Origin of the sequence: Paenibacillus tyrphae, assembly GCF_024158745.1 — a bacterium.
Lineage (GTDB): Bacteria > Bacillota > Bacilli > Paenibacillales > NBRC-103111 > Paenibacillus_G > Paenibacillus_G tyrfis_A.
On record NZ_JAMZAW010000026.1, the window covers coordinates 57,672 to 103,747 of the forward strand.

General features: G+C 48.8%; 37 protein-coding genes and 1 pseudogene (1 of these 38 only partly in view). 35 read left to right on the plus strand and 3 right to left on the minus strand.

Annotation, left to right across the window (positions count from 1 at the left end; genetic code table 11):
* From NI000_RS29885 to nagZ, 32 genes and pseudogenes are all read left to right on the plus strand, one after another.
* Positions 1-42: the 3' end of a YiiG family protein gene (locus NI000_RS29885; RefSeq protein ID WP_253415007.1), read on the plus strand. 981 nt of this gene lie to the left of the window's left edge; only the last 42 of its 1,023 coding nucleotides appear in the window; the start codon falls outside the window, past its left edge; the stop codon is at positions 40-42.
* 80 nt (positions 43-122) lie between these two features.
* Positions 123-758, plus strand: coding sequence for a hypothetical protein (locus NI000_RS29890; RefSeq protein WP_253415008.1), 636 nt, complete (start codon positions 123-125; stop codon positions 756-758).
* A 26-nt stretch (positions 759-784) separates the two neighbouring features.
* Positions 785-1,309, plus strand: a complete 525-nt coding sequence (locus NI000_RS29895) for a hypothetical protein (RefSeq protein WP_253415009.1) — start codon at positions 785-787, stop codon at positions 1,307-1,309.
* Positions 1,310-1,329: 20 nt separating this feature from the next.
* Positions 1,330-4,188 carry an NlpC/P60 family protein gene (locus tag NI000_RS37005; RefSeq protein ID WP_253415010.1) on the plus strand — a complete coding sequence of 953 codons (2,859 nt, stop codon included), beginning with the start codon at positions 1,330-1,332 and terminating at the stop codon, positions 4,186-4,188.
* Positions 4,189-4,250: 62 nt separating this feature from the next.
* The gene (locus NI000_RS29905) at positions 4,251-5,789 is read left to right on the plus strand and encodes a phage late control D family protein (protein ID WP_253415011.1); all 1,539 of its coding nucleotides are present in this window, start codon (positions 4,251-4,253) and stop codon (positions 5,787-5,789) included.
* A 15-nt stretch (positions 5,790-5,804) separates the two neighbouring features.
* Positions 5,805-7,721: a PAAR-like protein gene (locus NI000_RS29910; RefSeq protein ID WP_253415012.1), complete on the plus strand. Its 1,917-nt coding sequence runs from the start codon at positions 5,805-5,807 to the stop codon at positions 7,719-7,721.
* A gap of 34 nt (positions 7,722-7,755) precedes the next feature.
* Positions 7,756-8,841, plus strand: coding sequence for a hypothetical protein (locus tag NI000_RS29915; RefSeq protein WP_253415013.1), 1,086 nt, complete (start codon positions 7,756-7,758; stop codon positions 8,839-8,841).
* Between the two features lie 41 nt (positions 8,842-8,882).
* Entirely contained in the window at positions 8,883-10,373 is a 1,491-nt protein-coding gene (locus tag NI000_RS29920; RefSeq protein ID WP_253415014.1) for an N-acetylglucosaminidase, read from the plus strand.
* Positions 10,374-10,430: 57 nt separating this feature from the next.
* A complete protein-coding gene (locus NI000_RS29925) occupies positions 10,431-11,654 on the plus strand; it encodes a DUF5050 domain-containing protein (RefSeq protein WP_253415015.1) in 1,224 nt (407 codons plus the stop codon).
* 39 nt (positions 11,655-11,693) lie between these two features.
* Positions 11,694-12,524 (plus strand): hypothetical protein, encoded by an 831-nt coding sequence (locus NI000_RS29930; protein ID WP_253415016.1) that lies wholly within the window; start codon positions 11,694-11,696, stop codon positions 12,522-12,524.
* Positions 12,525-12,560: 36 nt separating this feature from the next.
* Positions 12,561-13,349: a PdaC/SigV domain-containing protein gene (locus NI000_RS29935; RefSeq protein ID WP_253415017.1), complete on the plus strand. Its 789-nt coding sequence runs from the start codon at positions 12,561-12,563 to the stop codon at positions 13,347-13,349.
* Positions 13,350-13,677: 328 nt separating this feature from the next.
* The gene (locus NI000_RS29940) at positions 13,678-14,289 is read left to right on the plus strand and encodes a hypothetical protein (protein ID WP_253415018.1); all 612 of its coding nucleotides are present in this window, start codon (positions 13,678-13,680) and stop codon (positions 14,287-14,289) included.
* An 18-nt stretch (positions 14,290-14,307) separates the two neighbouring features.
* Positions 14,308-14,835, plus strand: coding sequence for a hypothetical protein (locus NI000_RS29945; protein ID WP_253415019.1), 528 nt, complete (start codon positions 14,308-14,310; stop codon positions 14,833-14,835).
* Between the two features lie 2 nt (positions 14,836-14,837).
* The gene (locus NI000_RS29950; protein WP_253415020.1) at positions 14,838-15,212 is read left to right on the plus strand and encodes a DUF4280 domain-containing protein; all 375 of its coding nucleotides are present in this window, start codon (positions 14,838-14,840) and stop codon (positions 15,210-15,212) included.
* A 38-nt stretch (positions 15,213-15,250) separates the two neighbouring features.
* Positions 15,251-18,034, plus strand: a complete 2,784-nt coding sequence (locus NI000_RS29955; protein ID WP_253415044.1) for a contractile injection system protein, VgrG/Pvc8 family — start codon at positions 15,251-15,253, stop codon at positions 18,032-18,034.
* Positions 18,035-18,062: 28 nt separating this feature from the next.
* Positions 18,063-18,914 (plus strand): hypothetical protein, encoded by an 852-nt coding sequence (locus NI000_RS29960; RefSeq protein ID WP_253415021.1) that lies wholly within the window; start codon positions 18,063-18,065, stop codon positions 18,912-18,914.
* 67 nt (positions 18,915-18,981) lie between these two features.
* Positions 18,982-19,119: pseudogene (locus NI000_RS37225) on the plus strand (DL-endopeptidase inhibitor IseA family protein); the annotation flags it as partial.
* Entirely contained in the window at positions 19,107-19,295 is a 189-nt protein-coding gene (locus NI000_RS29965) for an IseA DL-endopeptidase inhibitor family protein (protein WP_253415022.1), read from the plus strand. The pseudogene NI000_RS37225 and the gene NI000_RS29965, both read left to right, overlap by 13 nt.
* A gap of 44 nt (positions 19,296-19,339) precedes the next feature.
* A complete protein-coding gene (locus tag NI000_RS29970) occupies positions 19,340-20,416 on the plus strand; it encodes a hypothetical protein (RefSeq protein WP_253415023.1) in 1,077 nt (358 codons plus the stop codon).
* Positions 20,417-20,465: 49 nt separating this feature from the next.
* On the plus strand, positions 20,466-21,896 hold the full coding sequence (locus tag NI000_RS29975) for an NADase-type glycan-binding domain-containing protein (RefSeq protein ID WP_375541017.1): 1,431 nt from the start codon (positions 20,466-20,468) through the stop codon (positions 21,894-21,896).
* A 50-nt stretch (positions 21,897-21,946) separates the two neighbouring features.
* On the plus strand, positions 21,947-23,242 hold the full coding sequence (locus NI000_RS29980; RefSeq protein ID WP_253415025.1) for an N-acetylmuramidase domain-containing protein: 1,296 nt from the start codon (positions 21,947-21,949) through the stop codon (positions 23,240-23,242).
* A 60-nt stretch (positions 23,243-23,302) separates the two neighbouring features.
* Positions 23,303-23,911 carry a hypothetical protein gene (locus tag NI000_RS29985; RefSeq protein WP_253415026.1) on the plus strand — a complete coding sequence of 203 codons (609 nt, stop codon included), beginning with the start codon at positions 23,303-23,305 and terminating at the stop codon, positions 23,909-23,911.
* Between the two features lie 71 nt (positions 23,912-23,982).
* The gene (locus NI000_RS29990; protein WP_253415027.1) at positions 23,983-25,377 is read left to right on the plus strand and encodes a hypothetical protein; all 1,395 of its coding nucleotides are present in this window, start codon (positions 23,983-23,985) and stop codon (positions 25,375-25,377) included.
* A 40-nt stretch (positions 25,378-25,417) separates the two neighbouring features.
* A complete protein-coding gene (locus NI000_RS37010; RefSeq protein WP_253415028.1) occupies positions 25,418-27,649 on the plus strand; it encodes a C39 family peptidase in 2,232 nt (743 codons plus the stop codon).
* A 17-nt stretch (positions 27,650-27,666) separates the two neighbouring features.
* Positions 27,667-28,386: a DL-endopeptidase inhibitor IseA family protein gene (locus tag NI000_RS30000; RefSeq protein ID WP_253415029.1), complete on the plus strand. Its 720-nt coding sequence runs from the start codon at positions 27,667-27,669 to the stop codon at positions 28,384-28,386.
* A gap of 51 nt (positions 28,387-28,437) precedes the next feature.
* Positions 28,438-29,511 (plus strand): hypothetical protein, encoded by a 1,074-nt coding sequence (locus tag NI000_RS30005; protein ID WP_253415030.1) that lies wholly within the window; start codon positions 28,438-28,440, stop codon positions 29,509-29,511.
* 131 nt (positions 29,512-29,642) lie between these two features.
* Complete coding sequence (locus tag NI000_RS30010) at positions 29,643-30,362, plus strand: FG-GAP repeat protein (protein WP_253415031.1); 720 nt, start codon at positions 29,643-29,645, stop codon at positions 30,360-30,362.
* A gap of 25 nt (positions 30,363-30,387) precedes the next feature.
* On the plus strand, positions 30,388-30,990 hold the full coding sequence (locus NI000_RS30015; RefSeq protein WP_253415032.1) for a CbrC family protein: 603 nt from the start codon (positions 30,388-30,390) through the stop codon (positions 30,988-30,990).
* 174 nt (positions 30,991-31,164) lie between these two features.
* Complete coding sequence (locus NI000_RS30020) at positions 31,165-32,499, plus strand: extracellular solute-binding protein (RefSeq protein ID WP_253415033.1); 1,335 nt, start codon at positions 31,165-31,167, stop codon at positions 32,497-32,499.
* A gap of 70 nt (positions 32,500-32,569) precedes the next feature.
* Positions 32,570-34,393 carry a cache domain-containing sensor histidine kinase gene (locus NI000_RS30025; RefSeq protein WP_253415034.1) on the plus strand — a complete coding sequence of 608 codons (1,824 nt, stop codon included), beginning with the start codon at positions 32,570-32,572 and terminating at the stop codon, positions 34,391-34,393.
* Between the two features lie 20 nt (positions 34,394-34,413).
* Entirely contained in the window at positions 34,414-36,057 is a 1,644-nt protein-coding gene (locus tag NI000_RS30030; RefSeq protein ID WP_253415045.1) for a response regulator transcription factor, read from the plus strand.
* Complete coding sequence (nagZ, locus tag NI000_RS30035; protein WP_253415035.1) at positions 36,047-37,654, plus strand: beta-N-acetylhexosaminidase; 1,608 nt, start codon at positions 36,047-36,049, stop codon at positions 37,652-37,654. The genes NI000_RS30030 and nagZ overlap by 11 nt, the downstream gene beginning before the upstream one ends.
* A 70-nt stretch (positions 37,655-37,724) precedes the next feature.
* On the opposite strand, the gene NI000_RS30040 is transcribed toward nagZ, so the two are convergent.
* The 3 genes from NI000_RS30040 to NI000_RS30050 form a co-directional block, all read right to left on the minus strand.
* On the minus strand, positions 37,725-38,894 hold the full coding sequence (locus tag NI000_RS30040; protein ID WP_253415036.1) for an MFS transporter: 1,170 nt from the start codon (positions 38,892-38,894) through the stop codon (positions 37,725-37,727).
* Between the two features lie 413 nt (positions 38,895-39,307).
* Positions 39,308-41,887 carry an Ig-like domain-containing protein gene (locus NI000_RS30045; RefSeq protein WP_253415037.1) on the minus strand — a complete coding sequence of 860 codons (2,580 nt, stop codon included), beginning with the start codon at positions 41,885-41,887 and terminating at the stop codon, positions 39,308-39,310.
* A 254-nt stretch (positions 41,888-42,141) separates the two neighbouring features.
* Positions 42,142-42,717: a GbsR/MarR family transcriptional regulator gene (locus tag NI000_RS30050; RefSeq protein WP_253415038.1), complete on the minus strand. Its 576-nt coding sequence runs from the start codon at positions 42,715-42,717 to the stop codon at positions 42,142-42,144.
* Positions 42,718-42,991: 274 nt separating this feature from the next.
* Here NI000_RS30050 and NI000_RS30055 point away from each other — a divergent pair, with 274 nt between their 5' ends.
* Genes NI000_RS30055 through NI000_RS30065 form a run of 3 tightly spaced genes read left to right on the plus strand, consistent with a single transcriptional unit; the run spans position 42,992 to position 45,931 of the window.
* On the plus strand, positions 42,992-44,200 hold the full coding sequence (locus NI000_RS30055; protein WP_054977662.1) for a quaternary amine ABC transporter ATP-binding protein: 1,209 nt from the start codon (positions 42,992-42,994) through the stop codon (positions 44,198-44,200).
* On the plus strand, positions 44,190-45,035 hold the full coding sequence (locus tag NI000_RS30060; protein ID WP_253415039.1) for an ABC transporter permease: 846 nt from the start codon (positions 44,190-44,192) through the stop codon (positions 45,033-45,035). Before NI000_RS30055 ends, NI000_RS30060 begins: the two co-directional genes overlap by 11 nt.
* 26 nt (positions 45,036-45,061) lie before the next feature.
* A complete protein-coding gene (locus NI000_RS30065) occupies positions 45,062-45,931 on the plus strand; it encodes a glycine betaine ABC transporter substrate-binding protein (RefSeq protein ID WP_253415046.1) in 870 nt (289 codons plus the stop codon).
* The last annotated feature ends 145 nt before the right edge of the window (positions 45,932-46,076 follow it).

Here is a 46,076-nt window from a genome sequence, read left to right on the forward strand (position 1 = left end):
GTGGTCGATTCGTATAATACGATGATCGGTTTGAGCCGGTGAAATAGGTTTCAAGAGCCCTTGCCATAAAGGGCTCTTCAAGGTTTTTCCAGTCAGTAGGTTACCCACAAGGGAGCAGCCAAATGAACAGACAAGAAGCATTGCGGCATTTTTACGATACTTATGTCAAGCCGGTCTATGAGGAGCAATTGGATGAGCTCGAACGCAACTATCATTCTTGTAAGGATGATTTGTCGGAACAATTTATTCAGTCGTTCCGCGGGCTGTGCATGAAGATACGCGAGAAGCAGTCGGCCGGAGAAAAAGGCACAATCGGATATATCACGTACTCGATGCGCCGGACGTTTATTATGGAAAATAAATTCGAGCATACGGTTCATGCTTATGACCGGAACTGGTTTTTTGACCAAGACCCATGCTGTACAGCTTATGATTCAAGTTGGATTTTCGGGCGTTTGGAACGACTGGAGGCCGAATGGAAGGCGAAGAGCCGCCTGTATATGAACAAGATTTTTGCGCCCGATGTGGAGCGAATCAAATTGCGGAAAGCCGCCGAATTGAACCGGTATCTGGTTTATTTGGCGCAAGAGGCCATGCCGTTGGCCGCAGAACTACCGGAGTTTCAAGACTTGGCGTGCGAGAACGATTTGGAAGTGTATGCAGGCGAATATAAAGGCCGAATGGACTTGGTTTACCAAAAAAAGAAAACGAGCGTGCAAGCCGTGATGAAGCCTGTACGATCCCGAGAAATTTTATAATTTCAAATACAGGAGCAAACCAGCCGGTGGAATACTATCTTCTGACCCAGGATACAAGAATAGCGGACTATGCCCAGCCCCTAGGCGGCCCCAAGTTCTTTTCGCCAAAAAGCGCGAGCTATCAAGAGCGGTTCCATGCTTTGAAGGATGAGATTTTACAGTTTTATACACATGGGTCGGATGAATACCTCGATTATATAGAACGTCCTTACCCGTTAGTATCGGAGCGTCTCAAAGAGGCGCTGGAGCGTTGTCAGAAGGGCATATTATATAAGCTGGCCATTTTAACCGATCTGCAGCAATCCAATCAAACCGTCTATTGGTTCTTGGCGCCTGAAACCGTCTCCTGCCTTAGTTCCGAAACGGAATGGCATAAGAATGGAGCGATAAAGAAACTCGTTCTCGATTCGTCCAAAATCGGCAGCTATAAGGTGTTTCAAATTGCCGGCGCCATCGAGCCTTATCTGGTTGTCGATCTGGATGCCGCCGAATCCGTGTTAAGCCTAGATCCCCAGGGGATACAACTGACTCGACTTGAGTTCATCCGATAAGCAGAAGTGGAGTGACGACGGTGGCAAGAACAGCAACTTACGGCGACCTGAAGGTCGTGGGGCCTTATGAGATTCAAACATGGTCCGAATTGCAAATCACCAAAAAAATCAACGGTCACGGAAGCATCCGCTTGATGGCGCAAATTCCAGTGGACCAGCAGGATAATTATGTACATGTGGCGCAGGCCAGAGAATCGATTGAAGTGTACGAACTGGATGAAGAAGAGGGCGTGCGCTGTCTTTTTAAAGGCGTGGTAACCCGGATCACGATTGAACGCATTGGCAAAGGATATTGGATGAACGTCGAAGGATTGTCGTATACATGCCTCCTGGATAAAACGCCCAAGGTTCGAGCTTTTCAGAACAGCGGCATGACATACTCTGATGTTGTAGACAAGGTGATTCGGGGATACCGCGGCTCCGATTGCAACGATCAGACGGAAGGCGAGAAGATCGCACAATTTCTGCTGCAGTATCAGGAAACCGATTGGGAGTTTCTTGTAAGGGCGGCTTCGCGGCTCGGTACGGGATTGGTTGCGGATGCGACCGTCAATGTGCCCAAGTTTTGGTTCGGCATTCCGAGAAGAGAAACGACCCAAAAGTTGAAAGGAATTAAATTTACTGCGTATCGACATCCTATGCAGCGCAAGTTGACAGTCTATGAAGTGGAAGAAGACTGCTATCTCGATATAGGCGACGTGGTCAAATTCCAGAATCAGCCCTTCGTTGTCACGCAATCGACCGCTGCGATGAGAAAAGGGATGTTGGTGTATAACTATACCCTTATGCCCGAAGCGGGACTCGCCTGCAAAACTATAGATAATTACCGGTTGGTCGGGGCTTCCTTGGAAGGGCAAGTTATAGATGTCAAGGGAGAGCGTGTCAAGCTTCAACTGGATCGAGACGATGAAGTGCAGAAGGAAGAAGCGGTTTGGTTTCCGTATCTTACCGTTTATACGGGAGGCGGGACGATAGGCTGGCATTGTACGCCTGAGCCGGGAGACACGGTCCATTTGTATTTTCCGAACTGCAGAGAGGAGCAAGCGGTCGTTAAGCACTCGTTCCGAAAAAGCCCGCAGAGCGCCCGAGGCGATATGACCGCCGACCCGAATACGAAATATTTCAGCACGCGAACGAAAAAACAAATTCGCTTCGGGAATCAAGCGATGGTGATCTCGACCAACGATGACGCGATGCATATCCGGATCGATCAGGAAACGGGCATTGATGTATCCAGCCAAGGAGATCTTACGTTCGCTGCGGATGTGGATTTAGTTCTGCACGGCCATAAGGTGCGGCTATCGGCAGAGCACGAAATCAATGGAGACAGCAGGACGAACCGCTTTCGCATGGACGGAGAGCAGGTGGAAAGCCATCATAAAGCTTCGGCCATCCGACTGCTGCCGACACAGGAGGCGGAGCTTAAAGCTTTTGAAGACATGGCGGATGAACTGCAGAAAGGAGCTTATTACCCTTCGTGGTCCAGGCCGCTTCTTCAGAAGTTCAAGATCGCCTATTACCAGGCTCGAGCGGAAGGCGATGCCGAAGGCATGAAAGCGGCCGAAGCAAATGCGAGGGAGGTATACGACAAGCGGGACGAAATTGGCAACATGCCGGACTGGGCGCGCAAGCAATTGAACGATTATACAAGCCGGTGGTATGAGGCCGATGCAGCCGGAAAAGAAGCGGATAAACAGTATTACCGAGGGTTGGCCGATTCTTTGCGGGATAAAGTGAAATACATCGCTATGATGCGTGAATGCACAACGGAATCCTACGTGGATGCCAACCGGATGGAGGAGCTGTCCGATCAATACAGGGAGTTAAAAAACGGCCCCGCGGCAGACAGCGAACAAACAGGTAAGCAGCTTAAGAGCATTGAAGAGGAGGCCAACAAGATCAGAGATCGTTACGGAATGAGCGATCGCGGCGCAAGGGAGAATCTCAATAAGCTGGCGGCCATGTATCCCAACGATTTTAAGTACAAGCTTAAGGTTAACGATCGTCCATATGACGATGAATTGAACGAGAGCCTGTACGATTTTGCCAAGCAGTACGGCCTGGTCGGAACGTATACTTCGCTGGAACTGCTTAAAATGCACGTGCATCAAGTAGCTAATGGCATTGCGCCTTGGCCGAAAACGCCGGAAGGAAAGAAAGAGGTTAAGGAATCGGTCCAATCGTCCGATCAGGGAAAGAATTCCAGCCATTCCCCGAATCAGGGGGCGAATGCCGGTTCTCCGCCGACTCCGGGAACGAATACCGGCTACCTTGTTAAAGACGGGACGTTCGAATATCACGACGGGAAAGGCCTTCCTACGACCGAAACGAAATATAAATGGGTCGGCCCGGACCCCTATGTAGGCGATCAGGCCAGTCCTGAGCAAAAACGCGAAGCTCTCAAAAGCTTCGCAAGACAGTTTCTTCCAACCACAGGTGCCAATGGGAACGTGGAATATAAGATACCTTATCATTGGGAGACACAAGGCTGGCCCAATGACGTTTATGATCTACGCTTAACGGAAGGGGTGGTTCCCCTTAAATTATCATGCGATCAATTTACAAAATTTGTCTACAAAAACGTGCTTCGGATTGACCTGGACGCCACTTCCGGGGCGCAATATAAGCAGCAAATCGGAAGCGACATTTATAACAAAGTCGGCAATTCCAAGCCTGATTGGTCGACTGTCAAAATCGGAGATTTGTTATTTCTCAGCGGCCATGTTGCAATGTACCAAGGAGATGGCATGCTCATCCATGAAAATGGCGACAGGAGATATTTGCCGCGCGAAGGATACGTCAATGAAAAATCGTGCAATATGGATTACTACAACATCAATATTATCCGAATAAAACGTATCGTGCAGGATTCGGATTAATTGAACTTTGCCTCCCAAGAGAACAGGCGACTGCGACTTTGCTAAAAAAGGAGTCCTTCTACATGAATCTTCCCGTCATTAAATACAATGGACAAACGATTGCATTAACCGGAGTAAAGCTGAAAATCGTAAACCACATGAATAGACATGCCCGAGCGCAGATTACAGCATCTCTAAAAGGCTACGAGAAGGAAGCATTTTTTCAACTAATGGATCGCGCATATTCGGGAAGTCTGCTGGAAATCGGCTATGATAGTGTTGTGAACCATAAGACAATCTTTACGCCCCTGTTTACAGGAACGATTACCAAGATGAGCGTACAATCGGAGCAAAATCACTTGACCATATCCGCTGTGTCTTTAACTTATCAATTGGATATTAAGCCGCGCAGCCGGTCATTCCAGAATGTGCAGATGACTTACGACGAGTTGATTCAGGACGTGCTGGATCATTACAAAAACTATACGGAGCATACCAGCTATCCCGATGTTCAATGGAGCAGCAATTTGCAAGGACAGAAGTTGGAGAAGTTCGCCTTGCAATATCACGAGACGGACTGGGCCTTTTTGAAACGAATGGCTTCCCGGCTGGAATGGGGACTTATTGCCGGAGTCACCAGGGATCAGCCTTATGTGCACTTCGGTTTGCCGGAGGAGGATACGATTGACGGGAAGCTGGAAGCGCATTACTACACCGTCACCCGGAAGCTGGGTTCCTTCGGGAAAGACGGCGAACAAAATTTACTTTATTACACCGTTGGTACGACCGATATGAAGACATTTTATACACCGGGAAAAAAGATAAAGCTAAGGCTGCTTCTCCCGCCCCCCGATCAAAAACCGACTGTCTATCAGTGGAACGGGTATGATAGCAAGTATGGCCGTATGGCCGACACGGAGAGCAATACGGTGAAGGAGTTGGATTTATACGTGTATCGCGCGGTCACGACGTTTGATACCGCTTGGAATCACGACTGCGTTCTCACGTCTAAAGCCGGCTTGCTTCGGAAGCCTGTGACTAACAAGCAGATTCAAGGGGCATCTCTAAAAGGGCGCGTGATTGAAGTGATAGAAGACAAGGTGAAGGTGGATTTTGAAGAGATTGAAAGCACCGACGAACTTTCACCGGAACAAGCGATATTATTTCCGCATGCCTCGATGTACACCTCGGAAGGTAACACGGGGTGGTACTGCATGCCGGAAATCAAGGATTACGTCAGTATTTATTTCCCTACGGAAGAGGAAGGAGACGGTGTCGTCACGCACTCTGTTCGAATGAGAACTAGCGGCGGGGACATGATAGCCGACCCGGCAGTCAAAATTTTCATGACCAAGCACCGGAAAGCGATTATTTTTGAGAAAAACGAAATTGTCATAACCGGTAACGACAATGAAATGCTGATTCGTTTGATCGATGAGAAGGGCATTGAAATTCGCAGCAGCAAGGATATTCGGGTTAAGGCTACCGGCGATCTGTACCTGACGGCGGGAAATTCGGTGCAAATCACAGCGCAAGAAGCGATCGGGATGATGGCCAAAACGAGCTTGATCGAGATGGACGGGGAAACCAAGATACGCGGAACCAAGGTGAAAATGAATTAGGCGGGAGGGAGCACCATGACCAAGGCTACGACGGGCGCTCAAGTCAAAGAACGCAAACAGACCATAGCCGAACGTATCGCCGATATCAAACGGGATTTGAGCGCCGGAAAAGCACCGCTGCTTATGACTATGGAGGGACTTGGAAATGCAGGGAGCGGTGGAGTCGAACGAAGTTTTGTAGTGGAGGGAGCCACGGCAGCCTGCTCGTGTGGAAGCAAGGAAAGCCGGCTAAAGGCTCCTGCGAATCGCCAAGTCTATATCAATGATAAAATTCAGTTGAATGTGACCGATTCGAAGCCGTATGTGAACGTAGATGCCTTTGGATACTGTTCGAGTCTGAATAACCCTGACGTAGCCGAGGCAACCAAAGCCAGCAATGGGCAGCTGAGACCGATGCCGTGTTCGCCCATGATCGGGATGCCGTGGATGGCGCTGGGCAAACCTAATGTCATTGTCGGGCAGGATCAAGCCTTATTAAGCTACTGCATGGTAAGCTGCATGTACAATGGGCAGATCCGTATTACCGATGACGGCCAAGGACAGACGGTTGACGCGGGGGCCGGGCAGGATCGGAAGGAAGCGGAAGCGGTCTTGCTGCTGAATATGGCGGCTAACGAAATGCTGTTAAAGCTTAAGAAGGATTGGAAGCCCGGTGGGACAGAAGCGGCTACGGCGGACGTCATTCGCAGACAAATCGGCGGAACTGTTACGCGCGAGGACGCTTCGAAAGAGGTAAGCCGTCTGGTAGGCAACGATAAAATTTTGGCTGCGAAGAAGCTGTATGCGGAAGGCAAGGTAGACGACGCTAAGGAGTTGGCCCGAATCGGCCGTGAAATGGGCGGAACGATATTGCTGGAAGATGATGTGGAAACCGCGCAGCGCATGGTTGCGAACGAGTACATCTATATGGCCAAACGAAAGTGGCAAGAGGCCCACCAGGCAGGGGATAGGGATAAGAAAATTCAGGCTGTGCAATTGGGACAAGCTGCCCGCAAGCTTGGCGGAACGATTACGGACGATCACAGTCTTGAAGAAGCCGGGAGAATCTTAGCCGATGAACGGAACCGGGTTTCTTCGACATACAACAACCATCAGGGCAGGGCATGGAACGGGTTTTACGATCGCAAGGAATGGGAGAATGAGGCGCAGTATTTGTACAATCTAACCCAGGAACCGGGAGGCAATCAGTGGGCAAGTGAACGACTGCTTCTTGTCGAGAGCATTTTATACGGTACTCGTTCCGAAGCGAACGCAGCCTATAACAAGATAAATAATGTGAATACGGAGAAGCAGGTTAGTAGTAGTGGAGCAGGAAAATCCAGTACTTCACAGGCAAATACTCAGGGCGGTAAGTTTGAGAATGGTATCATATCTGCCCAGGATGCTATTAGCCGGGACCCGCTATTGAACAAAGATGCTTGCTATATTTCGAACCTGCAGAATTTCCCGTTGTATAGTCAATCGGACCAACGGTATGCTGATGAGAAAATCGGAAATGATACGATGAAAAAGTCTGGATGTACGATAACGGGAGTTGCAGCCATTAGTGCCTGGAAAACCAATGGGCAATGGCCGAATGGAGTAGAACCGCACCCAGGTCGTTATAAAAATAAAGCAACATTTACCCCAACAGGGCTATTAGAGTGGGGGTCTATTGGTTTGGCTCAACCTGGGTATTGTAGTTATAAAAATAACAGTACAGATTTTGAATCCGAGGTTAAAGGGGCAGTTGATCGAGGGAATCCTGTGCTTATTGGTGTTAATGGAGCTTCACACTGGATAGTTGTTATAGGATATAAGAAAGAAGGAGATGTCATTGTTTATGATACTGCGGATGGAAGTGTAGGCACTTTTGACGAAGTAAACAAAAACCGCGAAGAAAGCAGGAAACCTCAATATAAGTCGGTGAGCCGATACTATGAATTTCCTTAAAAGAAAGGGGCGGCAGAGTACTTTGAAGAATTCTGTGAAATGGATGCTTGTTGTATTGATTCTTTCAATTATAACCGCTTGTGAGGGGAAAATCGATCCACAACCCCCACAAGGTAATGAAGTCGGCACAAAAACGGTTATTACAAATACGACCGACTTGAAAACCGATGCTAAAGAAAAAGATAGTAAAGCAAACCAATCAGTTTCGCCCGATAATGTTAGCTCCACAAACAATAAAATGCTAGCGTGTCAAAAGGAGTTGGAAGAGCGGGGGCAATTTTCGGAGTATGAGGGGAGAATCGATTATAAATCGGGCCCCAGAATATTTCCTCTGCTTCATTTTATTATGACGAAGAAATCGATTGAAGCTAATGAACCAGAACAGACTGTTTATATGAAAGATAATCCAATATTCGTGACAAGTAATCAGAAATACGCGCATTCTCTTTTATTCACAATTATCCATTCAAAGCGGACTGGTGTTTTGCACGGGGGTTCTGATTTTCCTGATAATAAAGTGACAAAATATTATAAATCTATGGTAGGTGACATAAAACGCGGTAACATCCAGATACCTTTTACAGAAGTAAGTCCAAGAAATAGAGCTGTTGAAGTGAATCGTAAAACCTGGGGAAACGAATTGGCCAAATATATGGAACCATGTAAGGATTCATTAATCTTGCCGCCTACGAAAACGGCTCCACCATTTTTTAATTATAGTGATTACGTCTATCCGTTTTCGAAAGAAATTGATTTTGTCGCCGGTGCTGAGGGGGTAGGGGAAGGCTTGGAAAAAGCCATTCTGCGCTATGTTGATGAAAAGAAAATACGAATCCCTATTCTCTTTTACTGTCCTGGATGCAAAGTGGAGAACGTAGTTATGGTACAAAATAATGTGGAGTTAAAATTTACGGAGGCTGAAACGAATAGCGACTGGCAAAAGTGGCTTGGCAGCGATTGGCACATGTACATATCGGAGAAAGTCGATTTTGATGAAAAGGTATTCGCGGACGCATTTTTTTACAGAATGCGTACCCATCTGCCTCCTTTCATCAGTGAATATCCTTCGACCGTGCAAGCGACGATTAATGGGGAACAAGTAAAGTATGTGAATCGCTAGGCTGTACGAAGCGGATATTCAACGAAATAGGGTGAACAAACATGAAATGGAAAGAACCGACATTCGACGATACTTCGGTGATCAAAGTGTTGGCCGCGGCAAATGGCCGCAGGAAGGCCGACGAATACGATTATGAAGAAGAACAGAAGGAAATGAATCTAACGTATCCGGATTGGGCGAAGGAATGGGTCAAAAAATATAAGGAAGCTTGGTACATTGCGGAAGCAAACGGTGATATAATCGCTATGCAAAAAGCAAAGAAACTGGCGGACGCCCTCAGGGATAAGCTACGACAAATGACCACAATCCCTGAATGGGCGCAGCAGCAAATGCAAAAGCAGACCCTGCGATGGATGGAAGCGAACGAAGTCGGCAACGTAAGAGTCATGCGATTTGCTAGTGAAGCGGAGCAAGGAATTATAGATAAGCTGAAAATGATTGAAAGTATGAAGGAAAAGTGGCCAGATGATGCGAAAACTTTGAATGAATTGACGGCAAAGTGGTATTATGTGGATGATAACGAATTCATCCCGTACGAGGATAGAGAAAAATATGCGAGCCCGGAATCCGCAAAAGCTGAATATACGAAGCAGGCTCAAGAGATTATAGCGAAGCTTGAGAAACCGAAACAGGAGGAGAAGAAAGAGGTTCCTACACGAACCCAGGGTACTGGGACTGGAAAAGTTACTGGTGTTCCAATGCCTGACTCGTATGCCGCTGGAATAAATGCTTTAAAAGCAGCACACCCAGATTGGAGCTTTGAGTTTTACGATGCTGGATTATCGTTATCAGAAATGATTATGTATCATCATAATAGTGACAATTTAACTAATGATCCTCGTTGGATCGATCAATCTGACCCTAAAATATACGAATCAGGCGGTTGGAGAAAAGCAAGTGAATATGGATTAAAACAAAATATAGATCCCAATAGCAACGATTCCTTCAACAATAAAGATATTTTTCAATATATGGACCTAGGGGCTAATAGTTCTGAAACGATTGACGGAGTAAAAAATATTTTAGCCGGGACTTCATTAGCATTATACGCTCAGGATTTTTACGACGCAGCAAAGAAATATAACTTAAGTGCATATTATTTATGTGCTAGTGCGATTGTTGAGTCTGCTGGCGGAACCTCAGAATTAGCAACCGGTGTAATCGTCAATGAAGAAACTGTTTACAATTATTTTGGGGCTGGGGCAAATACTGGTAACGCTGTAGTAAAGGGTTCCCAATACGCATACAATAATAGTGGTGATTGGGCTCCGTGGAATTCTCCCAAAAAAGCGATTTTTGGTGGTGCTGAATTTGTTTACAAAGGCTACATCAATGTGGGACAAGATACAATATATACAATGAAATATAATTTGCCCGGTTACATAAATAGTAAAAATAAAAGTTCTTTTTTTAATGCACCTCATGAATATGCTGCAAACATCGGGAAACCATGGCAAGAGTCTCAGAAAATAGCGAAGATTTTCTCTGAAAATTCAGTACCTTTAACTTTTAAAATTCCTGTTTATAGATAGCCGATGTCATATTGAATTTGGCTAAAAATACTCAGTCATAAATTTGGAGGGTTAAATTTGAAAAAGATTTTAGTTGTTGCTCTTGGAGTGTTTGTATTAACAGTAGCGATATTTTTTATTAATAAACAATATTTAGGTGGTAGTAATCTTAATATTTCATTGCAAGAAAAAGATGATCTTACAAGTAACAAACCCGAAACGGGAATCCCAAAACAGGTTAATGACATCGATATACATGCCCACCAAGGGAATCTTCAAAATAAAGGGTATGTGATTAAAATTAACAATGCACTATATTATTCTGACCGTACTGCGCTTTACAAACAGGTTGATAGTCATATCACCAAATTAAGTGATGATTCTGCGAATTATATAAATGCTGAAAAAGGATGGCTCTACTATTCGAATAAAACGGATAAAGAGAAAATTTACCGTATTAAACTTGATGGATCAAAAAGAGAGAAAATTTCGGATGATAGCGTGAATTATGTAGTGGTTAAGAACGAATGGATCTACTTTATGAATAAGTCCGATTCATTTCGTTTATATAAAATGAAGATGGATGGTTCTTCTAAAACAAAAATGACCGACGAACAGTCATTTTATATTAATGTTGTGGATGATTGGCTCTATTATGGAGGTGAAAATGACAATATATTCAAAATTCGTTTGGATGGTTCTAATAAAACAAAAATTAATGATGATAGATCTCACTTTATTAATATAGTTGATGGCTGGGCTTTTTATTTAAATTGGGCCGATAAAGGGATTTACAAAATTAAAATAGATGGAACAAGCAGGGAAAAGATTGTAAGAGGAAATGTAATTAGTTTTAATGTAATGAATAATTGGATATATTATAGCGCTTCAGACAATGGAATTCACCGAGTAAAAGTTGATGGTACTGAAGAAAAGCAAATTACTAACATAAACGGATATAGCATTAATCTTTTGGGCGATCAAATTTTTATTTTAACCGACTCAAAAATTGTTTCGATGAACACAAACGGAACAGATCTTCAAACCATCGAAACCGCTTCAAAGCAACTGATTTCGGAAAAAGATAAGCAAACGGCAATAGAAGCCGTTAAAAAGCATCTTGAAATTAAGAATATTGTAGGATATGTAAAAGATTATACAAAAGTGGAGGTCGATCATGTTGATGATAAGGGTAGAATGATTATTCAAGTTTATAATGTAGGCAATAATCGAACGAGCACGATTAATTGGTATACATATGATCCGGAAACAAAAACCTTGAATGCACAATTTGAAGAGTAATTTCTTGTATAGGCAAAATGAAATGGCAGGTAGTTTTCCATGAACCACTGTAAACTTATCTTCATCACGCTCTTAATCGCCGCTATTGCAAGCGCAAATACGGCATGTAATCAAGTGAGTAGCAGTAATCCTGTTATTGTACAAAATGAAACGAAAGAACAAGTTAAGCAAGAACAATTCAGCCAAGACAAAAGCGTCCAAGAAAGTGATCCGTTTCTGGAAGTTGTTCGTACGGCGATTAATGATGAACTGTGGTATCATGGACAAGATTCACGGTTTGGCACTTTCGAAAATCAAGTTATTCCGGTATCTATATACCAAAGCGCCGGAGGCAGTAACAGACTAGTCTCATTCGACCAACCTATAAAATTTTCTAACAATTATTTAGCAGCAGAGTTCTGGACAACAAAGAAAGGCTACAATCATGAAATAACAACTGCCAGAATGGCCCCAACCAAAGAGAAGCTTCAATCCATTATTGAGAAAGAAAAATACAAATTATTAAAAACTACACAATTAAAGATGGACAAGGCTTCTCAACCTGAGTATCCTGCCATGACTCCAGAGCGTAAAAAGATAATAGAGGACATTGAGCTGTCAGTTGAGGATTACTTGCACGATAATGAGTTATTTCCCTCGGGTACATATAAATACTACATTCGAAATTTCAGAGACAGTGAAAATATTACAAAAGTAGTAATTGAGGGAAACCAGAACATTTGGATTATTAAAGCCAAAGTGGAAGATAGCAATAATGCGGGGATAATGGGGAAACTAAATCAGGTGGATGTCTCCTTGGACTCAGTTTTATATGAGGTAAATCAGTATAAAAAGGCGGCTGTTGTAACGAAAGAAGTTCGTAATATGTAGAATTTTTCTGATCCGATCTAAGGGAGAAATCGATAATTGCTAAGAAAAAGCATGATGATAAGTTACCTTTTATTGCTTACTTTGAGTTTGGGCGCTTGCAATAAAGGTGAAAATAGATTGCCAACAACGGAGAATATAGAAACTAGAGTACCTGCAGCCAATCAACAAAAGCCAGAAACTTCAAATGATTATCAAATTACTGGCTCAAATTACTCGAAAAGTGACGATAAATTTAACTACAATATAAAATACCCGCAGATATCAGGATTGAGCGATCACGATAAGCAGAAAAAGATTAATAGTATTTTAAAGGACGAAGCTTTAAAAGTTTTAAAGTTTTATGAAAATCCATATGGTTCAGTAGAACTGAATATCGATTACGATACTGTTTTGAAGAATTCAAATATGTTAAGTATTCAGTACTCGGGGCTTGGCAGTGTTAGTAATGCAGCCCATCCAAACAGCTTGTTTTATACTACGAATATTAACATCAAAACAGGAGAGAAATTAAGGTTAAAAGATATTGTAAATATTGATAAGAATTTTGCGAATACGTTTTTGAGTGGGAAATTTAAGGCATTACGGCCTGAACATAGTAAAGTATTGGACAATTTTACGAATGAAAAAATTCAGGCGCGTTTTAACGAAGCAGATTCTTTAGACGATATTGGCACAGAGAAACAATCAGATGTGTTCAGCTATTATACGAAGGATTCCTTGGGAATCTCCATAGGTGTTGGTCATGCTATGGGCGATCATGCGGAATTTGAAATCAACTATCAAGACATAGAGGATTTCATGAAAAAAACTGAAAACGAACAATGAAAGGATTTCTAAAATGAAACTACAATGACGTTTTGATGGCATGTTCTGTGTGTCATAGACGCACATAAAAGACAGTAGAAGTAGGTCAACACGTTGTAACTGATAAAACTTATCGAGGAAGATCAATTTTGCGAGCACTTGAAACCACCTGGCGGTGATTTCAGGTGCTTTTTATATCCATAAGATCTTACATCAACAGCAGCTTTTTCAAATAATGGGTCAAACCATACAGAATCGGAAACCGGGATCATGATAAAATGGAAAGAACATACATTCTATGCTGCTTTTAGAGCAGCAGAGCCAAACTTGAAGTGGAAAGGTACTTGATATGACCAGACAAGAGGCCTTGAAGCATTTTTTGGAAACTTACGTAAAGGACAAGCAGAAGGAGTACATAGAGAAAGCAGAGGAAGAATACCATTCCCGCAAAGACGAGCTGGCGAAGGATTTTATCGAGTCTTTTCGCCGTATTTGTCTGAATATTAAAGAAATGCAATCTGCGGGGCAAAAAGCAAAGATCGCGTATATCAATTATTCTATGAGGCGCACTTATTTATTAGAAAGAAAGCACGAGCATGTCGTAGAGGCGTTCGACAAGGATTGGTATTTCGATACATATCCGTGCCGAGGAACGTACGATTCGGGATGGGCCTTTAAATATTTGGACGCGCTGGAAGACGAACTAGAGCAGCTCGGAAAAAAGTATATGGGCAAAATTATCAAGCCCGATATTGAACGAATCAAGCTGGAGGCGGCCGCTGCCTTTAACCAATCGATTGTCGTATTGGTCAAACAGGCGATGGCTGATGCAATTCGACTGAAAGAGTTTGATGAAATTGCCCGTGAACCGGATCTGGAAGTGCGGGTGGGGGAGCATAAGGGCATTAGTGAGGTCGTATACAAGGACGATTCCATACAGGAAGGAAGTCTCTTTTTATGAGCAGGGGCGAATTTTAGCATGGAATATTATATCGTATCTCAAGACGAACGAATCGTAGATTACGAAGAGCCGGCCGGAATAGCCAAAACGGTAGACCAACGTATGTTGCGGAACGAAGAGAGCCGCGCGCAGCTGGAGCATACGATTTTGCAGTTTTATACCCAAGGGAAGGGCGAATATATCGATTTCATCGAAAGACCTGTTCCACTTCTATCCGACCCTTTGAAAACGGTTTTCGACCGGTATCAGCCTCATATTTATTATAAGCTTGTCGTTCTTGCGGATATCAAGCAAATGAAACAGACGCTCTATTGGATAGCGATGCCGGATACGCTTGCGTGTCTGTCGGAGGAAAGCGAATGGCATAAGAATGGTTCGCTCAAAACGCCTGTTCTTGATCCGAGGAAAGTCGGACATTACAAAATATTCAAAATCTCCGATAGCATGGCAGATTTCATCGTAGTCGATCTGGATGTGGCGGAAAGCATCCTCAGGTACAATCCGACAGGAATACGGTTGAAGACAATCGACGTGAGGAGGTTTTAAATATGAATTCAAGTTATGTGGTGGAAGGCGCTTCCCTTAATTGCAGCTATGGCAGCACGAATGCGAATTTTAAAACGACGGCCGGACGAAAAATAGCGATCAGCGATAAGCTGCAGGGAAATGTGCAGGATTTCAAGCCTGAGATCAACATCCCTGCTTTTGGCTTGTGCAGCAGTCTGTCCAATCCCGAAGTCGCTTCCGCGACGGCCGCCAATCAAGGGCAGCTCAAAAAAATGCCGTGCAAACCGGTCATTACGATGCCTTGGCTGGATGGAAAAACGGATGTGTTGGTAGATCATTACCCTGCTCTTTTGAACTGTTCTACTAATCTGTGCATGTGGTGCGGAAAAATTACAATTGTGAACGACGGCCAATAGGCTTTTGAGGGGATTCGAGAGGGGGCATTCGCTTGGTCATGCAGATGAGCGCCGTGACGTACGGCGATTTGAAAATAACAGCACCTTACGATATTGTGGCGCTGCTGGATTTTAAGCTCGTCAAGAAGGTCGGCGGCCACGGAGAAGTGTATCTCAAGGCTGTCGTATCAGACGACCATCAAAAGAAATATCCGGATCTGGCTCAGTATAGAGAGCATATCGAAGTGTTTCAGATGGACGGAGAGGAAGAAGTCCGCTGTCTGTTCAAAGGAACGGTAACCGAGCTTGAAATCCGGTTCAGCAGCGGTAACTATCATATGATCGTAAAAGGCTTGTCCCACTCTTATCAAATGGACAAGACTGTCCGAAGCCGTTCTTTTCAAAACCGTGATATGACTTACACGGAATTGATTCGCGAAGTGATCGGGGAGTATGCGCAATCGGATTTTATCGACTTGGCCGCCGGTAGCCGGACCTTGGATGAATTCACGCTGCAGTATCGTGAAACGGATTGGCAGTTTTTGGGGAGAATGGCTTCTCGGTTTTATACAGGCTTGGTGGCGGACGTTGCCTCGGACAAACCCAGGTTCTGGTTCGGCATTTCGCGCGGAGAGCTCAAAGGCACTTTAAAGGGAAGCAATTATTTAACGGGAAGACATGCCGCGGAATCGGGCAAGGCGATTGCGAACGGCGACTGGGGAGAAACGGACGAACGGGAATTCTTGTATTACGAAGTGGAATCGGATCAATACTTCGAAATCGGGGATGTCGTTCTGTTCCGAAACAAAGCTTTGGTGATCGAGCGGGCTACTGCGAGCATCAAGCGTCAAGTGTTGAAGTACGACTATGTATTAGTCCCCGAATCCGGCCTGCAGCGAAGCCATGCTTTCAACCCGCACCTATCCGGAACCTCTCTGGAGGGAAAAGTAATCGAGGTGAAGGACGAAAATGTCCGGGTGCATCTGAATATCGATCCGAAGCAGAGCCAAGATACCGCCTGTTGGTTTCCTTATCCTACCTACTATACCAGCGACAACGGAGTCGGTTGGCACTGCATGCCCGAGCTTGGCGATGTGGTTCACCTCTATTTTCCGTCCCGCGAAGAAAAAGGCGCGGTCGTCAGTCATTCCTTGAGAAAACATATCCGCGGCGGCGACAAGATCAGCGACCCTCATACGAAGCGGCTGCGTACCAGAGGAAGCAAGGAGGCGCGTTTTGCTCCGAAAGAAACGGTGATGACCTCGAAGGGGGACAACTTCTTCGTCAAGCTGAACGAAGAGACGGGCGTCGAATTGTACAGCAAAGGCAGCATGGTTTTCACAGCGGGCGAAGATCTGGTCATGCACGGCAAGCAGCTTGAAATTACGGCAGCGAAAGAAATAAGCGTATCATCCAAGACAAGCCATATTCGCTTGGACGGGGAAAATCATATCAAAGGTTCGCGTGTCCTGACGGCACCGCTTCCCGACGAAGAGGTTGCGGCTTATGCATCGCTGCAGCAAGAGATGAACGGCGGCAGTAACTACCCGGGCTGGGCGCAGCCCCTGCTGCTCAAGTACAAAGCCGATTACTACCGCGCCAAGGCGGCCGGCGACGAGAAGGGCATGAAGGCAGCGGCCGCGAACGCGAAGAAGATCCGCGACAAGATCGACGAGATCCATGCGATGCCGTCATGGGCGCAGGAGCAGATGAACGAGAATACCGAGAAGTGGTATGAAGCGCATGCGGCGGGCAATAAAGCGGAGCAGGATTATTACCATGGAGCTGCCAATTCTCTCAGGGACAAGGTGCAGATGATTGCCTTGATCCGAAACAGCTCTGCGGAGTCTTACAAGGATGCGAACCGGCTGGAGGAATTGACGCGGCGATACGCTGACGCCAAAAACAAGCTGACAACGGAGGACCCGGCATCAATCTCCAAATCCGCCGACGAGATCAGGAGCAAATACGGGGTTAGCCATCGCGTGGCGCGGGAGAGCTTGAACCTGTTGGCCAAGAAATTCCCGAACGATTTTAAATATAATCTGGATGTGAAGGATGAGTGGGACTCCTCGTTGAACAACGCGCTGTACGATTTTCCCGTCAAGTATGGCCTCGCCGGGAAGGTTCATACGAAGGAGCTGCTGGAAGCTTATGCATATCAGGTGGCGCACGGGATTTTGCCTTGGCCGAAGCCGCAGGAGAAGAGCGGGAGCGGAAATGTGCCTGTTGCGAAGCCAAGTCCGGGGAATGCGGTGCAGCCGACAAAACCAGAGCAGCCGGCGAATCCGCCGAAAGGGACGGGGAATAACACGGAAACGATTTCCAACAAATATACGGATGAAAAACCGTTGATTTTGGGTAAAAAAGGAAAGGGTTTTTATCATTTATCAAAGACAGAAGCAGCAAAATATCTAACTGATATAAGAAAACAAAATCTTGACGACATTGAATTAATACATTCCATCCTGGATTCATACTATATCCGTCAAGGCACATACGACCGAATGGCTGCTCTTGCCAAGGATTACAAGCTTGCTTTTAAAAAGAAAATGCCTATCACAAGCTTGTTTAGACCCAATGATAACAACTGGCACGGGACGGGCTTCGGGTTTGACATTGATACTCCTAACGCAAACAAGACGACAGGGATGTTTCCAAAGAATTCTAAAGATAAGCTGGAAGTAGAACAAGTAATTCGACTGGTGGTTAAGCATGGATTCGGTGGAATCATATTTAGCGATACCGATATAATTAATAAATTAAATAAAGAATTCCCTGAAAATAACATTTTCAAAATGTTGGACCATTATAATCATATTCATGTCAGCTACCCTCAATAAACCATACTTCATTAAGGAGTAGTTAAAGATGATAAAAGAAATTTGTGCCATGCTGTTAGTCTGCTTGGCAACTTGGCATCAAGCGGCGAAAGCTACGTTTTATGAAGAAATGAAAGAGTCACCCCCGAAGGTGGAGCAGCAGGTACGGACACATGTGGTTTCAAATGACGAGATTGCAAAAAAATTGTTACAAGAATATAAAGAACTTGTTCATGAATTGGAAACGAGCGCGGACAGTAAGGATAATCAGTTGAAATTGATCATGGCGGCAGATAAAGCGAATGGAATATTAAATGTTTACGATGATTACCTGAAAGATTCGGATGTAGATTGGGTGATCGAAAACCAGAAAAAGCTGGAAGGCAAATTGCCTTCGGAATCCCCTGTTTATTTCGGCTATTCAACCAGCGGCATTCATGTTATGGCAATCCGCTCAAGCGAATCGGGAAATCAAAAATATGCTCGCTTAATAAACGATGTCAGAAACGATAGCAATGAAGCTGCTCTTTTGAACACCTTGTTGGAGGAATACAATACAGCCGGATTCGACGTTTTTGTAGAAGACCTTACGGGAAGTGGAGAGGACCCGACAATTACGATTCAAAGTGTAAAAATGGAAGACGGATCCATAAAAAAAGTAGCTGCCCCTATGACATCCTTCAGCGATGGATTGAAAGCCTTTTTTATGGAAAACAGCAGGGTGGTTGAAGGTAAAATAAAGGACAAAACATGGAAGATGTTTTTGTTCGATAAACATGATCCTATGGAACAAATTATATTTGCTCATGACAATCACTATACTTTCCTGGAAAATAACAACCTTGAACTCATTGAACTAAATGAACGGTCCCGCGGATCAAATGAGCAATCGGATTATTAGAGTGAAAAATAGAGGTGTTTCGTGTTGCATAAATTAATCTTTCTCATCGTTCTGCTTTTGTGATGACTTAGACACTAAGGATAAATTGACCGCTTACCTTGAAGAGGTTTTTACAAAAGAGATTACTGCCGATTTTATCAAAACGTCTGATTTCAAAATGATCAATAATAAATTGTCTTATCCATCGTTAGGATGGGGCTCTTAAGCGATTGGGAAAGAGCAACGGTTAAATTAAAAGCGGATGAAGCTAACGGTAAAACTTTTGAGTTTACCGTACCAAGTGTAGAGGAGAGCATGGACGATGAAACGGTCATTATTGAATATAAATATGTTCCCAAAAAAGGCTGGAGAGTTGCATCAAAACCCGGAACATTAAAGTGATTTGTATATGGGGAAATGTTCCTTGGGGGAGGAAGCCATCAATCTTGTTAAAAAGATACTTAGCTTTTTGTATATGTTTTTTGCTTATGGTAACCGGATGCTCGCAGCCTGAGCACTTATCAAGTAAAGAGAGGTCCCGGGGCGAGAGTGTTGCAGTTGCTCTCAAGGGGACGACAAAGGAGCCGGCTCCAAATACTGCTCCCAAAGAAACGCTAGAACCATTAGACCTGGGCTGGTTACTATTAGCTGAGAACAAGGATACGTTATATGATGGCGGATACCAATTAATGAACCTAAAATATCCGGAAAATTCAAAAGTTACGACCATAGATTTTCAAGCGATCATGAATGACCTAATCCAAAGAAAAATAATCGCAGTAGATTGTGAAAATACTTATTTGGAGCATTTTACAGAGGATGGGCGTAAAGCTTTCTTCATTTCAGATAAATCATCTACAGAAAAGACAATTGAAGGATACGACTTTATTGATCAAAAAGTTTTTATTACAGGCACATTTACCAGTGATGCCGGGAATTTGGACAACTATATCGCCTTATTCACCCCAGATCACACTCAGTACGTTGCTAATTCTCAAGAGGGTCTAGCCTTATATGACCTTGAAAAGCAGAAGAAGATAAGGTTACTTTTCCCTAATGAAAAGGAGGGCGGGATCGAACGGCGTTTGTATGCTTTTTCCAAAGATAATCAAAAAATTTTGGTCTCGGAATCTAACGATTACGTCATTTATGATGTGACAAACAGTAAGGAACGATATCGAAATCCGAGTTTGGCCAAAGCCATGATAAAGCTGGGTCAAGGAACAACAGAACTCGCTATGCAGTATGACGAACAGGGCAAAGCGAACTTCTATTTGGTCAAGGACGATGATGCTCGGCAGCTTGATTTTCCGGTTGAAACGAACGATGCTGTTCTGGCACCCGACAAAAAAACAGTCATTTACAAGCTTCGGACCTCAAAAGACTTTAATTTGAGGAATTTAACAACGGGGGAAGATCGGACTCTTCGTAATATGTCCTCAAATTATGCGATCCGATTCTGGTTCCCTCCGGATGTACTGCCGCAATCCATTACGCAGCATGCAGTAGAGGAGATAAAATAAATAGATGGGTAGGTTCCAAAGAACGAGATTCGTTTTTATTGTTGGATTGGTGTTGCTGCTGCTTACGGGATGCTCCAATGAACAGAAAAATAGCCAGCAGGAAGGATTAGGGGACAACAATTCTGCCGGCCGTCTTTCTTCTGAACAGAAAAGGGAAACCGCTCATACCGACAACATTTCATCGGGACAGAAAAAGGGGGCTGAAGATGCTGATGCTCCGCAAGAAAAGCTATCCGACTGGCTTCTATTTCGAGGGGAAAATGATAATGAAATGATACTTTACCTAAGAAATGCAGCGGACGAAGATAGCTTTGTGAACATTGATCGTTTTAGAAGTTTTTTTGCGATGGACAGCGACGATATGTCCCAGGGTGGTAGATCTGAACTCAGCGGAATTTCTGAAGATGGGAAGAAAATATTGGTGACCCGTTTTTCGCATCAAAGACCGAGCATTCCTGCGCGGATTTATAACCTAATTACGCGTCAAACCGAGCTAAAATTTGAATTGCCACATAAAGATTATGTGGAGTCTCCCGATTTCACTCAGTACATTTTTGAAGAAAATGAAGAGATTTATTTAGTACGGGCTAAGGAAAATCAAATGACAAAACTTTCATTAGATGGGCGTTCTCATAACGTTATTTATGGCGGGCATTTTTCCCCTGACGGCAGCCAATTGTGCTTTAGCGATGATAAGGCCAATCTTGTCCTGTTTGACATCGCGAAGAACAAGATCATCAAGAAGATAAACGTAGGCTCTAAGGAGGTCCACATTCACCAATGGTTTGCCGAGGACAAACTGATTTATACGGCAGATCGGGATACTACCTACTTGTTGACAATCGAAACAGAGGAGCGAAAACCGCTTGGTCGATCCATGTTATCTCCAGTCATTTCCCCGGACGGTCAAATGCTCGTCTATGCTGACCAGGATCGAAACGTTTTTCAACTAAACTTGAAAAACCAACAGAAAACGAAGCTTGATGATGCATTTCAACGGATCGGATTCGAGGTGTATCCAGTACAATGGATTCGCTCTTCAACGCCGTTCATGGAAGTGAAGAAGAGCATCCCTGTCAAAAGAGTTACTGCTTCTTCCACGCTGCCGGACGAGAATAAAATATCGTACAACGCAAATCAACTGACGGACGGAAAGACAAAAACGGGCTGGTGCGAAGGCATGAAGGGGGACGGGATAGGAGAAACCGTCACGCTCGAACTCGGAGAGCTTCGGGAAGTATCCGGTATCGATTTCATCAATGGGTTGGCGCAATCTCTGCAAACGTTTAAAGCAAATAATAGAATTAAGAGCTTAAAGGCTGAATTCTCAGACGGAAGCTCCGAGATTCTGTACGCATATTCGGTGCAAATAGATTTTAGCAAGAAGGTCAAAACATCGTTTATTAAACTCACCGTTCTTGAAGTGGAAAAGGGAGACAAGTATTCGGATACGTGCATGTCGGAAGTGAAAGTGTTTTGATTTCAAGAGCTTAACGAGATGAACCGAAAGTAACGATGAGGGGGATAGCGATGAAATGGAAAGAACCCACTTTCGGCCCGACGCCATTGTTGAGATCGCTAATGGCCGCCAATGCCCGAAGAAAAGCGCAGTCCTTTGACCTGGAGGCAGAGCAGAAGCAATTGAAGCTGGTCTATCCGGAATGGGCTAAGGAATGGCTCAAGAAGTATAAGGAAGCCTGGTACATTGCGGAAGCGAGCGGCGACAAGGAGGGCATGAGAAAGGCAAAGGAGCTGGCTGACGGGCTAAGGGACAAGCTGCGGGAAATGGAGAAGATGCCTCCCTGGGCGCAAGAGCAAATGCAAAAGCAGACAGCGTGCTGGATGGAAGCCAACGAAGACGGGAACGTGCGTGCGATGAAGGCCGCGGCTGAGGCGGGGAAAGGAATTCGCGAAAAGCTGGAAACGATTGATAGAATCAAGAAAACGTCGCCGCAAGATGCGGAGCGGTTAAATGATTTGACGGCAAAATGGTATGCCGCGAACGATAAAGGCATGGTGGATGGAAAAGATATGAGTCTTACCCCAGAGCTTGTTGAGGCTGCAAAAAACAATTACAGCAAGGAAGCTCAGACGATTATGGCGAAATATCCTTTGCCCATGCAAAAACCGGTTGTTCCTCCGATTGCGCCGCCAGCGAATGCAGGCGTGAAGCAACCTCCTCAAACCGGAGATCGACAAGCCATCGGATCTATTGCTGAATTCAAAAGAAAGTATGGCGGAATTATTCAAACGAACGCCCAAGAACTCGGGGTCGACGCGAACGTTCTGGCGGCTGTAATCCTCGTAGAATCAAGCGGCTCCGGCTTTGTGGATGGAAAGTTGAAGATACGTTTCGAAAACCATCAATTCGTTGATCGAGCCGGGTATAAGGAGTTGTTCACATGGAGCTCCGAAGCAAGATGGAAAGGGCATAAATTCAGGGAAAGTGTAAAGCATGAATGGAAAACGGTGCATACAGGCTCTCAAATGGGTGAATATGCAGCGTTTGAATTTGCCAAAAAATTAAAAGAATCAGCGGCTTATGAAGCGATCAGCATGGGAATGGGGCAAATTATGGGCTTTAACTATAAGCAGGCAGGTTACCATTCGGCTAGGGAGATGTTTGACGACTTTAACCGAGGTCATGAGCAACAGATCAACGGCATGATCCATTTTATGAGAGGATACAATGGCGGAAAATTGCTGAAAGCTTTAAAAAATAACGATCTAAGAAGTGTTGTTACGCAATACAATGGAAGCGGTCAAGTAGACGCTTATACCGAAAAAATGGAAAATGCAATGGAATCATACCGAAAGGCAGGTTAGCCGCTTATGCCAGCCTCAACCCGGAAGACATTGAAGCTATTGAACAAAGTAATCATATTCTTGGTTCTGCTTTCCGCATGCTTTGGTTGTAGTGCAAGTTCAAGGAGCGATAACGAGGTCCCAGTGCCGCGTTCGGCAGAAACCCGCATCGAAAATAAGCCTGCCGTTACGGAGCCGGTAACTAGCCTTGATTCGCCTGAAAGCCCTAAGGAAACGGTGAGCAGCCTTGTAGCGAGAGGGTTACAGGTAATTGAAAACCAGTCCTTTGAGGTTGAACTGAATCATTGGGGAAAAGTAAAGTTTATTTCTGGAAAATATCTAAAGGATGGCGTATTGAAAGCATCTTTCCACTTGGCAGATGAACAAGGAAATATAATATATTCATTTCCTGAATTTATCGGAAATGAATGGCCGTCGTTTGAAGGGATTCGTGCCGTATCTTTCAAAGACGTAAATCAAGACGGTCTTAAGGATGTTATTATCATTGCCGAATATATCACGGGTGCTGGAGAGCAGGGAACCACTCCGTTCCCGGTCGCCAGCATCTATTTTCAAAAAGCAAAAAGCTTTGAAGCGCTGTCCGATCTGGATGAAAAAATTAATTCAGCCGGGAAAAATGAAACAGTCGAAGAGGTATTGAACTTTACTCGCGGCTGGAAATTCGAATAGGAGATTTACAGTTCGCGTCTTGCACTGGCTGTCCCCCCCGAGATATTACATAAACTAAAGGAGCGACGAGCATGGAACCCATCATACGGATGAACCAAACGGCAATCGCGCTAACGAATCCTAAAGTTCGAATAACCCAACGGATTAACGACCATGCCAAGGCTTATTTCACCGGAATTGTCAGGGACGATGTAAAAGAACGGTACGTGGAGATGGCGGAATCGTCGACGACGCTGGACATTTCTTATCGTAAGGAAGACGGGAAGCTTATCGATCTGTTCAAAGGCCGGCTGATGAATATTCGGATAAGAGTCGCGGCGAACGTGTATTATATCGTCGGCGAAGCCGTATCCCATACGTATGCGATGGACATGAAGATCAATCGCAGAACGTTCCAGAATCAGAAGCTGACGTATCACAAGCTGGTTGAAAGCCTCTTGGGGAATTATTCCGGAGCCAATTGGAACAGCAGTCTGGATCAGACGGCGCTGCAAAAGTTCACGATGCAGTGCGACGAGACGGACTGGGAGTTTTTGAAACGAATGGCGTCCCGTTTTGGCTGGGGACTGATTCCGAGTCCGACGGCAGTGAAGCCGCAGTTTTATTTCGGCCTGCCGCACGGCGTGGAAAAGGGCGAGCTCACAAACTTTAACTTTTCGGTCACCCGCAGGATCGGTTCTGGAGTCGAAAGCGAGAACAGCAACTTATTGTACTACAAAATACACAGCACCGGTAAAAAAGACGTGCTGCTGAACATCGGGGATTCCGTTACTTATAAAAATCGTCCGCTATACGTTTTCCAGTCGATTGCCGCCATCAGGCACGGGGTGCTCAAGCATGAATATGTGCTGACCACCTCTGACGGACTGCAGCAAAAGCGTCTGCGGAACAGCAAGCTCAAAGGGGCATCCGTTCGAGGAAAGGTGATCGGGATCGAGGAAGATCGGATCAAGGTGCATTTTCATGAAATCGATAAGGCGAAGCCTGCTGTCGCAGAAACCTGCTCGTTCCCCCACGCCACGTTTTATACCGCAGAAGGCGATACGGGATGGTATTGTATGCCGGAGCTTGACGACGAAGTGAACATCTATTTTCCTTCGGATAACGAGGAGGAAGCCATCGTTACACATTCGATCCGTATGAAAACAAAAGATGGAGATTTGATCAAGAAGCCGGAGGTCAAAATTTTTATGACCAAGCACCGGAAAGCGATCGCCTTCACAAACAATGAAATTTTAATTACCGGCAAAGATGACGAAGTGCTGATTCGTTTAATCGACGATCATGGCATTGAAATCCGCAGTAAAAAAGATATTCGGGTCAAAGCGGATGGGAATTTATCCCTGCATGCCGGAAATACGGTGCAAATATCGGCGCAGAACACGTTAGGCCTGAAATGTAAAACGAGTCTGGTCGAGCTGGACGGCAATGTGAAGCTTCAGGGAGATAAGGTGAAAACGAACTAGCGGCAGACCATGCGGATCAGAGAAGCGAGGAGGAAGTCAGGTGCCGAAAGCTACGACAGGCGCTCAGGTTCTGGAGCGGGAACCGACCAAGGAAGAAATGATTGCAGAATGGAAACGAAGCATGGACGAAGGAGTAGACCCGTTTATCGTCATTCCGAACGGATGGGACACGCCGGAGGACGCCCGGCGGAAGGCCGGGAACGAAATGATCTGGGAAGCGAAAAAAGTCCGGGCCCAGGCGGACGCGGAGAAGAATGCCATAGAAAAGCAGCGGCTTAAAAACAAAGCCGACGATCTGGCGGCCGCCGGACGGAAGATGGGCGGAGTCATCTCCCGCGAGATCGATCAGGAGCTGGCACGAAATACCGTGGCTAACGAGCGGATATTGGATGCCCGGATGGCATGGCTGGATGCGCAAAAGAAAGGGGACGAGGCGGGAAAAAAACAGGCGGAGCAGGACGCCAGGGAAGCCCGTAAAATGGGCGGGACCATCCCGAACTGCGATACGGAAGAGATGAAACGGATGGTCGGCAATCAGATGATTTTGTCGGCGAAAATTTTATGGGCGGAGGCGCATAAAGAGCACGATCCGGCCAATAAAGAGAAAGCCGAGAAGCTGGCGGCCAAAGGCCGCGCCATGGGCGGAACGATTACGCTGCAGGATGATCCGGCCGATGCGCAGCGAATGGTCGGCAATGAAATGATCTGGGGCGCGAAGCAAATCTGGGCCGCCCCGACACAAGCTGGCGGTGATGCGAGCGGGGCAGCGGCCAGCGCCAAGTACGCGCGCGGGCAAATGGGCGGGACGATCACGGTCGATCACAGCATCGAAGAAGCGGGGAGAGTCGTGGCCGATAACCGGAGTCATGCCCCCAGCAAGTACTCCAATACTCAAGACAGAACATGGAATGGCATATACGACAAAGCCGAGTGGGAGAACAACGCTCAATATTTGTACAATATGACCCGTAAGCAGGGCGGCGATAAATGGGCCAACGATAAATTGTATCTTGCGGAGAAAATTTTGTACGGCTCCCCGAAAGAAGCGGAATGGGCGAAGCAGAATTTCAACAAGGTTACGACGCCGAGCGGAGGGGCAGGAAGCTCCCAGGGTGCAGGCTATGATTCGTCAGGCACGCAAAATCCCGATCCGGGTCCGATCTATAACCATGCCAAAGAAATGGTAAGTAAAATTAACAAGATCGATCAGAAAAAATTCGGAAAAGAATTACAAAAGTTCACTGAAATTTACAATAAAAATATAGACGTTTACGAACGAATTTCCAAAAAAACGGGCATTCCGCCACAGTTGATTGCGGCTCTCCACTATCGGGAGTCGTCGTGCGACTTTACAACTTATTTGCATAACGGTGAAAAGCTCGGTAAAAAAACGACGCTCGTACCTGTGGGAGTATATTTTACAAACTTCGAGGACGCAGCGGTTGATGCTTTGTTGCGAAAAGAAAAGCTGCGAGATTCTTATCATTTAAGCGCAACATCCAATGACTTGGTCGCCATGATGGCGTATGCGGAAATGTATAACGGCAGAGGTTATATGAATAAAGGCCGCGTCAGCCCATATGCCTATAGCGGAACAAATGTATATACAAAAGGAAAGTATGTTTCAGACGGGACATTCGATCCGAATGTAGTTGACCGCCAACCCGGCGTATATATCCTGTTAAAAGCCATTGAGTCTGTATCGGGAAGTGCCGGAAACGGAAGCTCCGGTATACAAAATCCATCACCGAAGCCAACTCAAAAGCCGACTCCAACTCCTACACCTCCTGGCAACCACATGATCAAAGGAGTACCTGCTGAAAATCAAATTCCGTTCTCCTCTACCGGCTGCGCGATTGCTTCATTTACCATGATAGCTAATTTTTACGGGGCTAAAACGGATTTAAAAACGGTTAGTAAAAAATATGCACCAGGAAACTCGATGAACTTTCCAAAAGCTTCAACTGCGAACAATCTATCCTATCAAAGGTATGATGTAGGCAAAAGCTTTACGAAAAACGATGTGTATCGACATATCAGAGAGTCCATTGACAAAGGGCTGCCGTGCATTGTTTCAAGTGACGGACACGATAGTAAAGGCAGGGCCAGCACGCATTTTGCCGTAGTTATCGGATATACGAATGAAGGAAACAAAGACTCGGATATTATCATTATCGATCCTTGGGGCGGAGTGCAAACGACGCTGGATCATATGCAGATCTATAAATCAAAAGGAAAAATCTTGAGCGTCCGAGAGTTTAAGCCAAAATGAGGATAGAGGAGTACGCTATGCCGAACGATAAAGTATTTTTGAAGCTGAAGGGAAAAATAGTAAAACTATGGTTAATAGCAATAGCTTTGTTTGTTCTCGTGCTCGTTGCCGGTTGTGCAGGACAAAATCATCAGAATGCTCCTGCAGAAAGCGTGCAGCCTGCCGGAAAAAATGACGGGCCAAGCCAACAAAATTCGGTATCCCCAACAATGCCAGCGACGCCTCCAGCATCGGCAGCAACCCCGGCACAGAAAACCGGAACAGCGTCGGAGGCAACGCCTGAACTAACGAATGATGCGGCCATTAAACTTATGGATGAGGCTCGGGACAGAAACTACAAGCTGCTGCAAAAAGGCGGTCCTTGCGATGATTTCAACTATATTAATGACGATGATGGCGGATATGCTTTTATTTGCGATGAGCTGAATTCCAAAGAAAAAATTCAAAAGTACTTGGAGGAAGTCTTCACTTCCCCTATCGCCGACACGATTATTGATCAGCTAGATCTACGGAAAATGGACAATAAACTGGCTTTTAGCCCTAAGGATTGGGGCTCTATGTATGACTGGAGCAGTATTAAGGTATCAAAGGCCACAAAAGACGGAAATAAAGTGACGTTTCTTTTTAAAGTGGGATTGCTTGATGCTTCGGTTGAAGCGAAGACTATCGAAATAACGTTTAAATATATCGATAAGTCGGGCTGGAGAGTCGATACGGAGCCGCAACATTTTTTGTAATGGGAAGAGGCTCGCATCAACGCTTTCACCGAGTAGGAGAGGAGGATCTTCTTGGAGCGTCCGCTGCAATGGATGGTCGTCATGGCCATCCTTTCCATGCTAACCGCATGTACGGGAAATATGGATTCGAAATCTCCCGAAAGTTTAAAAGTCGCCGCGAAGACTGAAAGTCCAAAAGTGGAAAGTATTAACAAGGGTGGAGGCGTCCCGAAAGATAGCCCCCGGGAAGCCTCGAAGGAAATCATTGCGTGTCAAAAAGCATTGGAGAGTCGGGGTCAGTTTTCCATCCAAGACGGAACGGTTGATTATCAAGCAGGAGTACGTATTTTTCCTTTGTTAAATTTCATCATGACCAAACAATCCATTCCCGCCAAGCATCCGGAGCAGTCGGTATTTATGAAGGATAATCCAATATTTGTTACCCGCAATGACAAGTATGCAAATACCCTCGTATTTGCAACGATTCATTCGCAAAGAACAGGTGTATTGCATGGGGTAAACGGATTTCCGGATAATGAAGTAACCCGTTATTATGAGCCTATGGTATTTGGGGAGAAGACCGGTTTTACACCACAGGTACCTGTAACGGATGCAGGTCCATTGAACAAAGCGGTTGAAGTTAACAGAGAAACGTGGGGGAATGAACTCGGAGAACTCACAAAGCCTTGTAACGACTCATTGATCTTGCCGCCAACGAAAAAAGCCACACCATTTTTTAAATACAACGGCAAAATATATCCTTATTCAAAGGAAATCGATTTTGTGGCAGGGGTTGAAGGTGTAGGATTTGGTTTGGCGGAGTATGGAAACAGATATCCCGAGGGAAAGAAAATCCAAATACCGATTCTCCTCTATTGCCCCAATTGCAGCATAGAAAACGTGGTTATGATTCAAGACGGTGTTGAATTAACATTCAACAAAGATCAGTGTAACGACGATTGGCAAAAGTGGCTTGGCAAGGAATGGCATGCATTTACATCCGAAGAAATTGATTTTGACGAAGAAGTGTTTGCCAAGGCGGATTTCGCTAACATTCACTCGAAGCTACCGCCTTTTATTAGCCAAAACCCGTCTATAATTCGGGTGACGATTAACGGGGAACAGGTTGAGTTTGTGAATCATTGAATTCCGAACACTTCCTTATACACGAGGTAAAGCATGCATAGACCTGAAACGGCAAGATTCTTATTATTTTTCATGCTGATTCTGATTTTACTGGCGAGGTCGAGGTAACAGGCGCCTTCAAACATTACCCTTTGGAGCGGGAATATTTAGGCGGTGAGATCGTATTTCAAGTGGAAGAAAATCAAAACTTCCCTGAAATAAAAATCAGGAATACACCTGAAGAGATTAGAGCTGACGAATGGATTGTTTTGTCATTGGACGAGGAAACGAAGCGGAAGTTCGGCCCTCCCGGTTCAGAAGGAAAAGCGACTTTAGCAGTTTCAAATTACAAAATACAATACGGCCCCATGGAGATATCGGATCATACACAGCTAAATCAAGTCGTCAATATTAAAATAAATAACGAAACGGCAGTAAAGGAATCTTCCAAAAGAACGCCAAAAATCAAATGGCTCCGTTTTGATTCAGAGGGATACCCTTCCGAACGAGCATTAATAAAGAAAGAATATGAAACGGAAATAAAAGAAATTGAGCGTGGGGACTACGGTAATGTGAATGAGTTGGGGATTGCTATTGCACTGGAAGATTTGAATGGCGATGGGAAGGACGAAGTCGTCGTAGCGCTTTTTCATCCTTATTTTAGCGGTTACCGTGCAAATTGCTTACTGCAAATTTATACCATGAAGGATGAAAAGCTTGATCAACAATTTCCTTTAAGCAATGCCAATCTGATTGTAGGTGAGCAAGGCGATCAGCAAGAGGTAGGCGTTATCGATAATCCTGAACTTCAATGGAAAGATATTGTGGTCAACCGGAATTTATGGAGATGGGACGGAGAGAAATACGAATGATCAAACGGAGAGGACGGAAACTGTGATGTGCAAAAATGTGATCGATGAGAATTTGCCCCATTTCAAGTATCATCCCAACGCTTACCGGCTCGAGCTGTTCCAGCAAGGTCCTGCACGTTGTTGTACGGTTTGCAACCGGGACACGAATTATGTTTATTCTGGGCCGTTTTATTGCATCGATGACGTAGACGCGATCTGCCCATGGTGTATTTATGATGGGCAGGCCGCCCAAAAGTTTAACGGTACTTTTCACGGAGCGGTCGAGTATAACAGCGGCTTGTTGTCGATCGTCTTTAATGATGATACGAATCAATATATGTATTTTATGGGCAATGAACAAGTTGAGCCTATCCATGACCGGTCGTTGCACGAGCTGCTATTTCGGACGCCGAGTTATTCATCCTGGCAGGAGCCTCAGTGGTTGAGGCATTGTGACGATTTTTGCGCGTTTATCGGGTATTTGGACCAAGACAAATGGATAGACCTCAAGGAAGAGCTGCAAGAGGAAGTGGTGCGGTTGCAAGAGAGTTGCGGGTTATCGCTGAATCAGCTCGCTGACGATATTGGTCTTTATCTATTTCAATGTCCCACCTGCGGAAAGTACAGGCTGCATGCCGACTACTCGTAGCGATTCCGCCGCTTTCCTCTTTCTTTTTCCCCGCCGGCGTGGCATACTCCAAATATACCCAATTCATTAGACGAATTTATCCCCCTGTTGTGAAAATCAAACCCTGCCGTCCGCGGCGGGGCGCGTACTATAATCGAGATTGGATAACTGGCGGTTCCCGAAGGAGGGGTACGGATGATAAACAAACGGCGGCCGCTCCAATTGGCCTCGCTGCTGGTATGTTCGGGCTTTGTCGCCGGGTGCGGTAAGATCCAGGTGCCGGCCCCTGCGGGAGGCGATCAAGCCAGCGGCATAAGGCAGGCGAAGCCATTCACGATCTCGCTGCGGCATACCCAGGTCCGTGACGATGCCAGGCTCAAGCTGAAGCTGCTGGAAGATGTGGCCAAAAGGATGGAAGCCGCCGTCCCCGGGCTGACGGTGGAGCTGGAGGGTATCGAAGACAAGGTGAACCGATTCGAGAAGCTTCCGGCAGAGATGGCCGCGGGCTCGGCGCCTAAAATATTCGACCTGTTCGGCGGGTCGGATACGCAGAAGTATGTCAAAGCCGGACGGTTGCTGGATTTGACCCCGATTCTGGAGGAGATGAAGCTCAAGGACCGCTTTTTCGATTTGGACGAGTTCACGGTTGACGGTAAAATTTACGGACTGCCGACGGCGTCCTTCGTGGAAGGCGTGTACTACAATAAGAAGATATTTAAGGAGCTGGGGGTAGACGTACCCAAAACATGGGAGGAGCTCATCGCCATCGCGGAGAAGGCGAAGGCCAACGGCATTACGCCGTTTGCGCTTGCTGCGGCGGACGGCTGGGTGATCAATATGCTGATGAACACGCTTTGGGTGCGTACGGCCGGACCCGATTCCGTCCAAGGCTTCGTCAGCGGATCGCGCAAATGGACCGATCCCGACGTGCTTGACGGCTTCAAGCGCTACGAGCTGTTCGTCAAAAGAGGCTACTTCCAGGAAGGCAGCCTCGGTCTTAAATATGCGGAGCAGCAGTACAAATTCCGCGCGGGCAACGCGGCGATGCTGTTCGATGGAAGCTGGGCGAGCGGGGCGATTGCCGATCCCCAGTGGTCGAAGATCGCGAACGATGTCGGCTTCTTCAACTTTCCAGATACCGGAGGGAAAGGCGACGGCTGGATTAACGGCAGCTACTCGAACGGCTACGGCTTCGCCGCGAACCTCAGCGAACAGGAGAAGGAAGCCGTCAAAGCGTTCATCCGCATTATGTACAGCGACGAAATGCAGCGGCGTCAATTGAAAGAAAACGGCGTCCTGCCCGCCATGAAGCTGATCGACCAGTCGGGGTTTTATCCGATTGTGGACGAAATCATGCAGACGACCCGGTTCAAGCAGTTTCCGGCGTTCGATGCGGTCGTTCAGGCCAAAGTCCGCGAAGCGCTCGAAACCGGCATGCAGGAGTTTGTCGGCGGCAAGCTGACGGCGGAGCAGGTGGTGGAGAAGCTTCAGCGGGTGCAGGAAGCCGCTAACAAAGAAGCGAAGAGATGATGCGGTTCGCCGGAAGAGCGGCAGCATAGCGGCGAACCCTTCGGCATAAGAAAGGAACGACAGGCATTTGATGAATCTTCGGAAAAAAGTGTTTTTGGGGTTCATGGCGTTTATCGTGGCGCCGCTGTTCGTGCTCGGAACGATCACGTATTTGCTGTCGCAAAGCATCATCCAGCAAAACTATGCGGAGCAGTCCGAATTTACGCTGAAGGCCGTCGGCCGCAATATTACGTACGTGCTGAAGGAAGCGAACTATTTCTCTCAAGCGTCGATGCAGCGGGAAGACATCCAGCGGATGCTCGGAGCCAAAGACGACGTCGACGCCGTCACTTTGACCGAATACGACCGTTTGCTGCAGCGAACGTTTCTTTCCTATACTCCGGCTTATTCGGTGACGCTGTACGATTTTGAACGGCAATCGTTCAGTCAGGGGAAAATCGGCTACAGGCCGCTTTCTTTCGCCGAGCTTGCGAAGCTGCCCGTGTTCGGCGAAGTGATGGCGTTGAATGGCGTACCCCGCTGGATCGGTCCACACGAATTCGAGAATTGGACCGGCAATAAGTCGCTATTTACGATGATCCGCGTGATCAACGACACGTATACGCTCGACAACCGCGGGATTTTGCTGCAGCAGTTTCAATTCAGCGAGCTGAACCGCATTTTCAACTATTTCGGCACCAGCCACAGCAACGGCATCCGGTTCATGATCGTCAATCAGGACGGACTGATCATGGTGGACAACAAGGATAAGCTTTCGGGGCAAACGCTTTCGTCGCACATCGACGGCTCGATCCATCTGGGCGGGGAATACGAGAGCGGCAAAATGAAATTCGACGGCGTGGAAAGCATCGTCTCGGTGCATCATCTGGATTTGGACGAATTCGGCAAAATGAATTGGAGCGTCGTCTCCGTCACGCCTTGGGCGTATTTGTCCGGACGCTCGATGCAAGTGATCCAATGGATCGGCGCGATTACCATCTTATCCTTGCTCAGCGCCCTGCTGTTCAACATGCTGTTCGTCGGGCGCATAATCCGCTTTATTTTGTACATTGTGAACTCCATGAAAAAGGTGGAGATCGGCGATCTCGGCATCCGCGTCGAAGCAAATAGCAAGGACGAGACCAGCGCGCTCGCCCGCGGCTTCAACAGCTTGGTCGAGCGGATCAGCATGCTGCTAGAGGACGTGAAGCGGGAGCAGGAGCGGAAAAACAAAGCGGAGCTTATGCTGATGCAGGCGCAGATCAAGCCGCATTTTCTGTTCAATACGCTGGAATCGATCAATGCGCTTGCGGCGCAAAACGAAGGTCGCAAGGTGAGCCGGATGGTGCAGCGGCTCGGGACGATTTTGCGCGTTAGCTTTTACCATAAAGAGGAAATTCCGTTGTCGATGGAAATCGATCATGTGCGCAATTATTTGGAAATCCAGAAATACCGTTTCGAAGATTTGTTCGAATACGAGATCGACGTGCCGCCTGCATTGTTCTCGACTCCGATTCTGAAGCTGACGCTGCAGCCGCTGCTGGAGAACAGCATTCAGCACGGCTTCGAAGGGATGGAGAGCAGCGCAGGAGACGGCGATTCTGACCGGCAAAAGGGCTTCTTGTGGATTGCCGCGGAAGAGACGGAGGACGCTGTCGTGCTGTGGGTACAGGACAACGGAGCCGGAATTCCGAACGACGTGCTGCTTCGTCTGCATGGAACGCCGGGGAGCAGGTCCAGCGACTTGGCGGAAGCGGGAGCCCCGATGCCGGAGGAGCGGGTCGGGCTTGGCATCCCGAACGTGGCGGACCGCCTGCGCATCCATTACGGCAGCCGCTACGGCATGATGATTTGCAGCCGGCCGGGCTTCGGCACGGTCATTCGCTGCACGATACCAAAACGAACAACCGGGTGATCGCGATGAAAATCAAAGCCATGCTGGTGGACGACGAAATCAATATCGTCCGCAATCTGGAGAAGGTCATTCCCTGGGAAGCGATGAACATCGAGCTGATCGGCACGGCGGCCAACGGGGCCAAAGCGCTCGATCTGGCCCGCGAAGGGAAGCCGGATCTCATTTTGTCGGATATCCGCATGCCGGTTATGGACGGCATCGAGCTGCTGCGGCAGCTGAGAGAGTCCGGCTACGAGGGCGAAATTATTATGCTGACAGGCTTCCAGGAATTCGACTACGCCCGTTCCGCTGTCAAGTATGGCGCGCGCGACTATATCCTGAAGCCGATCGATTACGAAGAGCTGCAGTTGGTTATCGAGCGGACGGCCGCAGGCATTCGCGAAATCAAGGTCAACGAGCTGAAGGAAACGGCCAAATGGCGGGAGCTGTCCGAGCTGGCTTACGAAAAAATTTTGCTCGATCTGCTGATGGACTATACGTCGTTTCCCTTGCACCGGCTTCGCGAAGAGGGGGACCGCTCTTGGCTCGACCAGCGCTATTGGATGCTGCTCGTCGATCTGGACGATTATTCGCAGATCGCGCGCCAGGACGAACGTGAGCGCAAGCTGGTGCATTTTGCCGTGCGCAACGTGCTGCAGGACGCGCTCAGCTCGGAGCTTGCCGAATACGCGGTGCTGCTGACGCGGGAAGGGGAATGGTGCGTGCTTATTCCGCTTCCGGTGACAGGACCGCCGGCGGAAGCGATGGCGGTCTCCGTTACCGCCACGGAGCGGCTGAGGGCATGGTCGGAGCAGGTGCAGCAAGCGGTGGAGCGGTACGTCAAACTGTCCGTCAGCGTCGGGGTATACCCGTCGCCGCTTGCGGCGGAAGAGCTGGCGGACGCGTACCGCAAAGTGCAGCGTGGCCTCCAGCTGTCGCTGGAGAACCGGCATATTCTGTTTCACGAGCAAACGGCCGGAGCGGATGCGACGGGAAGCTCGTTCTGGGGCTTGGCCGACGGTCTCGCCACCGGATTGACGCAGGGAGACTCCGCCAAGATCGAGCAGACGCTTGAGGAGCTCGGCCGCAGCATCAAGGAAGCCGGCGGCCACAATTCGATGCGGGCCGAGCAGATGCTGCATTTCCTGTGCCTGCATTTGCTGCGGGAAATGCGTTCGGTCGGGCTGCTCGGAAGCTCGCAGGAGCAGACCGTATGGGCCAAACTGGAGGATAGCTTAAACGTGAAGGAACTTGTCGAATGCGTACACCTGCTTATCCGGGAATGCCAGCAGGTGAGCACGGGCCGGCGCAAATCGCCCGAGCTGCTGATGGCTTCCGCCCGGGAGTATATTCAGAAGCATGTGGCCCGCGATCTGGGCGTAGAGGAGCTGGCTCAGCATCTGGGAATCAGCAACAGCTATTTCAGCCTGCTGTTCAAGCAGCATCATCAGGAGACGTTCCTCGAATACTTGACGCGCGAACGGATGGAGCTGGCCAAATCGCTGCTCCTCCACAGCGACAAGAGCGTTACCCAAATCGGCAAGCTGGCGGGCTACGCGGAGCGGCGGTATTTTACTAAAGTATTTCACAAATATGAGGGGATGACCCCTACCGAGTTCCGGGAACGGGCCAAGCCGGGCGTGGCGGAGCTTGAGACAGAGGAGGAAGTTGCAGATGGTGTCTAAAGGAATCGGGGAGCTGACGCTCAGGCAAAAAATCGGTCAAATGCTGATGTGCGGCTTCCACGGCACGGAGCCGTCGGAAGATATTGAACGTCTGATCCGGGAGGAGCATCTCGGCGGAATCATTTATTTTCGCCGCAATCTGACGGAGCCGGCTCAAGTAGCGAAGCTGTCGGCATCGCTGCAGCAGCTGGCCCTGGCCCATGGAGGCGTGCCGCTTCTGATCGCGATCGATCAGGAGGGCGGGATGGTGATGCGCATCGATCAGGGAGTGACGCCGATTCCCGGCAGTATGGCGCTGGGTGCGACCGGCGATGCCGAGGCGGCTTATGAAGCGGCGAAGGTAACGGGCAGCGAGCTGAAGGCGATGGGCATCAATATGAACTTTGCGCCGTGTCTCGATATTAACAACAATCCGCTGAACCCGGTCATCGGCGTTCGTTCATACGGCGGGGATGCGGAGACGGTCGGCCGTCTCGGCACGGCGGCCGTGCGGGGCTATCAAGAAGCGGGCATCGCCGCGACGGTGAAGCACTTTCCCGGCCACGGCGATACGGGCGAGGATTCGCATACGGCGCTGCCGGTCGTGCCGCATCCGCGGGAGCGGTTGGACCGGCTGGAACTGGCGCCGTTCCGCCGGGCGGCCGAGCTTGGCGTCGATGCGGTGATGACCGCGCACGTGCTGTTCCCGGCCGTAGAGCCGGAGCGGCTGCCGGCGACGCTGTCGTCCCGCGTTATCGACGGGCTGCTGCGGCAGGAGCTCGGGTACGACGGGGTCGTCGTCACCGACTGCTTGGAGATGAACGCGATTGCCGAGCATTACGGCATTGCCGAAGGCGCGGTGATGGCCGTGGAGGCGGGAGCGGATCTCGTGCTGGTCAGCCACCGGATCGAGCGGCAGCAGACGGCGCTGGACGCGCTCGTGCAGGCGGTGGAGAGCGGCCGCATCCGCGAGGAGCGGATCGACCGCTCGGTGGAGCGCCTGCTGGCGCTCAAGAGCCGCGTCGCGTCGGCAGCAGTCGCGGGTACGGCGCTGGCGCCGGGCGCGAGCCTGGCGACCGAGGCGTCTCAGCGGCTGGCGGAGCGCATTGCCGAGCGCAGCGTGACACTGCTGCGGGGCGAAGCCGGGCTGCCGCTTGACCCGGCGAAGCCGGTGCTCGTCGTCTGGCCGGAGGTGCGGGTCGGCACCGAGGTCGACGAGGTATTGGCCCGCCGCGATACGGCAGGCTACTGGCTGGCGCAGCTGAATTACCAGGTGCGCGAGGAGCGGGTCGGTGTGGAGCCGACGGCGGAGGAGCAGGCACGCGTGGTCGAGCTTTCCCGTAACGCGGAGCAGATCGTGCTGGTGACCTACAATGCCTCGTTTTCGCCGGGGCAGGTGGAGCTTGCCAAAGCGCTCGCGGCGCTGCCGAAGGCGAAGCTGGTCGTCGCTGCGGCACGCAATCCGTTCGATATCAGCGTCATGCCCGATGGGGTAAAAATCTACCTTGCGTGCTACGAGAATACGCCGTTTGCGATGAAGGCGCTGGCCCGCGTACTGGCCGGCGAGCTAGCCGCTCAAGGCAAGCTGCCGGCGCCGCTGGAAGCGTCCGAAGGGTAAACTTAAAGCTATTCCTCCAAGGAGAAATGGGGGAATAGCTTTTTTCTTTGCGGCCGAAAGCCTGAACAGGCTACTTCAACCGTAGGGTCATGAGAAAAGTAACCAGCAGAATGAAGCAGCCGGCAAGGAAAGGCAATACTGCATTCACATCGAACAGCAGCCCTGCCAAAGATGGTCCGAGAATATTGCCGAGACTGATGTACGCATTGTTCATTCCGGCTGCAGCTCCCTGTTCGTTACCCGCCATCTTGGATATTCGGGTATTCAGGGCAGGACGCAGCAAGGACATGGCAAAGAAAATGCAGGACGTAACCAGAAAAATCGTCCAAAAGCTTCGAACCAGCAGAAGAACCGCAAAAGCGAAAGAGGTGAAAAGAAGAGACGCTTGGATGACCCGTTTTTCACCGAGCGCTTTGATCACTCTGGCGACCAGCAATGCCTGCATCCCGACCCCGATTACGGCACCCGCCGTCAAAATGACGGAGATGGCTTGGGGCGTGAATTGAAACCGGTTCGTGACGTATAGGCCGAACACGGATTCGAAACTAGCCAGCCCGAACGTCATGAGAAAAACGATAATATACAGGGCCGCATATTTGGATTTCAGCGAGTCGGCGTACTGTCCGAGCATCGATAGCTTGGTAGCTCCCTTGGCCCGCGCAGCGATCATGTCTTCTTTCGATAAAGGCTCCGGCAAACACACAAGCGAAATGACTACCGCCAGCACGGCAGCTCCAGCCGCCGCATAAAGCGGCACTCTTAACCCGTAGCCTGCGAGAAGTCCTCCAAGCCCGGGACCAATGACAAAGCCTAGGGACATAGCCGCGCCCAGCATCCCGTTTCCTTTGGCCCGTTCCTCCGTCGTTGTAATATCGGCCACGTACGCCATCATCGGAGGGACAAGCAAGGCCGCCGCCACACCTTCCAGAAGCCGCGAAAAATACAGCATCCACAGCTCGCTGCCGATAGCGAAAATGATTTTGGCTATGGCGAATACGGCGACTCCCGTTAGGATGAGCAATTTCCTTCCGTATTGATCGGACAGTTTTCCCGTTATGGGAGACAATACAAATTGCGTGATGCCATACGCGGCCACCAGGAAGCCGATCGTTTGGCCGCTTGCGCCAAAGTCGTTGATGAGCGCCGGCAAAATGGGCGTGACCAAACCGACGCCGAGCATGACGATGAACATGTTGATCATCAAGAGGGGCATTATTTTTTTAGGATGGATTTGCGACATAGAGATCTCCTTAGCGTGCCCGTGCCGAAGCCGGGGATTTTACGAAAACAGGTGAGTGGCCGAGGTTGGAATAGAAAAAGCCTCCTATCCAGTTTCCGGATAGGAGGCGTACATGCGAACACAAATCAAAGTACACGGCTTCGTCGGCAAAGCAAAGCCATGTTCTTCATTTGTATATATAAAAAAGCCCGCACGAATCCTATTCAGAAAGCTCGTAATGATTACGATCATTTCTTTTTGGCATAGGATTAGTGGATCATTGGCTTTCGGTCACCCTTTAAGCGTGTATTGCTTTTACCTTAGCATAGCGGAACCGGGACTCCAAGGCCCTGAAATGATTATAACTAATTTTTACAAAAAAACAACGTCCGGCCCCCTCTCTATGGAGGTTCCGAACGTTGTTTTTATACCGGCTAGTTTACTGTTACGACAATAGTCGTTTTCTTGCTCGCATAGCCAACAGTGATGGTGGAGCGTCCTTTTCCGGTCGCTTTAATCAGTCCGTCTTTCACGTCGGCTACCCGAATGTTGGTGGAGCTCCAAAGTCCGGATACGGTCACGTCCAGATCCGAGCCGTCCATAAAGGTCGCTATCGCTTTGACATTCAGCGTTTCGCCCGGCTTCATGTTCGCAGTAACGACATCCGTCTTCAAATATTTGAGACGGTCGATGTCGACCGGGATCGAGACGCTCTTGCCATTGAAGGTGGCGGAGATGGAAGCACTGCCGGAGGCGATTGCTTTCACCAGACCGTTCTCCACCTCGAGCAATTTGTAGTTGGTGGATTTCCACTGGGCTTGCGACGAGACGTCTTTTGTCGTGCCGTCCGCCATCGTAGCCGTTAACTCAATCTGGAAGGTACCTCCCGTTTTCATCGGAATATAGCGCTTGTTCGGCACCAGGTCCGTTACAGAACCGATCTCGACCGGGATCGTTACGGTTTTTCCGCCGAATTTTGCCGTGATGGTCGTCTTGCCGCGGGCTAAGGAGGTCACGACCCCTTTCTCAACCTGCGCGATCGTCGGGCTCACCGAGGTCCATTCTGCCGTGCCTTCCACATCCTCCGATTTGCCGTTGACATCGATGGAAGTCAGCTTGATCGTGCGGGTTTCGCCCAAGTCCATCTGGATGGAAGCCGGGCTCGCTTTCAGCGTGCTGGCCATATCGACTTGTACGGTAATCGTCACCGTCTTCGCATCGACTTTCGCGGTGATCGTCGTTTCACCCGAAGCGAGTGCTTTGATCGTGCCTTCGCTGACCGAAGCGACCGCCGGATTGGAGCTTGTCCATTCCGCATCCTGCGCTACGTTGTTTGTCTTGCCGTCCGTATACGTCGCGTCCAATTTGATCGTCCGGGTGTCGCCTTTTTTCAGAACCAGGCTCGTTGCGTCGGCGGTCAACGTTTTCAATACGCCGACGGACACTTGGATGGTCGTCGAGCGGTTGCCGAACTTCGCGGTGATCGTGGCTGTACCCGTTCCGATCCCCGTAATCATCCCGCCGCGCACTTCGGCGATTTGGTCGTTCGAGGACGTCCACTCGGCTTTTTTCTCCAAGCCGTCTTCATTTACGCCGTCCGGATAAACGGCTTTCAGCGTAATTTGCTCCGAATCTCCGATTTGGAAATTCACTTTCTTCTTGCTCGGTACGAGTACGTTAGGAATATCGACCAGCACTTTGGCGGTTACGGTTTTCTCGCCGTATTGGGCTGTGATCGTCGCTTCGCCCGCTTTCACGGCGGTTACTTTGCCGTTAATGACGCTGGCGATCGTTTCCTTGTCGGAGGACCACTTCGCTTGGCTGGTCACATCTTCGCTACTGCCGTCGGCATAAGTGGCGTCGAGCGTGAGCTGCTCCGATTTACCCGAGTTCAAGGTAATCGTGTCTTTGCTCAGCTCCAGGCGGCGGGGCACGTCTACGTCAACAACGGCGGTTACGGTTTTCTCGCCGTATTTGGCTTTGACGGTCGCTTCGCCCGTTTTGTTGGCACTGATTTTGCCTTTGACGACATAGACGATCGTATCGTCGGAGGACGACCACTCTGCGCGATCGGTAATATCTTCCGTATTTCCGTTCGGATAGGTGGCGGTCAATTTCAACTGCTCGGTCGTGCTTTTCTTCATAAGAAGGTTTTGCTTGCTCAGGTCTAGCTTGATGGCGTTGTCGACGTCCACTTTAATCTTGGCCGTTTTTGTGCCATAGGTGGCGGTAATGTTCGCCTGTCCCGGACCGTAGCCGGTAATTTTGCCTTTGAGCGCATCGGCGACATCCGCGTTATCGGATGTCCAGTCGGCGCTTTCCGTCACATCTTCCGTCGTTCCGTCGGGATAGGTGGCGAGCAGCCGGATCGTTTCCGATTGGTTCAGCAGCAGCGAAACCCGGGATTTGTCGGCATCGACGCGTTTGACCACTTCGACGGTCAGCGGAATCGATACCGATTGATTGCCGAACTTCGCCGTAATGGTGCCGGAGCCGGAGCCTTGGGAGGTCACCTTTCCGTTAAAGAGTGTGGCGATGGTGCTGTTGTCGATGGTCCATTCCGCTTTCGCGGTCACATCTTCCGACGCGCCGTCGTCGTAATAAGCTTTCAGGGTAATCTGCTCCGATTGCCCTTTGCGCAGATCGATTTTTTGCTTGTCTTTGATGAGCGATTTGACCCGTTTGGTAACTTTTACTTTGACGGGAACTTGCTCCGTCATATATTTGGCCGTAATGATCACGTCGCCTTCCGCTTTGGCCGTAATGACACCGGCGTACACCGAGGCGATGTTCGGGTCTTCGGAATTCCATTCGGTTTTGATCGTTACCGTTTCCGTCTTTCCGTTGTCGTAAATTGCAGTGGCTGTCAGGTTGACGGTGCTGCCCACGTCCAGCGAAACTTCATTTTTGTTCAAAACCAGTTTCGTGATGACATCCGCAGCCGATGCGCTCATGACGCCAAAACTGCATGTGCTCAAGATGACTGTAAGCAACAACAAGAACACTTTTTGCATTCTAAAGCGCAAGCTTTTTCACTCCTGTTCCGTTTGTATTCGTCTGGTCAGACAATGGTACATATATCGGCATATTGAGCCAAAATCTTTAGGGTTTTGTTGGATAATGTTGCCTTATTCCTTGTTCGCTTGCGATTCAGGGGATTATTTCCCGGAAAATGACGCATCGTACCGAACAGGGAGGGACATTTCTGCGGACACGAAAAAGCCGTACCGATTCGTCTTCGGCACGGCTTATCTACATATACAGCGTATCAATGGGAGTCCGTTTGCGGCTCCTCCTTCGGCACCAGCTTGAAAATTTCCCCGGATTCGAACGTATCGATCAAGCGTCCGAGCCATAAGTAGTAGCGGATCGCTTCCTCCAGCTTGCGGGTGTCGGTGGCGACGATGGTTTGCAGCGCTTCGTTGTCCGGGTCGTTCTCCGCAAGCCGCTTCAGCTCGGCCGCAGATTTGCGCAGCGCCTGCACGTTCATCTCGATGGATTTCTGCCATTTAATGACGAAAAAATCCGCGAACGTCTGGTACCAATCCGGCTCGACCTCGTACAAATCTTTCCGCGTGCCTTTTTCCCATACTTTATGCACCATTTTGAGGTCCGTCAGCGTACGTACGCCCGTGCTCATGCTCGTCTTGCTCATGCCCATCTCTTCGCCCATTTCATCAAGCGTCATAGGCTTATCCTGAAAAAACATCATGCCGTACAAATGGCCGGTGGAAAGGGTGACGCCATATAAATCCATATTTTTTCCGATGGATTCGATTACGCGTTTACGGGCTTTTTGAACGATGCCAGCTTGTTCCTCCGTCATCCCAACCCAGTTGTTCATAATTAATTATGCCTCCTGCGGATGCTGCCGCCGGTAGAAGCCGTTCCGCGGCAGAATGCTTTGCCTAAAATAAATATTCTCATTGTATTGTATTGAACATGCATTTGAAAGTAAAGCTACTAGCAAGAAAGGAATTCGGAGGAAATGGGAGTATTCTGTACGATACGTTTGTAAAGTTTTTTCTGTACGTACGAAACAAACTTATTTCGCTTTTGACCCGCAGGCCTACGCACCTGTAAACTTAAGAGCATCGAAAGAATGGGGGGATACGGCTTTGATCGAAGTAAAGCATTTGACCAAAATTTTCGGTCAGCATCCGGAAAAGGCGCTTGAGCTTCTTAACCAAGGCTGGAGCAAGAAGCGTATCTTTGCGGAGACGAAACAGACCGTGGGCGTGAACCGCGCGAGCTTTACGGTTAAAGAAGGAGAAATTTTCGTCATTATGGGGCTGTCCGGCAGCGGTAAATCGACCCTGATCCGGCTGCTGAACCGGCTGATTGAACCGACGGACGGAAGCATCCTGTTTCGCGGTGAAAATATCGTAGAGATGAATGAGGAGCGGCTGCGCGAATTCCGCCGGACGGCGATGAGCATGGTGTTTCAAAAGTTCGCGCTGTTTCCGCATAAGACGGTTGTGCAGAATGTCGAGTTCGGGCTGGAGGTGCAAAAGGTGCCGGCCAAAATCCGCAGGGAAAAAGCGCGCGAAGCGCTTGCCCTGGTCGGACTGGAGGAATGGGCGGATCAATATCCGGACCAACTGAGCGGCGGGATGCAGCAGCGCGTCGGCCTGGCCCGGGCGCTCGCCAACTCGCCGCAGGTCCTCCTGATGGACGAAGCATTCAGCGCGCTTGACCCGCTGATCCGCAAGGACATGCAGGAAGAATTGCGCGAGCTGCAGGAAAAGCTGAAGAAGACGATCATTTTCATCACGCATGATTTGAACGAAGCGCTGAGGATCGGGGATCGGATCGCGCTGATGAAAGACGGCTCCATCGTCCAGATCGGCACGCCTGAGGAGATTATGATCACTCCGGCCAACGAATATGTGGAGAAATTTATCGAAGATGTCGATCTGTCCCGGGTATTGAACGCCTCGCACGTGATGCGCCGGCCGGAGACGATCGTGTACGATCGCGGGGGGCCGCGCGTAGCGCTAGAACTGATGCGGGAGAACGGCATCTCTAACTTGTTCGTCGTAGACAGCGCCAAGCGGTTGATCGGCGTGTTGACGGCCGAAGACGCGGCCCGGGCGATCCGGGAGCACCTGACGCTTGATGCGATCATCATTTCCGAGGTGCCGACGGTGTCGCCTAATACGCTGCTGAGCGACCTGTTCGATACCGTCAGCACAAGCCGGGTGCCGGTGGCTGTTACGTCCGAGAACGGGCGGCTGCTCGGCGTCATTATTCGCGGAGCGGTGCTCGGTGCATTGGCCGGCAACCACGACCGGGTTCGAGAGGCGGTGACCACGGATGGGTCCTAAGCTTCCGATTGCCGAATGGGTCGAAGGAATCGTCGACTGGCTCGGCGCCACCTTCGAGTGGCTGTTCGGTTTCATTTCTTCCTTAATCGAAGGAACGGTAAATTTGTTTTCGCTGTTGTTTCATTTTCCGCCTGCGCTGGTGCTCATCGTATTGGTTGCTTTCCTGGCTTACCGTGCGGCAGGGCTCATGCTCGGCATTTTTAGCCTGCTTGGCATGCTGCTGATTGCCAACCTCGGGTTCTGGGACCATACGATGGACACGCTCGCGCTCGTGATGACCTCGGCTTTCCTCTCGGTCATCGTCGGCCTACCGCTCGGCATCTGGTCTGCGAGAAACAAGACGGTGCAGAATACGTTAACGCCGCTGCTTGATTTCATGCAGACGATGCCGGCCTTCGTTTATTTGATCCCGGCGGTTACCTTTTTCGGCCTCGGCGTTGTGCCCGGCGTCATCGCTTCCGTTATTTTCGCGGTACCTCCGACGATCCGGCTGACGAACCTCGGCATCCGCCAAGTGCCGTTTGACCTGATCGAGGCGGCCGACGCTTTCGGGACGACGCCCGGACAGAAGCTGTGGAAGGTCCAGTTCCCGCTGGCGCTGCCTACGCTGATGGCCGGCATCAACCAAACGATCATGCTCTCGCTGTCGATGGTCGTCATCGCTTCGATGATCGGCGCTCAAGGGCTCGGGGCGGACGTGTATCGCGCCGTTACCCAGCTTAAGACGGGCGAAGGCTTTGAAGCGGGGCTTGCCGTCGTCATTCTGGCGATTGTGCTCGACCGGCTGACGCAGCATGCGATTAAGATGAAACCCAAAGGAGAGAAGAAGCATTGAAAAAACGAAACCGGAATCTGCTGTGGATGACGTTGTGTTTGCTCGGGACCGCTCTGCTAGCCGTTGGGTGTGGGGCCAAGAGCTCCGGCACCTCGGCGTTTGTGGGGGATCAAGTCAAATATGAAATTATCGGCATCGACCCCGGCGCGGGAATTATGAAGGCAACAAGCCAGGCGCTTAAAGATTATGGCTTGACCGACTGGAAGCTTGTGGAAGGCTCTAGCACGGCGATGACCGCGGCGCTGGACAGAGCGTATAAAGCGAAGAAGCCGATCATTATTACCGGTTGGACGCCGCACTGGATGTTCGCCAAATACGACCTCAAATATTTGCAGGACCCGAAGGGCGTTTACGGGGCGGACGAGGAGATTCATACGATCGCAAAAACAGGGCTTAAAACGGCCGAGCCGTCCGCCTATGCGGTGCTCGACAAGTTCGAATGGACTGCGGCTGACATGGAGAAAGTGATGGGGGCGGTCATGGACGGCAAGAAGCCGGAAGCCGCCGCGGCCGATTGGGTGAAAGAGAACGCCGCCAAGGTGGACGGCTGGGTGAAGGACGTGCCGAAGGCCGAAGGCCGGAAGCTGAAGCTCGCCTACGTCGCCTGGGATTCGGAGATCGCCAGCACGAACGTCGTCAAGCAGGTGCTCGAATCGCGCCTCGGCTACAAGGTGGACATGCTGCAGGTGGAAGCGGGCCCGATGTGGGCCGGTGTCGCCGGCGGAGACGTCGACGCGATCGTTGCCGCTTGGATGCCGACGACACATAAGGACTATTACGAGAAGTTCAAAGGCAAATTCGAGGACCTCGGCCCGAACCTGAAAGGGACCAAGATCGGTCTGGTCGTCCCGAAGTATATGGAGATCAATTCGATCGAAGATTTGAAGAAGAAGTAAAGGTGAGGCGAAGCAGACCGGACGAACGTATGACGTTCTCCGGTCTTTTTATCGTTAAGGCTGAGAAGACTCCCTCTTCGATAAGGGGGAGATGAATCAGCGTCTCTTGTGTATGTATGCGAACATATGTGCTATAATTATCGTA

Bases quoted from the DNA above. Each gene is read 5' to 3' on its own strand.
- NI000_RS29890 (WP_253415008.1), top strand. From the start codon at position 123: ATGAACAGACAAGAAGCATTGCGGCATTTTTACGATACTTATGTCAAG.
- NI000_RS29905 (WP_253415011.1), top strand. From the start codon at position 4,251: ATGAATCTTCCCGTCATTAAATACAATGGACAAACGATTGCATTAACC.
- NI000_RS29910 (WP_253415012.1), top strand. From the start codon at position 5,805: ATGACCAAGGCTACGACGGGCGCTCAAGTCAAAGAACGCAAACAGACC.
- NI000_RS29920 (WP_253415014.1), top strand. From the start codon at position 8,883: ATGAAATGGAAAGAACCGACATTCGACGATACTTCGGTGATCAAAGTG.
- NI000_RS29930 (WP_253415016.1), top strand. From the start codon at position 11,694: ATGAACCACTGTAAACTTATCTTCATCACGCTCTTAATCGCCGCTATT.
- NI000_RS29940 (WP_253415018.1), top strand. From the start codon at position 13,678: ATGACCAGACAAGAGGCCTTGAAGCATTTTTTGGAAACTTACGTAAAG.
- NI000_RS29945 (WP_253415019.1), top strand. From the start codon at position 14,308: ATGGAATATTATATCGTATCTCAAGACGAACGAATCGTAGATTACGAA.
- NI000_RS29950 (WP_253415020.1), top strand. From the start codon at position 14,838: ATGAATTCAAGTTATGTGGTGGAAGGCGCTTCCCTTAATTGCAGCTAT.
- NI000_RS29955 (WP_253415044.1), top strand. From the start codon at position 15,251: ATGCAGATGAGCGCCGTGACGTACGGCGATTTGAAAATAACAGCACCT.
- NI000_RS29960 (WP_253415021.1), top strand. From the start codon at position 18,063: ATGATAAAAGAAATTTGTGCCATGCTGTTAGTCTGCTTGGCAACTTGG.
- NI000_RS29965 (WP_253415022.1), top strand. From the start codon at position 19,107: ATGGGGCTCTTAAGCGATTGGGAAAGAGCAACGGTTAAATTAAAAGCG.
- NI000_RS29980 (WP_253415025.1), top strand. From the start codon at position 21,947: ATGAAATGGAAAGAACCCACTTTCGGCCCGACGCCATTGTTGAGATCG.
- NI000_RS29990 (WP_253415027.1), top strand. From the start codon at position 23,983: ATGGAACCCATCATACGGATGAACCAAACGGCAATCGCGCTAACGAAT.
- NI000_RS30000 (WP_253415029.1), top strand. From the start codon at position 27,667: ATGCCGAACGATAAAGTATTTTTGAAGCTGAAGGGAAAAATAGTAAAA.
- NI000_RS30015 (WP_253415032.1), top strand. From the start codon at position 30,388: ATGTGCAAAAATGTGATCGATGAGAATTTGCCCCATTTCAAGTATCAT.
- NI000_RS30020 (WP_253415033.1), top strand. From the start codon at position 31,165: ATGATAAACAAACGGCGGCCGCTCCAATTGGCCTCGCTGCTGGTATGT.
- NI000_RS30025 (WP_253415034.1), top strand. From the start codon at position 32,570: ATGAATCTTCGGAAAAAAGTGTTTTTGGGGTTCATGGCGTTTATCGTG.
- NI000_RS30030 (WP_253415045.1), top strand. From the start codon at position 34,414: ATGCTGGTGGACGACGAAATCAATATCGTCCGCAATCTGGAGAAGGTC.
- nagZ (WP_253415035.1), top strand. From the start codon at position 36,047: ATGGTGTCTAAAGGAATCGGGGAGCTGACGCTCAGGCAAAAAATCGGT.
- NI000_RS30040 (WP_253415036.1), bottom strand. From the start codon at position 38,894: ATGTCGCAAATCCATCCTAAAAAAATAATGCCCCTCTTGATGATCAAC.
- NI000_RS30045 (WP_253415037.1), bottom strand. From the start codon at position 41,887: ATGCAAAAAGTGTTCTTGTTGTTGCTTACAGTCATCTTGAGCACATGC.
- NI000_RS30050 (WP_253415038.1), bottom strand. From the start codon at position 42,717: ATGAACAACTGGGTTGGGATGACGGAGGAACAAGCTGGCATCGTTCAA.
- NI000_RS30060 (WP_253415039.1), top strand. From the start codon at position 44,190: ATGGGTCCTAAGCTTCCGATTGCCGAATGGGTCGAAGGAATCGTCGAC.
- NI000_RS30065 (WP_253415046.1), top strand. From the start codon at position 45,062: ATGACGTTGTGTTTGCTCGGGACCGCTCTGCTAGCCGTTGGGTGTGGG.